We start from the raw sequence: 57,671 nt of genomic DNA, 5'->3' as shown, positions 1-57,671 counted from the left end.
GGTCAACGCATTCCTTGAAAAGAGGACCTACACCGAAGGAACCATTGTCAAAAAGGGAAGCACCCTCTTTCTCATGGACAAAAAACCCTTCCAGACCCAGGTAAACGCGGCGGCGGCGGCGCTTGCCAGGCAGAAGGCCTCCCACGAGGTCGCCCGCATGAATCTGGAGCGCGTCAAACCCCTTGCGGAACAGAACGCCCTCTCGCAGAAGGACCTCGATGACGCCAAGGGCAACTTCGAATCCACCGGAGCGGCGGTCGAGCAGGCAAAGGCGCAGCTGGAGATGGAGAAGCTCAATCTGTCCTATTGCACAATAACCGCCCCGGTGACAGGCATTACCGGCGCCGCCATGATACAGGACGGGGCCTATGTCAGTACGATGAATAACCAGCTGACAACGGTATCCGTCCTCTCTCCGATGTGGGTGAACTTCAGCATATCCGAGAATGACATGAAGAGATTCTCCGATCGCGTTGCCAGCGGGCAGATCATCCCTCCGGAAAATCACAATTATGACGTCGAGATCGTCCTTGTCGACGGCAGCGTTTTTCCCGAAACAGGCCGCATCACCTTTGCGGCTCCTTCCTTCAATGCAAAGACGGGTACCTTTCTCATCCGTTCGAGTGTGAAGAATACGAAAGGCGACCTCCGTCCCAACCAGTATGTACGGGCACGCATGAAAGGGGCCGTCCGTCGCAATGCCGTCCTCGTGCCGCAAAGGGCGATACAGCAGGGTGCAAAGGGACATTTTGTATGGGTCATCAACAAGGAGGGGAAAGCCGAGTTCCGTCCCGTCACCGTCGGTGACTGGTACGGGAATGACGTATTCATCGACGGCGGCCTGCGGGCCGGCGAACAAGTGGTCGTTGACGGCGTCCTATCCGTTCGCCAGGGTGAGCCTGTAGAGATCAAGCCAGCAGCCCCGGTGCCCGGCGCGAAGCCGGGGGAGCCAGCTCCCGCGGTGAAGGTCGACACGACCCCTGCAAAGCCCGGCGCAACACCATCACAGCCTGCTTCGACTCCTTCCAAGCCCGGCGCGAAGCCGGCTGATTCCGCGACACCAAAGCCCGGCGCGAAGCCGGCTGATTCCGGAACAGCCGGGGGCACGAAGCAAGGGAGGTAGGGCATGTTCTCCCGGTTCTTCATCGAACGGCCCATATTTGCGACAGTTGTGGCCATCATCATCGTCATCGCCGGCCTTGTGGCAATGAGGGTCCTTCCCGTATCCATGTATCCGACCATCACGCCGGTCCAGGTCTCGGTATCGACCACCTATCCCGGGGCGGACTCCAAGACGGTGAGCGATTCCGTTGCCGCGCCCATCGAATCCCAGATCAACGGCGTCGACAACATGCTCTACATGACGTCGACATGCTCCAATACGGGCCAGATGAACCTGACCGTCTACTTCACCCTGGACACGGACCCCGATATAGCACAGGTCCAGGTACAGAATCGCGTCAATCTCGCCATGCCGCAACTGCCCTCAGCCGTATCACAGTACGGCGTCTCCGTCCAGAAAAAGGCCTCCAACATATTGATGATCCTTTCCGTCTTCAACAAGGACGGCCGCTACACTGCGGATTACGTCACCAACTATGCGAACGTCTACGTTCTCGACGCCCTCAAGAGGGTTGAAGGCGCCGGTGAGGCAACGATCTTCGGTGTGCCCGACCAGGCAATGCGCATATGGATGAACCCCGACAGGATGGCCTCCCTCGGGGTCACCACCAGCGATATCCAGCAGGCTGTCTCAAAGCAGAATGCGCTCTGGGGCGCGGGGCAGATCGGCCAGCAGCCAAGCGACGACAAGGTCCAGATGACCCTGCCTGTCGTGACACAGGCCCCCTTCACCAATCCCAGGCAATATGAAAACATCATACTCAAAACGAGTCAGGACGGCAGCGCCATAGTGAAGGTCGGAGACGTTGCCCGTGCCGAGGTTGGACGCAAGCAGTACATCGACGATAACAAGGTGAACGGGATCCCCGCAACCCCCATTGCAGTTTACCAGCAGCCCGGCGTCAACGGCCTTGATGTCTCCAAGGCCGTGCGGAAAACCATGGAGGAACTGCAGAAGACCATGCCCGACGGGATCGAATACACGATCTCGCTGGATACCACAGACTTCGTGCGCATCTCCATCGAGGAGGTCGTTCACACCCTCTTTGAAGCCATCCTCCTCGTCATTTTTGTTGTCTACCTCTTCCTGCAAAGCTTCCGGTCCACCATCATCTGTACAGTCGCCATCTTTGTTTCGTTGATAGGCACCTTTTGCGGCATGCTCGCCCTCGGGTTCTCCATCAACATGCTCACCCTCTTCGGCGTCGTTCTGGCCATCGGCATGGTTGTCGACGATGCCATTGTCGTCGTGGAGAATGTGGAACGCAACATGGTCAAGAAACATATGCCCCCGAAGGAGGCAACGATCAAGGCCATGGAGGAGATCGGGACATCGCTCATCGCCGTTGTCCTCGTCATGGCGTCTGTTTTCATCCCGGCCGCATTTTTGCCGGGCACCACGGGACAGCTCTACAAGCAGTTCGCCATCACCATCGTCATATCCGTCGCACTCTCGGGCTTCATAGCCCTCACCCTGACGCCCGCCATGTGCGCCATCCTCCTGAAGCACTCACAGCCGTCGGACAAAGGCATCTTCAAGTATTTCAACCGCTTTTTTGCCTGGTTCAATCATGGCTTTGACCGTTTTACCGTCGGTTTTGGTGAAGTCGTCGTGCTCATGATAAAGCGGATGACCCTCGCTTTTGGAATTTTGGCCGTTCTCATCGGTGTTCTTTTATACCTCTTCCATGCGATCCCCACCAGCTTCGTGCCCAATGAAGACCAGGGTTATCTCATGGCGGCCCTTATCATGCCCGATGCCGCCAGTCTGAACCGCACCTCCCGGACGTCCGAGCAGATAGACAGGATATTCGCAAAACAGTCTGCCGTGGCCGACAGGACGGTCGTCAACGGATTCAGCCTCCTCGACGGCCAGTACAAGGCGAACGCGGCCACCTTTTTCATCACCCTCAAGGATTTCAAGGAACGATATTCATCGGCCAGCCGCGCAAAGAAGGAGAATGCAGGCGCAATAGCTCGGGCAGTGCGTGCCGAAGCGAGCGGCATCGATACAGGGATATTCATCCCCATCGCACCGCCGGCGATTCCCGGTATCGGCACGACGGGCGGTTTCGAGTTCTGGATACAGGACAAGGCTTCAGGAGACCCGGCGCGGCTCAACGAACTTGCCCGGCAATTCATGGAAAAGGCCAATACCCGTCCGGAACTGTCGGGTCTCAATTCCACCTTCAGGGCCTCCTCCCAGCAACTCAGGGCAGACGTAGACCGTTCCAAGGCCATGCTCCTCAATGTTCCCGTGTCCGACGTCTACAGCGCCCTGCAGGCCCAGTTCGGCTCCATCGTGGTGAGCCAGTTCAACCAGTACAGCCGCGTCTGGAACGTCACCCTCCAGTCCGATGCACCATACAGAAAAAACCCCGAGGATATCACGAAACTCTACACGAGGTCCAATAGCGACGATATGGTGCCCCTTTCGACTGTCGTGACGACAAAGTACGTCACGGGACCCGACCTGATGTCCCGCTTCAACGGCTTTCCCGCCGCACAGATCACCGGCAGCGCGGCTGCCGGCCACTCCTCCGGCGAAGCGATCAAGGCCATGGAGGAGGTTGCCGCCGAGGTCCTGCCGCAAGGGTTCAGCTTTGCCTGGTCCGGCCTCGCCTTCCAGGAAAAACAGTCGGGCGGAACATCATCGTCCGCTTTCATCTTCGGCCTCATCATCGTCTTTCTCATCCTCGCCGCACAGTTCGAATCGTGGGTCATGCCCGGTTCCGTTATGACGGCCGTGCCGTTCGGCATCCTCGGAGCCCTCCTTTTCAACTGGATACGCGGGCTTGAGAACGACGTTTATTTCCAGATAGGCCTCCTGGTGCTTATCGGTCTCGGAGCGAAGAATGCCGTCCTGCGCGTTGCCTTCGCCTCGGATCTCCGCAAGCAGGGTCTGTCCATCATGGACGCAACCATCCAGGCGGGCGAGCAGCGCTTGCGGCCCATCATAATGACATCTCTCGCCTTCATCTTCGGCGTCCTGCCCCTGGCCATCGCTACCGGAGCGGGTGCCAATGCCCGTCATTCCATCGGCACGGGCATCATAGGCGGTATGATCGGAGAAACAACGCTGGCCATGATCTACGTCCCTCTCTTCTTCTATATCTTTGACAGGTGGGCCGAAAAGTCGGCAAAGAAGAAAGAGGGGCCTGCCTCGGTGAAACCTGCTCCGGAAACAGTTCAGGGAACAGCACCAGCCGATGACGGAACGCCGGGAAAGGAGGGAGGCTGACATGTACAGGAAACTGTTATTCCTTTCCTTGATCGCGTTGCTTGCAGCTGGATGCGCCATCGGCCCTGATTACAAGCGTCCCGTGATCGATGTCCCTCATGCCTACCGGTACGGGGACGAGAAGGGGAAACCCGATGCCGCTGACAGCGAATGGTGGAAACAGTTCAACGACCCCGTTCTTGATCAATTCATTGCCGAAGCGCTCCTGAACAACAAGAACGTAAAGATCGCCGCCGCCAACGTTGCGCGCGCCGCAGGTTCTCTTATGACAACCCGCTCCGCCTTCTTCCCGCAGATAACGTACAATGGAACGGCGGAACGGACGCAGGTATCCAAAAACAGCCTGACAGTGCCCACCCAGAATCCCTACAACAACTATCAGGCGCTCGGCGGAGCGAGTTGGGAGATCGACCTCTGGGGACGTATCAGGCGCCTTACGGAATCAGCCCGGGCCAGCCTGTATGCAACCATGGAGGCACGGCGGGGCATCGTCCTGTCTCTCACGGCCGAGGTGGCATCCTCGTATATCCAGCTGCGCGCCCTCGACGAGCAGCTTGTGATTGCCCGCGATACGCTGAGAACGTACCAGGAGTCGGTGAGGATCTTTGAATTGCAAAACAAGTACGGCCAGGTGTCGGGCATGACCGTTCAGCAGGCACGTTCGCAGTACGAGACCGCCGCATCGCAGATCCCGCAGATCGAGGTCCAGATCGCCCAAACGGAGAACGCCCTGTGCATACTCCTTGGCCGCAACCCGGGACCCGTCCAGCGGGGCCTGGGACTTTCCGAGCTCAAGATGCCTCCCGTTCCCGCGGGCCTGCCTTCAGAGCTTCTCGAGCGTCGTCCCGATGTCCTGCAGGCGGAGCAGAACCTCATAGCGGCAAACGCCCAGATCGGCGCTGCAAAGGCCCTGTTTTTTCCCAGGATATCCCTTACCGGTAACGCCGGATGGACGAGCCAGGACCTTTCAAGCCTCTTCATCGGCCCCAGCGCAGCCTGGAATTACGTTGGTACCGTCACGGGCCCCATCTTCACGGGAGGCGGCATATTGGGACAGTTCAGACAGGCCGAGGCGCAGCAGCAGGCAGCCCTCTACGCCTACCAGCAGGCCATACAGAACGCCTTTGCCGACACGGAGAACGCCCTTATTTCCCGCCGGAAAGTTCACGAGCAACTCGTCGCCGAACAGAAAAAGGTTGCCGCCTACAAGGAATATGCCCGGCTGGCAGGCCTCCAGTACAACGGCGGCTACACACCGTATCTCACGGTGCTCAATGCACAGCAACAACTCTTCCCTGCCCAACTGAGCGCCATACAGACAAACGCCTCCGCCTTCATATCCATTGTCAACCTCTACAAGGCGATGGGCGGCGGCTGGGTGGCAAAAGCGGAAGAGCTTACGAAGGGCCCGGGCTCTCCGGAGGAGAAGTAAAGATGCTTGGAACCGTTGGGGCGTTTTTCGTTTTCGTCATCCCGGCGGAGTCAGGGATCCGGGAAAAACGGGGGGTCAGAAGGACCTCTGGATTCCAGATCAAGTTCCGAATGACGGAAAGGAGGACTTTCTCAGCATTCTAGTTAGGCTAAAGCGTTGCGTTGAATCAATCTGTGAAGGGGACGGCATGGAAGAGGGTTACCGGGAAACTGAGATGTGTGTACGTTGCGGGGGAAGTTGTTGCCGGATGCAGGCCGGCCACTGTCTGCCGTCGGAGTTCGAATCGGCGGAGGCGGTGAGGGCTGCGGTGGTCAGCGGGAAGTACACCATTGTCCTTCTCCTCGACGAGCACATAATGGCGCGCGTCGTCCGACCCCATTACAAAGACCCCGACGCGAAGAGAGGCTGCATCTTCCACCGCAAGGACGGCTGCGAACTGCCTTTTTCCGAGAGGCCCTACGGTTGCCGTGTGCTGAAGCCCCGGGAGAGAGACGGCGAGCATTGCGACCCCCAGGGAATCACCATCGAAGAAGCAGGACAAATGTGGGAGGAAAGCGGCTACCTCCCCCCCATCTGGAAGTCCGTCTACCCCATTCGATAAACCGTTCAAGGGGTCATAGGGTCCCGCATCAAGTCCGGGATGACCGTAAAGAAAGACCTTCTCCAACGTTCTAACGGTTCCTGCGGTCTCCTACTTTGCCAGCTTCAGTATCCTGTATGCTCCCTGCAACACGAGAATGAAGACGATGGACCCCACAACGAGGTCGGGAATATTCGATCTCGTGAAATAGACCAGGACGCCGGCCACGATAACGCCGAGATTGGCTATGACGTCCATTGATGTGAATATAAGGCTCGCCTGCATGTGGACTTCCCTCTTTGATCTCTGAAGGAGGAACACACAGGCGGCATTCGCCGCGAGGGAGAAGAGGGAGACAACTATCATCGTAAGAAAATCAGGGGTTTCGCCCCGTCCCAGAAAGCGATGGATAACCTCGATGAACCCCAGTATTCCCAGAACTCCCTGAAAATACCCGGCGATCCCGGCGACCTTCCTCTTGCGTGCAGTGACTCCTCCAACAGCGAATAGGGCAAGGGCATAGACTATGCCGTCCGCCAGCATGTCCAGGCTGTCGGCGGCGAGCCCCATCGAACCCGCAATAACGCCGGCGATCATCTCGACGACAAAAAAGAGGACGTTGATAATGAGGACTTGCCAGAGGATACGGGTCTGGAGACGGTCCTCCCCTGTGTCAACCGGCGGGGGTGCCTCTTCGGAAGAGATGACAGACGTTCCCAGATGAAGGCTTTCAAGGGAAAGAAGGAGGTCCTCGTAACGGCCTGTATGGTGTATCTCCAGTTTCCGGCTCGGTATGTCAAAAACGAGAGCGTGTATCGAGGACGTCCCTGCCAGCTTCGTCCGAATCATCTGCTCTTCCGAAGGGCAGTCCATTTTCGTTATGCCGAAGGTGGTCCTGAACATGGGTTATCCGCAACCGGTCTTTCCCGCTCGGGAGTACCGGTCATTTCTCGGCTTTTTCCAGGTCCTTGCCTATGTCCCGCGTGAGGTCCACGGTGAGGTAGTCGAGGGTCACGGGCAGGCCCACCTCCAGCCGGGGTACATGCTGGATGCCTATGCGCGATCCTTTCGCGGTGCATTCCATCACGTGCCCACCCCGACGGCGGTCTTCGGTAATGAAGTGGAGGTGAAACCCGGGAGCATTAAGGGATTCCATGAATCCCGGGGTATAAAAACCGGCAAGGGACCCCCGTACATCATGGAACTCAAAAACGGGCTGGTCCTTTGTGGCCTCCACGAGGGGTTTGTAGTTTTCGGACCTCGGGACCGCCCTGCATCGCACATAGCTGAATGCTCCATCGATACGTATGGCATAGAGCATGTTCTTCGAGGGAATAAGGCTGTCGAGAAGGGTGTTGAGGTCGGGCAAACTGGAAGCTCCGTCAATATCGTCAAAGGTGTCGGGGCTGAAAAAGGTCACACAGGCGAAAGGTGATCTCTCATCGTCGGCGACATCGTAGACGTTCCCGTCTGACCGTATCTGGTACACCTTGCCGTCGAGAAGCAGCATCTCTCCGTCGAGGTAGTTGAAGGTTCCGAGGCCGAAATCCCCGTGCTGCTTCACGTGGGAGATCGTCGTATTTTCGACGTAAAGCCCTTCCACGAGCGCATTTATTGGTGCCGATAGATAGACCGCGTTCCCTTCCTCCCGGGCACAGAGGAACTGCCTGAGGGCCTTCTCAATAAGATCCGCCGCAGAACATCCGGTACGCTCCATCGCGCCCGTAAGCTGCGTCAGGATATCATAGGACAACAAAAACTCGAGCTCTGTGACCCTCTCATCGGGCATGTCTGTCCTCTCTGAATTGTCCCCGTGGGTCGAGAAACACCGGTTGGTCAGGCTGTCTCTTCCCTGTTTCGGCGCGACTTCCCCCGCCTTCGTCTGCGCTTTTTCCGGGGGGTTTCCTCCGCGGATGCCTCCGTGGATGCTGCCGCAGGATTCTCAAGGAGAAAGGCCTTCCACCACTCCACGGCCGCATGGTGTTCCCCTTCCGTTTCTGTCCCAAGCTGGAGATACGTGAGAGACTCGGCGAACTCGGGCCTGCCGGCAATCATGGACGGCCGTCGCGGCGGTATTTTGCAGAGTGACGTCTTGAAGGCAAGAATGGCACATAATCTGATGCCGACCCGGCCAGGGATGTGTGCACTCCGGGAGATCTCTTCCAGGAAACCGGCACAGGTTTCGTCAAGCGCCTGGCGCCTGGGGATGCCGTCCCGATGACGCGCTAAAGCGGCCTCCTCCATGCGAGGACCAAAGAGCGCCCCCAGAAGGAGCGCGGGAGATGCGCCTCCCCCGTTCTGCACCAACTCGTCGATTCGGCCCAGGTTCGCCTCGAGGAGTTCAAGGCGGTGGTCACTCTCGTGGGCCCAACTGTCAAGACCGGGAAAGAGGGAGGCAAAAAGTCCGCTTTTCTCAAGGAGCGCAAAGGTCGGGCGGGCAAACCCGAGGAGGAAAAGCTTTTGTATCTCCTCGTAGAGCCTTGACGGAGAAACACGGGATATGGTTGATGAAAGCTCACGAATGCACTCCCAGGCGGCGGCCTCTATGTCAAAACCATGGGACGCGGCAAACCTTACAGCCCGAACCATTCGCACCGGGTCTTCCGTAAATCGGACCCGAGGGTCGCCAATGGACCGAATGAGCCGTTCCTTCAGGTCGGTAAGTCCCGTGCTGTAATCCACAACGGAAGCATCCGCTATATTGTAACCCAGGGCGTTGATGGTAAAGTCACGGCGAAGCGCGTCCTCTTCGGGTGTCCCGAAGATATTGTCCGCGAGGACCATTCCGTTCTCATCCTTCATGTGACGGACATGCCGCCTGCCCTGGTCCGCCTCCTGGATATCCGGTGCATCGGAGGGGTCGGCGGAACGGCGGAAGGTGGATACCTCCACGATCTCATTCTGAAAACGCAGGTGCGCCAACCTGAACCGGCGGCCCACGAGACGGCAGTTGCGAAAGAGCCTCTTGATCTGACCGGGTGTCGCATCCGTTCCGATATCGAAGTCCTTGGGAGTTCGCCCGAGAAGAAGGTCGCGGACGCACCCACCCACCAGATATGCCATGAAACCGCGGTTATGCAGTCTGTAGAGCGTGCGAAGGGCATTCGGGCTCATCTGCTTTCGCGAGATGCGGTGCTGTTTCCGGGGTACAATTTTTGGTTCCATGGGCATCAACATACCATATGACAGCTAAAAAGCAAAGCTGGGCAGGAGCACCGGCAATCCGCCGCGTAGACCGCACTTTCCCTCACTAACGCACCTTCACGAAACGATCCCACACGCTGCCTGCCTGCCGCCTCGTGAGGTGAAGCTTATCGGCATCCATTCTGAGATCGTCCCACACAATCACCCTCGCACCGTCCTCCCACCGAAAACGATAGTGGATCCCATCGGGATTACAGCTCCATGTATACCGGGGGTTGCCGTCCAGAAACCCATCCGCTGTCACCACGATCACCCGCTTATTCTCTTGCGATTGCCATGTGCCGATGATCCCTGTGCACTTTGCCGGGATCTTCAACGTCGTCGCAGCCCGGGAAGGTGTGCTCTGCGACACCGGGGGTTGTGCCGGTGTCTGGTGACGCACACCCCAGACACGGCTGCCATACTGGTTCCTTCCCTCCACGCGCTTGCCGTCGGCGGAGATCGTGACGGTGTCCACCCATTTGCCGCTGTTCCAGTTGATGCGGATAATCCGGCGCTGGGGATCCATGCACTGCCAGAATACCTGGGCCGTCGACGATGTTCCGTTGGGACCGAAGGTGTGGTTCTTGCCGGTAAACCACTTCCATGTCCCGATCAGGGCGTCGCAACCCGATGCCGTTGTGGCCCGGGGGGTACTCGCCGCCCCCGCCGTCGTGGTTGCGGAAGATCCGGGAGGGGAAAAGCGGATGCTGCCGATACTCGCCCAGACGGCACTACGGTATTGGGCGCCGTTGTTCTGGGCATAGAATCCGAAAGCAGCCACGGCGCCGCCATTGCCGAAGGTGTAGACGGCTATGGCCCGCAGCGGCATGCCATTGTGAACTCCCGAATACTCCCTGAAGATTGCGTCATGACCGTCCTCGGTCTTTCGCCGGTCCTCCGACAACCTCGTCTGCAGGTACGCCGCTCCACGGGACAGCATTTCCTGCTCCATTCTATCTGCGATCACCCGCAGACCGGGGTTGTTACCCCTGGATCCGTAAACCTCGATCACAGCGACGCCGCCGGGGGCCAGCACCTGCTTTATCAAATCCCGACCAAGCCCGCTCTTTCTATCCTCCCAACCGTCAGGTGTCTGCATCCAGATGTCGACCTGATCAGCGATGGCGGGCATGCCCGCAAAGATGGACACAATGAAGAGCAACATCGCCGGCAGGACACCAGAGCGCCTCGCCTCACGCCGTCGTGCATCCGGACCATCACAGTCAGAAGCAGTGCACCACATGGACAAATATTCCTTGTCAGTCATTCTTACCCGTTGAGCCAATATCGATGTGATCAAACTCCTCATGCAATACCTCCCTGGTCCGGTCCGATAAATTCATTACCTTCCGGGTCTCCAGATGGTTTTCCCGGACCTAAAAAACGTACGCTCCGTCAGGTACGCACAGAACATTCCCACTCCAACAAAAAAGGTATCCATCCGCTTTACCTGCCGGATGGATACCTTAAAATTCTATATCATATCGCTGTCGTGTTAGCCTGCCGCTTCTTCCTTGCCCTTTCTGACGACGGCCCTTTTGTCTTCGGGCGGCGGCGCAGGCACGGGTACTCCGGTCAGCTTCGTTATTGCACGGAACTTGGGAGGACAGACCTCGAAGCACGTCCCGCATTTAATGCACTTTTCCTGATCGACGATGTGGATCTGGCCCTTCACACTTATGATCGCATCTACGGGGCAACGCCTGGCACAGGTCATACATGCCTGGCACTTCTCGGGGTCGATATAGTAGGAAAAAACTTCGGCGAACTGCTTCTCTATCTCTTCCTTCGTAAAGAGCTTCTCGGCCTCAGCGTGGTCGTGGCCCTCGAGACGGGAAACAAGCTTCTCGCGGTTCACCATCTTAAAGTAGGGGACAAGCTTTTTGACCTCTGCCAGGCGTGTCTTGAGCTCTTTCGCATCTAACCCTTCTCCCTTGCCTATGGGGCCAAGGCCCTTTATGGTCTTGACGAAGGCATTAACGGATTCGGTAAAGACGTTCGCCTCGGCACCGGACATGAAATTGATCCGAAGCCTCTCGGGATTGAGGCCGACATGCTCCATGATCCTCCTAAAGAGCAAAACCATGTTCTGAGCCTGATAATTCCCGTGTGTTATGTAATTGCATTCGCCCAGATGACAGGCACCCAGGAAAACACCATCTATTCCGTTCTGGAAGGCCCTGAGTACAAACCCCATGTCCACCCTTCCGGAACACATGACGCGGATGATCCTCATTTCAGTTGTATATTGCAGTCTGGAAACTCCAGCCAGGTCAGCGGCGCCGTACGCTCACCAGTTGCATGCGAAGCCAAGGACTCTCGGTTTGAATTTTGCCGTACTCATTCGTTCCCACCTCCTTCTATAGGATTACGCATCTGCGGCGGCGGCCGCGTCTATCTGTTTCATCATCTCGTCCTCGGGGACCACAACATCGATCTCGCTGACGAGTTCGCTGTCGGTGAAATGGCGAAGCTGGATCGCCCCGGTGGGACACTTGGTATTGCAAAGGCCATCCCCCTTGCACAGAACGGGGTTGACCACGACCTTCTTGCCCTGTTTCGTCTCCTTAAGCTCCAGGGCGCCGTAGGTACAGACTTCGACGCACGCCCCGCAACCCATGCACTGTTTCTCGTTGACGGTGCAGACAGAGCCGGAGGCCACGACGATGTCGTGCGAGAGAAGGGTAAGGACCCTTCCGGCGGCCCCATAGGACTGGTTGATCGTTTCCTGGATGAACTTCGGATAGTGGGCAAGGCCACAAAGATAGACGCCGTCCGTTGCAAACTCGACGGGTCTCAATTTCACGTGGGCCTCCTTAAAGAACCCGTCGGGGCTCAAGGTGACCTTGAACTGGTTAGCAACCTCTTTTGTCGCCGCGGAAGGAACAACGGCGGCTGCCAGCGCGATGATGTCTGCGTCGAGTTCGAGTTTCTTGCCCAGGATGTAATCCGTCACAGTGACCTTGAGGACATCTCTCTTGTCCTCGGCCTTGCCCGGTTCCACCTCGGGCTTGTCTTCCGGTTCATAGCGAATGAACTTTACGCCCTTGTTTGCCGCTTCACGGTAGTAGTCTTCATTGAACCCGTAGGTCCTCACATCCCTGAAGAGGATGTAGATATCCATGTCGGGGTTCTTCTCCTTGAGCAGGAGGGAGTTCTTGATGGATTCGCTGCAGCATATTCTGCTGCAATAGTTGCGATCCTCGTTCCTGCAACCCACGCACTGGATCATGACGAGGCTCTGTGCGCCCGTCACCTTTTCGTCGTCGGAGGTGATCTTCTCCTCCAGTTCCAGGTGTGTCAGGACCCTTTCGTCCTGCCCGTAGAGATATTCCGTGGGAGTATACATGTCTACGCCTATGGCGATGACTGCCGCGCCGTGCTTTATCGCTGTCGTTCCCTTATTGGACTGGACGGTGGTCACAAAGTTGCCCACGTATCCCGAGGCCTCCGTGATGGCAGCGTTGTTATATACATGAATGAGGCGATTCTCGTAGACCTTCGCGATGAGGTCTTTCAGGTACGCCTGCACATCAAGACCCTGGAGGGTGGTGTGAATCCTTCTTCCGATACCTCCCAGCTCCTTTTCCCTTTCAATGAGGTGAACCTCGTGCCCCTGGTTGGCTATGGACAGGGCACAGTTCATCCCGGCGATACCGCCGCCTACGATGAGAGCCCTCTTGTCCACGGGCAGGTCGAATTCCTGAAGGGGTTCCAGCTGGCAGGCCCGCGCCACTGACATCCTGATAATATCATGGGCTTTATCGGTGGCCTCTTCCTTCTCCTTCTGATGGACCCAGGAGTTATGCTCCCTGATGTTGGCCATCTCATAGTAGTACTGGTTGATCCCCGCCTCACGCAATGTGTCTCTGAAGAGAGGTTCCAGGGTCCTTGGCGAACAGGCCGCGACAACAACGCGGTTCAAACCCTCTTCCTTTATCTTGTCTGTTATCTCCCTGGCAGAGTTCGTTGCGCAGGAGAAGAGCTGTTCCTGGGCATACACCACGTTGGGGAGGGTCTTGCAATATTCCACCGTTCCGGGAACATTGACGATCCTGCCGATGTTGGCGCCGCAATGGCAAACGAAAACACCGACCCGGGGCTCCTCCTGGGATACATCCTTCTCATCGGGATATATTCTTTCCCTGGCAAGATTGCCCCTTCTGTAGTCGAGCATCTCGCCGATCTGGGAACCGGCGCCGGATGCACTGAAAACAGACTCCGGGATATCTATGGGGCCCTGAAGGGCGCCGCTGACGAAAATGCCCGGTCTGTTGGTTATCATGGGGTTCGTGGGATCAAGCTTGCAGAAGTCATGTTCCTCAAGCTCGATACCGTACTGTTTTGCCATATCCTCAACACCCTTGGGCGGGTTCATGCCGATGGAGAGAACGACCATGTCGAACTCTTCCTCGATGACCCCATCCTCGGGGGTGGAGTACCGGATGGTGACATTGTGCGTCACCGGGTCCTCTTTGACTATCGACGGATAGCTCCTGAAAAACCTGATGCCCGGAAGATTCTCCGTCCTCTCGTAGTAGCGCTCGAAATCCTTGCCGTACGAGCGTACGTCATTGTGGAAGATGGTGCACTTTGCATCGGCATCGTGGTCCTTTGTAAGAATGACCTGCTTCTGCGTGTAGGTGCAGCATACAGCGGAGCAATAGCTGTTGCCGCCTTCGATCACCTGCCGCGAACCGATACACTGGATCCATGCAACGTTGTGGGGATGCTTCATGTCCGATGCCCGCAGTATCTCGCCGGCGTAGGGGCCCGTGGAACAAAGGAGCCTCTCGAAATCCATGCTGGTCACGACGTTCTTAAACTCGCCGTACCGATATTCCTCTCTCACCTTCGGATCGTAAGGCTCAAACCCAGGGGCGAGGATGATGGCGCCAACATTGATATCTTCCTTGCGGGGCTGCTGATTGAGATCTATGGCGTCGTTCTTACACACCGCCTCACAGATGCGGCATTTCTTTTCCTTCAGATAAAGGCAGCTCTCATCGATGTAGGTGATGAGTGGAATTGCCTGTGCAAAATAGACATGGACCGCCTTGTTCATCGATATATCCTGGTTGTACTGGTCCGGGTACTTTGCCGGGCAGTATTCCACGCAGACGGTGCAACCCGTGCACTTGTCCTCTTTGATATACCGGGGCTTTCTTAAAAGCGTGACGTTGAAATCTCCTGCTTCTCCCTCTACGCGATCAACTTCCGTATAGGTGAGTACTTCGATGTTCGGATGCCGGCCGACCTCGACCAGCTTGGGTGCGAGAATTCACATCGAGCAGTCGTTGGTCGGGAAGGTCTTGTCGAGCTGGGCCATGTGCCCGCCGATGCTCGGCGACTTCTCGACCAGGTAAACCTTGAAGCCCGCCGTAGCGAGATCAAGGGATGCCTGGATGCCGCTTATGCCGCCCCCGACAACCATGACGTCGCCGAAGTTGGCAGCCGCGCGGCTCTTGCACAACTCCTTGATATTTTCGTTGAGCGATATTACGTTTTCCACTTTCTATCACCTCATCGGTTTTTTCTTGTATGCTACATCACTTCCAGGATGATCTCCGTGATGTCCTTGACCTCAATGTCATCGGCATGGTTCATCACCAGTCTTGAGTCCTCGAGAGCCGTGATGCAGTAGGGACAGGCCGTGACCAGCTCTTTTGCACCAAGCTCGATCGCCTGATCCACTCTTATGTTCGAGAAGCGCTCATGCTTCTCCGTTTCCGCCCAGACCCTGCCTCCGCCCATTCCGCAGCACGTGCTGTCAAGGCGCGCCTCAGGGAGTTCGGCAAACTCGATGCCAGGGATCTCCTTCAAGGCATCCCGGGGCTCGTCAAAAACGCCGTTATGGCGGCCGAGGTAGCAGGGGTCGTGGTAGGTGACCTTTTTGGCGTACTCTCCGGCAAACTTGATCTTCCCTTCCTTGATAAGCTGCGGCAGCAACTGCGAAATGTGGACCACCTCAAAGTTGACCTTGAACTCGGGGTACTCGTTCTTGAAGGTGTGGTAGCAGTGCGGGGAGGAGACAAGGATCTTCTTCACGCCGCTGTCGACAAAGGTCTTGATATTCTCCTTTGCGAGTTTCTTGAAGAGGTCCTCATTGCCTGTCTTACGAATGCTCTCGCCGCAACAGTTCTCCTTCTCGCCGAGGATGCCGAAGTCGACGCCGGCCTTTTTCAAGACCTTTGCCGTGGCCTGCGCGACCTTCTTGAGCCTCGGGTCGTAGCTGCAATAGCAGCAGGGGAAATAAAGGTATTCCATACCTTCCTTGAAAGGCTTGACGCCAAGACCCTCAGCCCAGGCGCCCCGCGTCTTTCTGTCTTCGTTGAAGGGGTTGCCCTGGCCGGCAAGGCCGGAGGCAACCGTACGGTACGGCTTGACCGGCCCGGCAAAAACACCGTACCCGGTCGCCATCCTGCGGATAGCCATCATGTCGTCGATCTGCTTGACGTCCCGGGGGCAGCGCTGGGGACACTTGCCGCAGGTGGTGCAACGCCAGATCTCTTCTTTCTCTATCTCGCTGATGCCAAAGGTGGCCTCGCGGATGAGCTTTCTCATGCTGAACTTGCGCACCTTGTTCCAGGGACAGACGGTATCGCACTTACCACACTGGTAGCAGTACTTTATCGCGTCTCCGCCTTTCTCCTTGATCTCGTCTATTACCTCTTGAAAGGGGGCTATGATTTCCACGGTTTATTAATCCTCTTGTCTTGTATTGACGTCTAGTCCTTCTGGGATATCCGGGCTATGGCGTCGGCGACCTTGTCCAGTCCATATTTGTCGATCATGGATGTAAGGCCTATCTCAACGTTCTCCATATCAACGCTCTCTTCGACTTCCTCTTCCCTCTCTTCGTACACGAGGACGTCATTGATGCACCACTCAACGCATTTCGGTTTTTCGAGGGGAGGATCATCTTCGCACATGTCGCACTTGAGAGGAAGTCCGGAGTCGGGCTCCTTGAATATGTCCCTCGACGGGCAGGTGGCCCTGCAGAAGGTACACTCGTCGTATTCCTTGCCGTCGATCACATATTTCTCCCTGCCCATGCATTCCGCCGGAGTATATTCGCCCGCGAATATGGGCATCCATACGTCCTTCAGCGGGTGGCGGATTATCTGAATGCGGGACCGTGCCGGATTAATGCCGCTGTACCTCGGCGTGGAATGAAAGGCCGAACAGACTATCTCGCATCCCCGGCAGCCGTTGCACTTGTCGGCATCAACCTTGATCGTCTTGACTTTCTTCTTAATCTTGGCCATCTTTCAATATCCCTCTCTTTTCTAAGTCTTCTGCAACGTAGTCCAGGTCCAGTTCGTGCAGCCTTTCCTTCGTGGGAATGCCTTCCTGGTTCCAGCCCTTGAACGTGTAGTACGTGGACAGGAGGTTTTCTTCGATCTCGGGGTACCTTCTCTTCCAGTGGTCTTCTGGCGGCTTCTCATCACCCCTTCTCAGACCCAGCCTGTTATTGAGAGCCCTGTGGAGGTTACGACTCCTGTTGACTATCTTCTTCAGTGCGGCCTCGTCGAGGTCGAGCCCCGTTGCCGCCGAAATTATCTTCGGGTAATTGTGTATGTGGTAGGGAGGCTTCAGGCAGAACGATGACATGCCGGCACACACACAGCAGGCATCATCGATATTGTGGAGCATCTCCATCCAGTCTACGATCTGAGAGCTCATATCGGCCGTCGGATAATAGGGTATGCCCTTTTCTCCGCGGGGTTCCCAATCGAGAAGCCACTGTTTCCAGCTATCGTCGGGAAGCTGCGGCCAATCCTTCACAAAGTCCTCTCTCTGCTCCATGGTCGGGAAGGCGCCCTGGGGCCAGTTTCCTTCGATCTGGGTGATGCTTATCTTCTCGTTCGTTGAATACATGAGATAGTACAGAGGATCCATTGTGCCGAGTTTGAGAGGAAGCTGTTCGTGTCTCTTGATCGTGTTGTGATCGAATGCCTCCGCGCCGTTGCCGATCGCCCTGGCTGCGTAGTAGACACCGTCGGCCAGAACGTCGCCGATACCTTCGCGGCGGACGACCCTGTCGAGGAGCCATACAAATCTTCCTTCTTTATCGGAGGGACATGCCGGGTACGTGTCACCTGCCGCAAAATCCTTGTCCGTCAGGATGCCGGCCTCGTAGAGTTCCACGGCAAAGGCCAGGATCTGAGGTGTGGAGAATGAATCCACGCCGTATTCGGTGGCACGCTGCAGCGTTCTCCAGGCAAAATCCATGCTGTCCACGTAGGACGCCATCAGGTATGTCAGCTTGCCGAAGCACTTGGCCATATACCGCGGGGTCTCTTTGTACGAGACCAATGCACCGCAGTGCTGGGGACAGTTGAAACAGCTGATAAGCCGCTTGATACCCTCTCTCTGTGTCCTCGGGAACTCTTCATTTATCTTCTCATCCCAAAAACCTCTCCTGCGGGTACGTGCGTTGCCCCACATGAAGTTCTCCGTATGCCACTTCTCATCGGTGTGCACCATCTCCTGCGGCGAACCGATACCGGACAGAATGGTCATGACGTCCTTGATGGGGTTTTCATTCCGGAAGTTGATGTATGCCATCATATCCTTCATTTCCTTCATGAAGGCCTCGCCATTGGCAAGGTTGATGTCCTTCGTCCCCCGGACCGCCACGGCCTTTATTTTCTTGTCGCCCATGACGGCGCCGCCGCCGAGACGGCTGGCACTGGAGCGACCCTGCTCGATGGAGGCGGTGAAGCACCTGTTCTCACCGGCTATGCCGATGGCGGCCACCTGCGCGTTGGGCTGGTTCAGTTCCTGGCGGATAAGGTCCTGTGTTTCAAGGGCCCCTTTACCCAGGAGATGGGATGCGTCGCGAATTTCGACCTTGTCGTTGTTGATCCAAATGTAGACCCATTTCGGGGATTTGTTATTAAATATGATCTTGTCGTAGCCGGCATATTTCAATTCCGCAGACCAGAACCCCCCCATCATCGGATATGCCAGAAGGTGCGATTGGGGTGAAATGAAGGTAATGACACTGCGGTTTGCGCTGAACGCCGGTGTGCCATTGAGAACGCCGGAACTGAATATGAGCATGTTGGCGTCGTCAAAGGGCTTCGTTTCGGGGGGAACTCTGTCCCAGTGCAGCTTCACGCTCGTGCCGAGGCCTCCCAGGTGGGTTTCCAGCAACTTCGGATCCGTCTCCACCCGTTCGATGTTTCCTGTCGCCAAATCAATTTCTAAGTTGTACCCTGTCTCTCCATATCTCATTTTTGGCTCCTACTCCTCTAATATCTCCGAAGCTCGCCTTATAACCGCTTCGTGAACTTGTGTATTATATCACAAGGTCCTCTCGTGTCAAGGAAAATAAGACCTTCGCCCATGATTGCGCGGCAGGGGGAACCGCACGAAGATACATATGGAAGATCATTCTATATTCCGTTGAAGGAGCCCTCGTTTAGTCACGTCCAATTCGCTAATCTGCGGAGGGGCGGCAAGATGCTTCCAGCACCGAGAATATAGTCAGCGGAGGCGCTGCAGAAAGTTCATCGGGAACTGTGGACAACATCCGTCAAATCCAATATGATATAACCAAACTGCGAAAAGGTCTCCAGAGTGACTGGTATGAAAACTACAGATTTGACAGTATCCGTTAAGCAAGCCCTCAGAATTATTTTCGATTCCATTCGGCCTCTGAACAGCGACAGCGTCGCCATCATGGAAGCGTCCAATCGTGTTCTCTATGACGACATCATAGCGGACACAATGGTGCCCCCCCTCGATGATTCCGGCATGGACGGTTATGCGATAATCGCCGAAGATACGCAGGGGGCGTCAAAGGAACATCCCGCACGGCTTCAGGTCCTCGGGGAGATCCAGGCGGGCGCCTCGAGCACCGGCAAAGAGGTTTCAAAAGGAACGGCTATACGGATCATGACGGGCGCTCCCATACCGCAGGGAGCCGATTGCGTGGTCCCCGTTGAAGATACGGAAGAAGAGTCGGGATGGGTGAGGGTATTTCGCGAAACCGCACGATCCGAGAATTACAGGTTCGCCGGGGAGAGCATCACGATAGGTGATAAGGTGCTCTGCAAAGGCGATCGCCTCACCTCGTCCAACGTGGGCATGCTCGCGTCTCTCAATCGCGGGACTGTCCGCGTATACAGGCAGCCGACGGTCTCCATTATCTCCACGGGCAATGAGCTGGCCGATGTGGGAGAAGAGATCCAATTCGGCCATATACGGAATGTGAATGCCTATACCTTGTACGCCGAGGTAAAGAAGTATAGCGGTCTTCCCCATTACCTCGGCATCGTGAAAGACACGGTGTCGGATACAAGGGAGACATTCCGGAAGGCCCTGGAATCAGATGTCGTCATATCCACGGGCGGAGTATCGATGGGAAGATACGATTTTGTGAAGGACATCCTTTCCGACCTCGGTATCGATATTCACTTTGAATGGGTCAAGGTCAAGCCGGGCAGGCCCTGCACCTTCGGGACAAAGGGCGATAAACTGATCTTCGGGTTGCCGGGAAACCCGGTCTCCAGCCTTACATCCTTCATTCAGTTCGTGCGGCCTGCGCTCCTTGGGCTCATGGGCGCCAAAAGGGTCCGCAAACCCGTCGTCAATGCGATCCTGGATGAGGATGTAAAGAAGCAGCCCGGCAAGATGTTTTTCTTAAGGGGCCGGTTTACGATCGAGAACAACGATTTTCATGTCTCAACGACAGGCAATCAGAGGTCGTCGGTCCTGCGTTCGATGAGCGACGCCAATTGTCTCATAGTGCTTCCCGAAGACACCACCCAGGTGAAGGCGGGCGGGCAGGTTGCCATCCAGCTGATCGACCACGACGAGATATAAACTACTTTCTTGCCGCGGAAGGATCGCCTTTCAGGGTCTCCAGGTACCTCAACCTTGGAATGATCTCCCTGTGCACATCGCATAAGACGGATTTCCCCAGAGTGCAGTCGGCAAACATCCTCTTGTCGTTGGGGCATCCGGCATGACAGGCGGTCCTCGATTCACATGCCTTGCATTCGTCCGGCAGGTCGGGTCGCCTGATATCGTAATGGAAATCGTAAACCTGCAACTTTGCCAGAGGATTCGGGTCGTAGATGGTTCCGGATGTGAACGAATGGTTCCTGATGCAGGGTCCGATGCTTCCATCGGGGAATACAGTCGCTATTCTCTTCCCGCAGGGATAGGGGGAGGACTCGAGTTTCCAGGCGGGGATCAGGAAATCAAGAAGGAACGTGGTGTGGACGTCATAACCCCTCACAACGTACTCTTCAAGCATATCGCACAGCTCATGATACCTTTGAAGCAGTCTTTTCCTGTACCGGGGGTCCATCCCCCTGTACAGGTTCCTGTAGTATCTGAGGCGGTATCCATTTTCGATCCCAAACCGCGTTATGTCCAGCACCCTCTCGAGGTTGTACTCATCGAGAGTGGCAAGGATCGTCTGGTTGATCACATTCGACCTTTCGCCGATTATCTTCATCCGTCTCGACAACTCTTCAATGGGGATATCGGTGATGTTTGTCGAGATCCACTGGATGTCCGCCAGGTCATCCCAATTAACGGCATCCACGAGATCGGCATTGGTGCAGACATTCCCCTGCATCCCGTCGGTGTTCGCGTAGACGGCATCCATGACCTTCTTGATCCTCCCTGTTTTGAGCAGTGGTTCTCCGCCGAGGAAGACAACGACGTTCACCTTGATGTTGTTGACCTTCCAGACCTCCGGGATCCACTCGAGGAGCCGCGAGAACGTCCTGTCGTCCATTTCGAAGGTATTATCATAGCCCACCTGGTTGAAGGCATAACAATATTCGCATGTTCTCGTACATCTGTACGACAGGAACAGGAGGAACCAGAAGAAGGGAAATTTCTCCCAGCCGTCGCCTCCCTGTATCCTCCCGTTTTCAAGAGAATACATTTTCTTCAGTTGCCCGGTGTGTTCCGTCAGGGTTCTCACGATCGTCGTCGCCTTTCCTTATCCGGACCCAATGATCCGCTCAAATATTTATAGGAAAAAGAATGGGAGAAGTCAACGGCCTTATTCCGGGGCGTCAGACGTTACATGGGTGGGGAAGAGGATGTACCCTATGTCAGCAACTGGACGGAAATTACCGATCCCTCAGAAAGATGGTCCTTATCTTCAGGTACGGATGCCAGAGCGGTGGCCTCGGCTATGGAACCCAGGCGGCTGCGTTTCTTCATGGGATGAAAGATGGGCAGGCCTTCACCCTGCTCAATGGTCCCAAAGAACAGATCGGTCCAGCCGACTTTGCCGTCCCCGATACCGGAGGCAAGCGTGGCATTGATCCGGGGCAGACCGGGACTCGCATGGCCGCACAGGCGCATAAGGCCCGGCAGAGCGATCTGCAGGAAGGCTATAAGGTTGGAAGGCGGACCGCCGGGCAGGATGAACACGGGTTTCCCGTCCAATATGCCGAAGCCCACGGCCTTGCCCGGTCCCATGCGGATCCGGTGAAATATCTTCTTCCAACCCATTCTGTCAAGAACGTCCGCAACCATATCGCGATCACCCTTCCATGCCCCGCCGCTCGTGATCATGGCATCCGTCGCGGCGGACATCTTCTTGAAAACAGAGAGAATGGAATCGAAATCATCCTTCACTATACCCTTGAGCGATCTCATCCCCGACCTTCCGCACCACCCTGCCAGGGTGACGATATTGCTTGCGTAGATCCTGTCCTCTGCAAGAGGCGCGCCCGGTTCGACGATCTCGTCGCCGGTTCCGACGATCCCCACCACGGGGCTTGAAAAGAGGGGGACTTTGCTGATACCCGCTGCGGCGAGATAACCCGCGGTGGCCGGAGATACGCGGCGGCCCGCCTCGAGAAGACGCCGTCCTGTATGCACATCGCTGCCGCGGGCCAGTATGTTTTTGTCGGGTTCCACGGGGGCCGCTTCCACGAGGACCTCGCCCTGTTCGCTTCTGGTACATTCTTCAGCTACCACGGCATCGGCGCCCGACGGGATCCTTGCGCCCGTCAACACCCTCACCGTGGTCCCCGGTTCGAGGATCATGGTCTTTGCGCTTCCAGCGGCTGCTGAGCCTATGGGGCGCAGGCGCACGGGGTTTGCGGCGGTCGCATCCTTGACCTCGCTGAAGAAAACAGCATAGCCGTCTTTGCGGGAAACGTCCGATGACGGAGAATCAACGAGAGCATAAAGATCCGACGCGGCTACGCGGTCTACACTTTCGAGAAGGCTGACGTTTTCCGCGGGCAAAGGCTCTATGGCCTCCAGCATCAAACGCAGGGCCTCTTCAAGTCCGAGGGACATACCCTTCACCGGGTGAATGGCCGTCATCGCATCACGCGAAACAACCGAGCTGACATTCCCTTATTTTGATGCCCAGCCTGTTGCAGGCATCACCGATCTCTTTCAGGGACATATCGTGTTCCCGCGACAATCTGACCGCCACTGAACAGGTAATGACCTTCTTATCTTCACGCAACACCACCGCGTCCATTATCGCCCTTTCCTTATCACTCATCATTTCTCTCCTGAGGGTTTTCATCAAAACCCTTTTTATTTTGCGCAATTCTATATAAAACCGAAGTTGGTTGTCAAGGTCGTTGATCCGTGGATATCATTCGTCCCGTTGCGGTGACGGGATGTATGGACGATACGGGAATGAATTCATCCGCATGGCGCGGAACGTTCCTGACGATACCCGGTCATGGCCGGTGCCAGGGGTTCATCCTTTTGGCGGGAACGCAGGATGTCTCGATCTGCCTTTTCCGAGATATCCCGGTATCTCCGAAGAAGTTCGTCCTTATGAAAGATTCGGTGAATTTCCTTTTTATCATCGACGGAGATTATGGTAGTATCTTACCACGTTCCGCAAAACACATTCTATCTGGCAAAGGGGTATTACATGAAACGTTATCTCATGCTCGCGGTCGCGGCCATGTGCCTGTTGTTATCAGGCATTGCCCAGGCGGAAACGCTCATTGCCTCAGGACACCCGCAGTATCCACCCATCATGTGGAAAGAGAACAACACCATCGTAGGCGCCGGGCCGGAACTCGTCAGGCTGCTCTTCAAAGATCTTAACGTGACGGTAAATTCGCCCTTTTGCGGGGACTGGGACAAGGTCCAGCAGGAAGCAAAGGAAGGCAAGGTCGACCTGCTCGTCGGATTGTACATGACGGAGGACAGAAAGGCCTTCTTTGAATATTCCAATCCCTACGCCAAGGACCCCGTGGTAGCATTCGTGGCCCGGGGAAAGAGATTTCCCTACTCCAAATGGGACGACCTCATCGGAAAGAAAGGCACCACCACCGTCGGCGATAGCTTCGGTCAGGTCTTTGACAGGTTTCTTTCCGAAAAGCTTACCGTCACCCGTTCAGCAAAGGTGGAACAGAACTTTTCAAAACTGATCAAGGGCCGCGCCGATTATTTTGTCTACGCGATGTACTCCGGCCTTTTCGAGGCGGACAAGCTTGGCATAACGAACAAAGTGGAGATCCTTCCCAAAGAGATCTGCGTGGAGAATTGGTACATCGGGATCTCGAAGAAATCTCCCTATGTAAAGTATCTTCCCCAGATCAACAAGAAGCTCGATGAACTTATCGATAATGGAACGGTGGACAGGCTGATCGAAAAATATGGCAGCCAGTATAGAAGGACGATTGCAAACAAGAAGAAGGGGAGCCCTACAAAGGTGAAGCGGTAGGGTAGTGGGGGTAGGCTCTCAACATCCAGGCATGCGCCGCGCGGCCAGTCCATCGTTTTGATCCTTTTGGCAACGCGGCGCATCACCTGGGCAAATCCGCTGTATCCGCAAATCGATATATCGCACAGCCCTGACGTCTCTTCCTTCAGAACCGGTATTCCAGGGACAGGGATATGTTTGCCTGGTCAGACCATACCTTGACCCCGTTGGACAAACTCATGTCGATGTCAAAAGAACGGTTGAGGAAACGATGGCTGCCTGTCGTCGATATCATGAGGTAATCACCCTCAAGCCCCATGGAAAAACCTTTTCCCAGGTCTTTCTTCAATCCCATCGAGCAATGCCAGGCATGACCGTAGGTGTCCTCGTATGTGAATCGCCTTCCCGCCCTGAGAAGGTGATTGTCCTCGTTGTGGCCTTCCACGTAAGCCCAATCGGCCTGCAGGTCGAGGGTCAAAGAAGATATCCCTGTCACCTGCGCGAGGTCGACGGTGGACCGTAATCCGATGAAATAGTGCCAGTATGTTTGTTTGAAACGGATACCCTCTCCGGGCAGGATGAGATTCCCCGTTACGCCGGTGAGATCGTATTGTATGCCATCATGGGAAACGAGGTTGAACCTTTGCCAGCGCATTCCTCCGACGGGCCTTATCCTCAACCATCCCGGCAAACCGAGCCAATCGGAAACTTCGAGGTCCGCGTCAAGACGCACCATGTAGCTGGGGGCAACACGCATCTGTGATGTGCTGTACGTGGTCTTGTCGTCGAAAGTGCCGTCATTCTCCCAATCGGAATCCTCAAACTCCCCGTGAGCATTTGCCTTCACACTGGTGAGCGCCTCCATTCCAACGGAAAACCGGGGGAATGCCAATCTCATGTCCAAACCGGCCCACCAGGTATCCAGGGGAAATTCAAGCCGGCTTAAGGGCTCCTGGAGGGGATAATAAGGATTGCCGAACTCATAGGAGGTGTGACTTTTAAAGAAATATTTGACCTTCCCGCCGACGGAAAAATATTCGCTCACAGGCATTGGCTCGTCTTTCTCGACAGGCAAAGCCTCTGCGCCATCAATAAAACACAAAGTGGAAATCGCCAAAACAATTATCCCGATGAGTCCGTTGCGGCCCCAACCCGATATGTGCCTTTTCGTTTTGTTCATAAGCAGTATTTGCACATCTTAGAATCTCCGTTCCGATATTGTCAACGGGATCATGAAGATACCAGCCTTGCTTCACACGATGAATATGTACAACTTTTCCACAGGACCATATCGTCTGAAACGGCATTTTCTTGTGCGCCGGGATTTTCTTTACTGCTCAACGGCAGAAGGGGCGCCAGCGGAATCTGGTCATACTCGGAGCGATACGATGGCTCCTCAATCGCTAAAACCGTTTGAGCCGCTTAAACGTTTGAATGGTTTGAACGGTTCTAGAGCGTCAGAAATCCGTCGGGGACGAGGCTCGTTGCCAGCATGACCGTGTTGATGTCGCGGTGCTCCTTCCATACCTGGGTCTTCTGGTTGTCGGGGTCAAGCCAGAAGGCTTCGATCTTCTCTCCCAGAGGCAGATACCTCCAGAGAGTCTTCATGAGGATGGCGATGTCCCGATCCTCTGCGAAGGCATCCCTGTTTTGCTCGATGATCGATTCCAGTCTTTCCAGCGCGTGGAAACCTATTGACAGTCCCAGTTCGCGAAAGGCAAGCCGGAACCGTGCAGGAGCGTAAAGGAAGTTCTCCCTGTCGGGGTATCTCAGGCCGGGCAAGGACGCATCGAGAATCACCCGCAACGAATCGGACCCTTCAATGTCGCCTTTCACGAAAAGTTGTGCCACCCTGAAAGCATCGGTCAGAAGGCCGCCAAGGCCGAGAAGGTCATCGGTCTGCCAGTCATTTCCTTCGCAGATAACGGCAAGGTCATCAATCTCGGTGCCAAGATCAAGTGATTCAGGCCTGTCAGGATCACGTAATCCCGTCGAGGGGGTCGTGATGCCCCATGGAGGCAACAAGGGGATAGGAAAGATCGACGCTCATCTTCCAGTACATCCGCTTCACGTCCGTTCCGGGAACGGTATAGACAAAAGCGCGGTGTGCCGCCTTCGCGAGCTCCATCGCCCATCGGTTGTATGTGAGATCACCCGTCGCTCCGGCAACCACGTTAAGCGTATGCATCCATTTGGTGAGGTAATGATAATACTGACCGTCTCTATCCCACTCTTTCTGCTCATCGATGGCATCGCACGGTCCCCGTTCATCCATCTTCTTCCCTATTCTGAGGCCTCCGATCGCAGGATGTTCCCCGCCATCATCCTCGGAGAGCCCGCTGATCCATCCCGTTCGGCTACCCCCTTTACGGTGCCTGCCGAGGACGCGGTGCACCTGTTCCACGAGTTCCAGCGCCAGGTCTTTGTACCTTGCATCCCCCGTTTCCCTATAGAGCCCGAGAAAATTGCAGACACCATAGGCATCCGTCCACAAATAGCGCTTCGGAGGCCCCCCTCCGGGAACAAGTCCGGTAAGCTCTCCAAATTGCTCCATTATCCGTGCCGTCTCGGCAATCGCCCGTTCCCTGTCCATGATCCTGTCCTTTATACCGATGGCTTCCCGGTCTTACCGATAAATGTCTTTCCTGTGCCCCACCCTCACAACCCATACGGTGAGTTCTTTGTCCTGAATGGAATAGACGATCCTGTACCGGCCCTGTCGTACACGATACCTCTCCTGTCCCGTCAGTTTTTCATGGCCCGATGGCCTCGGATCCCCGGAGAGAGCCTCTATTCGTTGAAGTATCCTGCTCACATCCTTCTTCGGCAAGGCGGCAAGGTCCTTCTCGACAGATTCCTTGAAGTATATCCTATATTCTGCCATCCCGCCTCAGCCTCTTGATCATCTCATCGTAGCTGACCAAAGGTTCCGACGCCCTTTCCTCAAAAGCAATGATATCCTCCGCGTCCTCCGCGAGAGCTTCTCTGACGGCATCGTTAACCAGTTCCGACACTGAACGGGATGTCTCGACAGCCTTTAATCTCAAGGCCCTGTGCAGGTCGGGGTCCAGGTACACGGTAGCTCGTCTGGATACTGTTGCCATGGTGTCACCTCCGAAGTAGCTATGTAACTATAGCACTATAGCTACAAAACATCAATTCGCGATCTCTCCTCTTACACGCCATGTCGCCCCTCATGTCGCTTCTTCCTTTTCCATCAGCGGGCTGCCGGCCGCACCGGAGGGGACAGCCGCTGCATTTTTTGGAGCAGGTCACGAACCAGATGCTGAGAGCCGAACCCAGAGGCTGGTTCTCCTGGAAATTCACAATATTTGACGAGAACTATGTGCTCATCTTACTAACTGAGACGAGGAAGAAGATGGACCGAAGAGGCTAAGGCGTTGGAGAACCGATAAATATAAGCGGCCCTCCAACGCCTTTAGCCCGCTATCCAACTATCTCGATTGCATCCTGCCGGTTTCATGCCTCGCGATGCCCTGATAGCCCCTGATCGTCCCGTCAATGCCGCGCAGCGGTGTTCCGTTGAGAAGGCACTCCATCACCGTTCCATCTTTTTTCTTCAGCTTTACCGTAAAATCTTCGACAAAACCCTTATCCTCAATTTCTTTTATATACCTCAGACATTCATCCTTGTTCACGTATGTATCGATGGCGCGCAATCCATCTATCTCTTCTTTCTTGTAACCAAACAGTTTCAGAAAAGACCGGTTCACATCGGTAAGTCTTCCCTCACTATCGGTGATGAATATGGCATCCCTCGATTCCTCGAAAAGCCTCCTGTATTTCTCTTCGCTTTCGATGAGCGCCTGTTCCGATTGGACACGTTTCGTAATATCCAGCATTACACCGAGGACTCCTGTGATCTGCCCGGCCTCCCGGATGGGTGTTGTACTGATATGGGCCCATGCGGTCTCGTCGGCGGCTTTGAGGAAGGAGAACTCGTAGGGCCCTACCTGTTCTCCGCGCGCCGTCGCCTGGAAATGCTTCTGAACCGTATTTCTCTCCTGCGGGCGGACCACATCAAAGAGGCTTTTCCCTACATACCACTCCCGCGGATATCCCGATCTGTTCACTATCACATCGTTAACAAAGGTAAACCGCCCCTCCAGGTCAAACGTGAATACCCCGTAATGCATATTCCTCAGGAGAGCCCTGAACGCCGGATCGCTCTTCTCCAGGGATTCCTCTTCCTTCTTGAAATCTGTAATGTCCTCGGATGCCACCACCGCATGGGTAACGTAACCTGCCGGATTGAAGTACGGTGAATAGGTAACGCGGTAGAATTTCGGTTCCTCGCCGGGAAATTCCAGCCAGTTTTCATATCGTACAACATTACCGGAAAAACAGTGATCCAGATGCTTCTTGATAAACTTGAAGCTTGCCTCACCCCAGATCTGAGCAACTGAATTCCCGACTACGTCCTTTCTGGTCCTTCCATGATCACGGCAATAAGTCTCACTCGCAAATTCATACACATAGGACTTGTTGATGAGTGTCATGGAATCGATAAATGGATTTGTTTCATATTCGCCCTTCCCTTTCCCCCCTTTCTTGCCCGGTTCCGTTTGTTGCTGTTTCGTCTTTTTCGTGTCTTCCATTCGTCCCCCTTTTTGCTTTGATATAGACATACTCGTAAAGGTACACGAAAGCATCACAATGCAACCTGCGACGGAATAAATAAAAGCCCAGGGAATGAACTGCGCAGACTCCTCAACCCATGATGTCGTTACCCCCCCTTTTTTTTGAATAGTGAATGATGCAATACCCTTATGACTTATCCGGTATTGCATTTTTTGAGGATACCACCCCGTCCGAAAAAAACACAACCAAAAAAGGGATCCCATGAAAACATCGCTATGGCAGACTGATGCACTGAATTCGACCGGCCTTGACAGTCGCTTCCTGCGCCATGTTTCGGCACAATAAATGGGGCCTCAATCAATCCACTTTCTTTTTCAGGAAACTCTTGATGGTTTCCAGGAGGGGTCTGGTGATCTCCACCTTCAAATAAAGATCTCCGGGTGGTGCGAACGGTCCGACCTGAGACCCCAATCCGCGCAGGCGTATCATCTGTCCATGGGTGACACCGGAAGGGACTGTAATGAGAATACTTCGCAAGCTTTCCTTGTCCGTATAGGGTACCTTTCCCCCGCTCTTCGCCTGCCCGGGGGTGAGCGGCAGTGAATCGTATCTGTCCCCGCTTTGATCCGCCCCGATTCCGGTCATCTTTTTCAGGGCATATCCTGCCAGCTTTCCCAGAAGGCGGGAAGCCATACCCCGTTTCACTCCGGCACGCAGGCCACCGGGGTTCATGCCGCCGGTAAATATGAAGCCCCGCCCGAAAAGGCCGCCATTTCTGAATTCAAAGGTCCGGTAGCCGGAACCGTAAACTTCCTTGAAAACATCTTCAAAACCCCGGAAACCGAAGGACCGCGAGATCTCCTCAAAGATCTGGTTAATGTCGGACCCTCTGAAAATATCATTGTCGGAATAACCTTCCCGGAACCTGTCATACGCAGAATTCCCGTAGCTCTGCCTGAGACTGTCATACCGCTGCCTTTTTGCCGGGTCCGACAGAACGGCGTACGCCTCGTTTATGCTCTTCATGCGTTCAACCGCACCGGGGTCTCCGGAATTCCTGTCCGGGTGGTACTGAAACGCAAGCCTCCGGTAGGCCTCCTTGACCTGCTTGTCCGTAGCCTGGCCATCTATCTCAAGTACTTCATAATAGTCTTTTTGATCCATATTCTTCACACCTCAAGAGTGTCCCCAGTATACCCCAATCACAACCTTGCGGGCAAACACACCTGCTGGTGGATCAAGGTACGCCGTCTAATTGGCTTTAAGGGCTTTATCCTGAAAACAACGATCTGCCGGGGCAACCCGCGGGACGCTCTACCTTTCTTCTGTTGTTATCGTAATTTCACCCGGCTCGTTGCACTGGTCCACCATAAGCACCGCACGAAGGGCCAGCGGCGAGAGCCCTTCCATCACTTCGTCGTCAGTTTTCAATCCGCACGCCCCGCCTGGTGCCGCCACCTGGTGGTGAACCCTGTTGTCATCACTGTCCACATAGAGAATACCTGCCTGACCTGCGATGCCGATGCTGCTGGCAAGCGTATGCGAGGTGCGGACGAGGAGGAACTCCCTTCCGTCTTCCGTGACCGCGTATGTACTCACCATTCCCGACACATTACCCGTCAACGTGCTCGAACCTGTCTTCCTGATCTTTATCTCCATTCCAAATATCCTCAAACACCAACACAGACCCGGATCAGACGTGCATTCAAAGAACATTCATGCTCCGGATGTATGATCGCTTTTCATATCGAATGGCAACGCCACTCCTCGTTCTACTTTCAGCTGGAGCCCGTCCCATTGTTCAGTTGCTGTATCCACGGCGGCAGAGGCCGGGGCTCCCTGGGGACCACATTCCCGCCTTCACAACTCGGGCATTTCGCCCCCCCCATCTCTTCTTCGTCCACCAGGAAGGCGCGGCCGCAGTCCTTGCATTCGTATTCGTTACCAGGCATCTTCTCTGACCTCCATGGCACTATTTTTAATTCAGTATAGTATTTCCGTAAACTCTTTTCCACATCGTCAGTGAAATGCAGATCTAAGCTCACGAAAGCCCTATTGACAGCATCCCCGCCGGCGCGTAGAGTGTTCTCTATGCGTCCTGATCACGGACGGACACAAGAACGCGCGTACAATTAGCGCAAGGGGGCAACGTGTAATGCGCAAGAAAAAGAGGGTCTCCACGAATGAGCATTCGTATTCTTAGCACTTCCGCCCTGGTAGGGCCGCACATCGAGGACCTGGGTCTGCGCTTCCCGGAGCTGCGCATCGCTCCCTATCGGTCCATTGCCTGGACAGCGGGGCTCCCCGGCGCGGAAGCGCTCGTCGTTCTGCTGTCCGAACCCCTGACTGAGGCGGACCTGGAGCTTTGCCCGAATTTAAGGGTCATCGGCACTTACTCCGTGGGCATAAACCACCTTCCTCAGGCCTGCTGCAAGGCACGGGGTATTCAGATCATAAACACGCCGGGAGTATTGACGGCTGCCACGGCCGATCTGGCCCTCACGCTCCTTTTGGCCCTCACCCGGCGGGTAAGCGAAGGCGAAGCACTGGTGCGGTCCGGGGATTGGAGAGGCTGGGCTCCCGATCTTCTCCTGGGATCCAGTCTCGCGGGGAAGACCTGCGGGATCCTTGGCTCCGGCCCCATTGGCCAGGCTTTTGCCAGGCGCGCCTGGGCCGTAGGTTTGAAGGTCATCTTTTGGGACCGGCAAGGCAACCGCAGCCCGGTAGATCTTGGAGTGGACATCGCCGAACGTCTCCCCCTTGATGACTTGCTGAGGCAAAGCAACGTACTGTCCCTTCACTGTCCACTGACGGATCAAACACGCGGACTTCTGAACCGCGAGAAGCTCGCATTGTTGCCCCGGGGTGCTTTCGTCATCAACACCGCACGGGGCGGAATCATCGACGAACAGGCAGCCATCGAACTGCTCCGCCAGAAGAAGATAGGCGGTGTGGGTTTGGACGTTTTTGAGAATGAGCCGGACTTCGACCCGCAGTGGTGCACAACACCCGGAACGGTGCTGCTTCCTCACCTGGGATCCGCGACCATAGAGACACGGGAAGAGATGTCGAAACTGCTCTGTGACGGGATCAGGCAAGCTCTGCTTTCCGCTGACCTCAGTCCAAGCTGAACGTCCGCGCTCTCCTGGCCGATCGACATCCGTAACACTTGATGGCTTCCCTATTAATATATGTACAATGTACTTGACATACAGTACAGTCCGTTGTACTTTTAGTAATATTAACTATACATCAGGTGGGACAAATGGGTAAATCGTGCGGGGCGTTGAGGATTGTTAACCGGTTGAATGTATTGCGTGCAGAGCATCGCATAACTCAGGAAAAGCTGGCGAAAGAGGTAGGGGTGACGCGGGCTACCATTGTCGCGATCGAGAAGGGGGATTACAACCCTTCCCTGGGGCTTGCTTTTCGCATTGCCCGGTATTTCAAAGCAGACATCAACGACATTTTTTCAGTTGAGGAGGAAAGGAAATGAAGAGGCTGGATCCGTTTATATTGAATGTGTTTCTCTGTGGGCTTCCTGTTCTGGCCGGAATCGCCCTGTTCAACTATGTGTTCCATGCGGGGCTTGCTGCCGGCCCTCTCAAAACGGTGTATAACGCCAGCGGGTTTCTCTATGCCGCCTGGATGCTCCTTTCGGTCTACCTGAGCGTCCGGCTTGTACTGTCGGGGCCATTCCGCGACAGGGTGCTGGCCAGGTTGACCTTCATGAGGGAGCGTGACGAGCGCGAAACCCTCCTGACGGGGAGGGCAACAAAGACCACGTTGATGACCTCGCTGGCCATCCTGATCTTTCTGTTCTGCCTTTCCTGCTTTCAGGTGTCTTTCTTCAAGCTGCCGCCCGACAAAGCGCTGGATGGAAAGACCCGCGGGTTTACCCTTGGCGTTGGTTTCTCCCTCCTCAACGAATCCGGGGCGATGGGGAGCAATGCGGCCCTTAGGCAATACGATGTCTTTTCATACAACGGACTGCCGATCTCCAGTTCCGCTATCATCCTGCTTCTCATCGCCTGGCAGATCGTTTCCTACAACTGCACGATACGCCGCCTGACCAAAACGGAATAGAGTGCATGCGATGCCACTGCGGAACTTAGAAGACGGACGAGATATTGACAATCGCCCATCTTCATTTTACCATCACAATAAATGAACGAATCCATTCGAGGTGAACAAGGTGATCGGACCAAAGAGTGCAGCGAGATTTTTTGCCTTTCTTATGAGCTTGTGTGCCCTTGTTTTTTGCAGTACCGATATAGTGGCGGCACCAACCTGCACCTTCTCCGTATCGCCTGCGAGCGTCACCGCCACCGTGCATGGTCTGCCGGACCCGACCGATCCCCGGGGGGGCGGCGGGCGCCCGCCCAGGGTTACCGTCACAGCAAGCAAGGCCGAGTGCGCCTGGACCGCTTCGACAGGCGCATCCTGGATACAGCTTCTGGCCTCGGGTGGATCGGGCAGCGGATACATTGAATACAGGGTTGCGGGAAACAAGACGGGCACACCGCGCACCGGGACCATCCAGGTGGCGGGCAAGACCATCACGCTCGGGCAGGATTCCGACACTGTTTGCACCGTCGTTTCCATCTCGCCTGCGAGCGTCACCGCACCCGAGCAAGGACTGCCGGAAGCATCACCTGATCCCAGAGCAGGGGCATCGTCACCAGTACCCAGGCTGACCGTCACGACAAGCAAGGGAAACTGCCCGTGGCTGGCATCGACAAGCAGTCACTGGATTCGGCTCATAGACAGCAGGGGCCGGGGAAGCGGATATATCCGGTACAAGGTGATGGAGAACACGTCAGGTTCGCCGCGCACCGGGCGCGTAGAGATAGACCGTAAATTCATCACGATCAGTCAGGGCTATTCCGGCACCTGCACCTTTTCGGTCTCACCTGCAAGCGTTTTAGTGCCATGGCAGGGGACAGACGCCGATCCCAGAGGGGCATCGTCACCACCATCCACGCTGAGTCTCAGCTGCACCAAGGCAAGTTGTCCATGGACCGTTAAGACGAGTGCGAACTGGATCAAGCTTTTGAACGCGATCGGCGCGGGAAGCGGGACTGTCCAGTTCAGGGTGATAGCGAACAGGTCCGGTTCACCGCGCACCGGGACCATACAGGTGGCGGGAAAGACCATCACGGTAAAACAACAGGCCGAGGCGGCGAAAGGTGCGGCAACGGCAACCGGGACCACGAGAAACGCGTGCAAGGCCACTATTTCACCTTCAAGCGTGACCGTCGAATCGAGAGGGTCCTCAGGGCAATTTAAGGTCGAGACCCGTGATGATTGTCCGTGGACGGCAAAGACAAGAACCCCGTGGATAGGCATAACATCAGGCGCATCGTCAAAGGGAGGCGGTACGGTCCAGTACACCGTGGGAGAAAACAAGGGCACCAAACGGACAGGCACCATCACCGCTGCCGGCAAGACCTTCCGTATCAGCCAGAAAGAGGCCCCGGCACGCAAGAGCGCCAAAACATTGGAGGGGAACAGGAAGAAACCCGTTGCGAAGCATCCGCGGTAATGATCACTGTTTCCTGAACAGACCTTTTAATTCGACGGCTGTCCAGTCCTGAAAACCGGGGACTTTTAACCATAGCTGCAAAGAGGCAGGCACAGCAATGATCTGATACGTTGTTCGGTACGGCTTGGGCATACTTCCATCGACAGGCCAGGTGGCACCGCCTTTATTCATGGGGGTATCCAGGATCTCCTTCATCACACCGAGATCGATCTTACCCTTCTTCTCATGTCCCAGGGAAAGCAGATTCTTCCATCTCCGGACAGTTTCAAAACCTGCATGGTCCTGCAGAACAATACCCCATGAGGGGTCTGTAAAATGGTTGGTCGCAACCAGCAGCCCTTCTTCATCGCCGTTCCTCCGGCGGTGTTCAAAAGGCGCCCATTCGTAGGAGACTCCCCGCACTGTATCGGCTGCATTTATGATGAAGGCAAAGTCTGTCCTCGTCGTGTTGAAAAAGGCATCCAGCTGGTCCAGCGAACTGCCGTCGTTGAGGAAAGCCAGGAGACTTACAATGGCTGGCACACGGTCGCTATATTTGAGAGAGCCGCCGGAAGGCAGACCATTGTTGAGTTCCAGAAATATGCCTTCCCCGTTCAGGCCGGTCGTGGCGTAGATCACACCGGCAAAGGTGACGATAGCGTTGGGAATTCCCGAGTCAGGATTGAAAACGGTCACGGTAAGGCTTTGCGCAAATTCAACATATTTCTCGAACCAGTCGTAGTTCCTTCCCGCAATGAGTGGTTGCTTGCCCGTATATTCCCCCCAGGCGATGATCCCCGAGCATCCGGACATGGAGCCATAATGCTCGATCGCGTTCAGCATGATCTGCTCTTTCAGAGAAAGCCCGGATGTTTCCGCCATGCCCTCTATGATGTCCTTAAAACGCTGCGGGTAAAGACGGTACAAAGACACTGCCGCCTTGTTCATCTTGTCATCGGAAAGACCCCTGCCCTGCTGAAAATAATCAAGAATGGCATTCTTATACAAGCTTTTCAGATCACCGCTCAACAGACGTCCATACTGACGGCCCATCTGGCGATAGCTTCCGTGAAGGACCAGCACATTGATCTTTCCGCTTCGATAAAGCTTGCCTCCTTCAAAGGAGGATATTAATTTTAATCCCGCTGGCTCGGGTACCGGTTGCGAAGCCAGACAGTGGGCTGCAAAAACGAGCATGATGACCGCTATTGTTAAACGACTCCAAATCTTCATATCAAATCCTCGACTAGATCTTATACCATATCGTTTCATGAATCCATCGACTTCCTTATACCCCCTGCCTCTTAGCCCCGGGTAACTTTTGTATTTACGGGCGGCTGGCGGCAGCGCTATTTCACATAGCAGTATTTATAAATGTAGCATAGAAAGAAAGACTTGTGAAACTTCGGGGATGCCCTTCGACCCGAATTCCATGCTTACGGAAACAGTCAGGGGTTGACACCGGCGCCATTTACGTTGAAGATTAAAGGAAATAAAGCCCCTGAGAACCGGGGCGACCAAATGCATCAAGGGGGTTCCACATTATGAACGAGTCAGGGAAGCCACACGGTGCGGGCCGCAGTACATTCGACCTTATCGACACAGACCGGTTCTTCGAGGTGCTCAAGGTGCGGAAGTCAATGGTTTTGCTTGACCTCGGAGCGGGCAGCGGTGATTACACGATTCCTCTCGCGGAGGCTACCGGGCCCGAAGGCCGTGTCTTTGCTGTGGACGCGTGGGAGGAAGGACTCGCCCGGGTGAGACAGCGTGCGTCAGGCAGACACCTCCGCAACATCAGCACGCTCGTGGCCGACGTGAACAAACACATCCCGGTGGATGACAGGACAGTTGATATATGTCTCATGGCAACCGTCCTGCACGACTTGCTGCGTGAAGGAACGGGAGAAACCGTCTTGCGTGAAACGTTGAGGGTGTTAAGACCGGGCGGAAGGCTCGCGGTGCTGGAGTTCAAGAAGATCGAAGGCAGTCCCGGCCCGCCCCTTCAGATAAAGCTTTCGGAAAAGGATGTCGAAAACCTTCTTACGCCCTTTGGCTTTCGCACCGACAGCGTATCCGACATGGGGGAGTATCATTACCTCTTCATCGCTTCACCACCCGGCTGAAACGCCAGCCTGCTCCGGAGCGGCGAACCACTTAAAACCCGCCGGGGTTGCTTGAAAGATCTTGACCATCTCCAGGGGAACCTTTCTCAGTGGTCGAAGTGGAGATCCACCCTGGACCGGTCGCCTTCCCGGGACACCTTGATCCTGTCCGAATAATGACGGACGAGGAATCCGGACATTCGGGCGAGCGCCCCCGGGTCGTCAACGATTGCAGCCATATCGGGACGCTCTTCGGGAAATTCCACCGCCGGGCCCTCGTAGGTTATCCCGATGTTCAGGCTCAATTCGTCGAAAACTGCGGTCATGACGATCTCTTTGCCTCCCATTCCGCAATGGACGATGGCCTCCGCGAATTCGTTCATGGCGGCCATGGCCCTGTGAATAATATCCTTGCGGGCCCCCCAGGAGGCGCCCAGGTCCTCCATAAACCGGAATACGGTATCCGACGAATGCTCGCCCGACGTGAGCTTCAAGGTTGCGCTGCGTGAGATCCCGATGCGCATGATCAGGTTAAGGCCGATTGCAAGCACCGTGGTGACTGTCAGAGAAGAACTGAAGAAGGGTTTCAGCCAGGGGTGCACGTGGTGATAGAGATTGGGGAATATGTCCACGCTCATGCCGAACATGAGAGAGACTGCAATGACAAATGTCTTGCGGTTATCGATCATCCGGGAGGTCATCATCTGGATGCCGGAGATCACCATGAAGCAGACCATGTAGACCAGCGCCCCGCCCATGACCGGCTTGGGCATAATGCTGAACACTGCGGCCAGTTTCGGCAGAAAGGCCAGGGCGATGAAGAGGCCCCCTATGTAATAGGCTATGACCCTGCTCGTCGCGCCCGTGGCCACGGTGAGACCGACGCTGGCGGCGTAGAGGGACTTTCCCAATGCCCCCAGGGAACCGCCGATGATCGACGCAAGCCCGTCGGCCAGGGTACCCCTGCCGATATTGACAAGGTCCGGACGGACCCAGGCTGTGTCGTTGACCTTCTGGCACATTGTGAGAGAGGCAACGGATTTCAGGGTGGAGGCCAGGGTGACAATGACGATCGGGATCAAAAGAGCCGGGTCAAAGGAATAGCTGATGTGAGAAATGTCCGGCAAAGACAGCATCGGGGCCTGAACTATCTCCTGCATCTGGGCCGTCGTCAGTACCCCCAGGAGAATTGAGGCGCAGTAACCGCCCGCAATTCCGATGATGACCGAGTAGAGGCGCAGTTTTCCCCTGCTCCACACACTGGTTCCCACCATGATGGCAAGCGTTATTACCGCTACCGACACGTTCGCTGTCTCGATCGGGCTGTTTTTGTCCTTAACACCCATGAAGTCAAGGATCATTATGGGAACGATGTTGAGGCCCACCATGGTTAATACCACGCCTGTGACATCGGGAGGAAAAATGACGCGAAGGCGGTGCATGACCCGGGACAGCAGGCATTCGATGACGCCGGAAACGATGGTCATCCCGAAGATAAGGGGCAAGCCGCCCACACTGCCGGCCAGAACGGAAATGGAGAGAAAGCTCGGATCGGTCCCCTCGGTACAGAGATAACCGCTGCCCACGGGACCGCGGTTCAGGGCCTGGAGAATCGTCGCTATGCCGCCCGCGATCATCGTCATGGATACGACATTGCGGATAAGGTCGGGGCTGCAGCCCATCTGGCCCATGACAATGGCGACCACAATGAAACCGCTTGTCAGGAAAAAAATATGCTGGATGGCCAGCACCATACAGATACCGATCGGGGGCCGGTCGTCAACACCATAGAGAAGATTTGCCGGTTTCTTTGCCATATGCGGATCACCTCGTTTTCTTATCATCTGGTACATGTTTCGTAATCAGCCGGAAATAGTCTGCCAGACCGGGGTACCGGGCACTATCACTATGGGACCACGGGGGGCAACGGAGGGACCAGGGTTACCCATTCTCCAATCCCAACAGCCGCGCCGCATTGGAAAAACAGATTTTCTCCTTATCGCTTTCTGTCAGAAACGGCAATTGCAGCAGAAACCGAAGTTCTTCACCCTGATCCATCCATGGACTGTCCGATGCAAACAGCAAACGGTCCGCCGGATGTTCCTTGAGGATGCGTTCCCGGAATGTCCCGGGCATCTGGCGCAGCACAAAGGCCGTGTCCAGGTAGATGTCCTGACCCAGCAGATGTTCCGCCGTTTCCTCGTAAGCGTCTTCCCCTCCCAGATGGGCAGCGATCATGCAGAGTTCCGGAACGGCCTCGTGAACCGCGGCGAGACCCTTCGGCGTCCCATGGACCGGATAGGGAAGCCCCCGATCGACCCCGGCATGGAAGAGAATGAACATGCCTTCCGCCGCCGCCCTCTCATACAGAGGATACATCCGGGGATCATCAACAAAGAAATCCTGATAATCAGGGTGAAGTTTAAAACCCCGAAATCCTTTTCGCTTCAGCATTCTCATCTGCTCGGGGCTCAAGGGGTCGGCGGGGTGCATGGCGGCAAGCGCTTCAATGCCCGGTTGCCGAATGGCTGTCAGCCATCTTTGAATAGATTCAACCTGTTCCGGCTTCGTCGCCACGGCCGCCACGACGGAAAGATCGATCCCGGCAGCCGCCATGGACCTTTTCAGTCCCTCCAGGGTGCCGTCCGCACAGGCGCCGATCCCCGACCGCCGGCAAACCGCCGAGACCGTACTATGAGCCACACGGTCGGGATAAACGTGGGTATGGAAATCGATCTTCACAGTCCCCTGCCTGCCCTTAAGTCCTGCTTATCTCTTCCATAATGACGACTTCCGGTTTTCCCACGACAAAGGAAACACTTTTTGCAAAAAAGCTTTTAAGATAAGGTGTGGAAGAATGAAACTTTAAAGAATCTTCGTCCTTGTACTGTTCGACTACGACCAGAGTGTTCGGGTCGGCCTTTTCTCTGTTCAGAGAATACAACACAGTTCCTTCCTCTTTGGCCACCCTGGACATTAACTCTTTAAACTCTCCTAACGCTTCATCCATTTTTCCTTCCACAATCGGCAGCCTGGCGATAAGCGTGATCATTTTTCTACCTCCTTTTCTATGATGACCAGGTGATGTCTATAACACGACGCCCGGACCACTATCAAATGCCACAACAACCAGAGAACACAGTTCAGAAGTTGTTTAATTCCCCGGGGAACATCCCCTGCCTGCCACCATACTCAGGCTCGCAATGACTGGTATCTTTCTATTTCTTGTTGCCTGCCGCTGCAGGCCTGGCTTTGATTGTAAAGACATCATCTGCGAAACCGGCGCATTCAATATAACTGCCCCGGGCGGCATATGCATCGCCTGTATCGAGCGCGCTGTCATAGGTCGCGGTTTCATCGGAAGAGAATATGATAATTCTCCCCCGTTCAGGTTTTGTAAAGCTCAGAACCATGCCTTCATCAGCCGCGAGCCATTCGTTATATCCATCGCTCCCTATCCTCAGGGAATTCTCTCCGGTCTTCAATGCAGCGGCACTCTCTTTCGGACTGTATGCCATGTCGGAAACCCATGCCCATGTGGCCCCGTTTTTCTCAAAAAGGGTGAGTTCCGTCTGGTCGCGGATAGAGTCGAAGGGCATGCCGGCGAATTCAGGGGAATCGATCCTCTTGAGACCATTAAAGAACACATATCCCGGCAGGTCTTTGTACAACAAGGATTTTGTATAATGGGATTGCGTCACCGGAATCGACTCAAAAGGAGAAACATTGCGCCGCAGCCAAACCTTTCCATCCATATCGATCTTGAGACGTTGCGGGTTTTCAATTGGCTTCACTTTTTGCATAATGATGCTATCGATCCCGAATGACGCGATGGAGGTTATCAGATAGCTCTCCCCGCCTGTGCTGCCGAGATAGAAACGGTTGCCCTTAGTATCGTGATAATAGCCATTATTATAGACGAGGACCGTTGCCGCTGTTTTCTTATGTTCCTTGAAGAAGAACAGAGTGGCGCTGTTCTTGTCCTTATCAAAGACAATCCGGCCCAATTTAGTTTCGTTGGCATAATGACCGCCAAGGGAAGCATAATCCTGCGGCAATTTCTGCGCCTCCGGCGGTATCGAAACGGTTTTTTCTTCTTTTGCAATGAGCTTTTTTTCAACCAGTACCGCATCCAATATGTCGAGCGCTATTTTCATTGCGCCGCTTTCAGCTCCCGAGGCAATAACGGCAACAGATATTTTCTTGTCAGGGACCGTGTAAACCATAGAAGAGTAATTTACAGTGCCCCCGCTCTTGCCTAATATCTGAATTCCCGCCGCATCATACCGCGGAACGCCTATAAGGTCCCAGCCAAGTCCATATGAAAATGAGGGTTTTTTGAGGACGGTCGCAAACGCCGAAGGTTGCGCCTTTTTCATCTCCACGAGAGATGATCCCTTCAAGAGCTTACCCCTCGTTAAAACACTATCCGTAAAACGGCAGAGTTCCTCGGCAGTTGATGACAGTCCGCCAGCACCCAGGAGAGAGATTGATTCGGGCGGATGAACTTTCGCGGTTTCAGGGTCATAGTACAGGGCTATGGGCCTGCCCATCATCTCCCCCAGGCCCATGCCGGTGTTTTCCAGACCCAGCGGCTTGAAGATCCTCTCATTAAGAAAGTCCATGTATCTCCAGCCGCTTACCCGCTCCACTATCATTTCCGCCAACGTGAACCCATCATTGCAATACACTGCCATTGCACCCGGGGCATGTTTGAGGTGCGCGCGGGCCAAAGTGTTTATCGTTTCCTGCTTGATATTGTCATCGTACCTGAACGTGAAGGAATTCGCGCTCTCGGTCCCCGGCATGCCGGATGTGTGGTTCAATAGCATTCTTACGGTGATCGTCTTGTATCTGTGGTCAGCCATCTTGAACTCCGGAAGATAGTCCGTGACAGGCCGATCAAGGGAGACCTTGCCGTCGTCAACGAGCAGCATGATCGCGGTTGCCACATACATCTTACTGATAGAACCTATATTGAACAGCGTATTTCTGTCGACAGGGATACTCTCCTCTCTGTTTGCCATGCCAAAGCCTTCGGCGTAAACAACCTTGCCATTGACCTTTATGGCAACGGTAGCACTCCCGCACTGGCCGCTGTTTATGGCCCGCCAGACCTCACTTCGGGCCGTGGTAACAGCATCTTTATGAAGATCGGGTTGTATCTCCGTCGTCTTGCCTGATGCAAGTACTGTTATCAGCATGAAGCACAGCCAAACCGCACCGATACGTCTGACTCTTGACATTACACCCTCCCTTTCTTGTCCTGGCAAAAAATAGCTTTTTACTGGAAAGGAGTATAAAAAGACCGGCCTTGCATGTCAATCAAATGCGAACGGAACATGCGAGGTTCGAAAAATGACCCACCCCGGAGGCGGTCTATGGTAAGTTGGCCCCTCAAAGAAAACCGATGGGACCTGGGGCGGGAAAGAGATACATAACATTCGTTCAAAAGGTAAATAACTTTTCCGGGCAAGCTTCCATCCCTTCCTCCCGGCAATGTCCCTGCCCTGTTCTTTTGGAAACTAAGAATATGGAAGGCGTGCTTATTATTGACATTTTCGGGGGAGAGGAATACCATTTGCGTAATACCACCTGCGATTATCATCGCTCGTTCAAATCTGGCAGAAAAAAGACTGTGAAGATGTGAATGGCTTTCCCAGGGTTGGTCTGGCAGAAGAAAGTGCACAGAGATGCAGAGGGCATTCCCGAAGATGACGATCCAGACTCCAGGCAACCATATGATGGGATCTTTATACAAGACGACATACCAGTCGGCGGCACTGGCTTTCACACTTTACGTCTTGCTCTTTCTCTTTGTCGACCGCCCCGTCAGTATGTGGCTGCATGCCTGCTGCGCGGACAACCAGGTTCATCAGGCTGGAGTGTTCTTCTCCACGCTGGCCTACGGCGCGTACGTTAGTCTGGCATTGGCATTGGCGGTCGTTGCCGTTCTCGCAGCCGATCCAGGTCGAGAGAGGCCATGGACCGGACCCGTGTTGTACGTCTGTCTCAGTTTGGCCATTGCCTGGTGCGTTGGGGACGGCCTGAAATATCTGCTCGGACGTTACCGGCCCGTTATGCTCTTTGAGGACAACCTCTACGGATTTCACTTTTTCTCGACACAGTGGCGGATGAACTCAACGCCTTCGGGCCACACCCTCAGGGCCTTCGCCGTATGCACTTCGCTGTCCGTTCTATTCCGGCGGTATGCGGGTTATTTTATCGCACTCGCCACACTCATCGGCCTCAGCCGTATTGTTGTGACGGATCACTACGCAAGCGACATCGTTTTCGGCGCCTTTATCGGAACCTTCTCCGCCCTGTGGACAGCCGCCCTCTTCTTCCGGGATGAGGGGCAGGAGCATTCGGGTACACGAGGGAAGGACCGGTAACATATAACTATGATGCAACTGGTCAGGACAGGCAGAAGATAATGACATGGCCATGCTAAACGTGATAGAAACAGACAGAAGATAACCCGTTTTTCGGGCAGACTGGCTTTTACGCCCCGGAGGGCACATGAATGAAAACCGTATTGTGCGCGGAATGCTGTCCGCAGTTTTCCTCCTTATCGCCTTCGGCGAGATAACACATGACTGTCTCGATGTGTTGTAACCAATAAGACATACTGACAAACATGCAGGGCGGTCCCGAATTCCTTACTTTTTAACGAATGTCTTTCTCGGCCCCCGTGGGTTAGATTCCCCCACGAGGGGCTTAAGTTATTACCCATTGAAGGTTTCAGTATGCTGGGGTTCGTCAAGTCCCCCACCTGCCCCTTTGCAGATTATTATTAATGTTCTGCTTAATCTGCCGATAATTAGTTCGAAGCGGAGTTCGTTTCCAACATTCCGGGTGAATAGTGCCGGAACTGGAACACCAAATTATTTAAGGAGGGGTTGAAATGAGAAAGGTGTTGTGGGTGGTAATGGTGTGCTGTTTTTTCCTGGGCCTTGCAATGTCGGATACCTATGCGGCAGGTCAGGCTGATGCTAAGACACTCATCCAGAAAGGTGCGGCGTTCTACAAAGCCAACGGTAAGGACAAAGCATTCGCGGAATTCACAAATCCAAAGGGGCAGTTCACGAAAGGCGATCTCTACATATTTGTCGTCGATTCAAAAGGTAAGGTCTTTGCTCACGGCGGCAATGCCAGGCTCGTAGGGAAAGACATGTCCGAGTTGAAGGATGCCGATGGCAAGTTCTTCATGAAAGAGATCATAAAGACCGCAAATGAAAAAGGGAGCGGGTGGGTCGACTACAAGTGGACGAACCCGGTAACCAAGAAGGTCGATAGCAAGACCACATATGTGGAGAAGGTCGATGGCTATGCTTTCGGATGCGGCATCTACAAGAAATAAAATATCTCGGAAACACCGTACAAACGATAATGGCAGAATGTCAATGGGGCATTCTGCCATTTTTACCTCTGGAAGGAGGGAGATGTGAAACACTATTTCGTGAACCTTAAGTTATCAAGAAAGATCTTGTTCTCGCCCATGGTTGTCCTCGCCATGTTGATCGTATTTGGGGTTGTTGCATATCTCGGGATGATGAATCAGAAAAGTGCCATGGATGACATGTATCACGATACGTTTGCCAACTATCAAAAAGCCTCCAAACTAAAGGACGAACTCACGAATGTGCACGCCAATATCTATAAAGTGTTGAGTTGGGCAAATTCGAATTATAACAAAGATAAAGTGGAGGCACTGGGAAAAACACAACTGGCGACGCTTCAAAAGGCCATCACGGATGTCGAGAATCACCTGAAACGGAGTAATATAGGAGCGGAGGAAAAAAAGATCTATGGCTTACTCCTCAACAACCTTAGAGAATACAACAAACCGGTAGAAGGTGTTATTGACGTCGCGTCCGTCGATATCGCGTCCGCAACAATGTTCATGGGAACAACAGACGATAAATTCCAGGTGCTGAACAAGAATCTCACTCAAATGATGAACCAGGAAGACAAGCGGAGTGAATCGAATTACAAATCTTCCGTTGCCAGCTACCGCCGTGTGTTCGCGTTGTCTATCATTGTCCTTGTCATAGCCATAATAGTCTCTATCCTGGCCACCGTGCTTACCACACGAGTTATCCTTGAACCCATTAACAAGACCGTGCAAATGATCGGGGATATCTCCCAGGGGAACCTTACAAAACGAATAGAGACAATCTCACAGGATGAAATAGGGTCAATGGCGCGAATTTTTAATGATTTCGTTGGAACCCTGCATCATACAATATCCCGGGTAGCGGATAGCAGCAACCGTGTTTCAGATGCTGCGGCAATGCTCGACAACGGCGCAGAGCAAATGGCTGCGGGCATCGAACAGGCCACGAGCCAGGTCAATTCGGTCGCGACCGCGAGCGAAGAGATGTCTACGACTTCCTCCGAAATAGCACAAAACTGCGTACGGGTTGCAGGAAGTTCTGAAAATGCCAATAATTCCGCTCGAACCGGGGAAGAGATCATTACAGGAACGATATCCGTTATGAACTCCATCAACGAACGGGTGAGGGACTCCGCTCAAATCATTGAGAGCCTCGGCATGCGTTCAGAACAGATAGGTGCCGTGGTGGGCCTTATCAATGAAATAGCCGACCAGACGAACCTGCTTGCCTTGAATGCGGCCATCGAGGCAGCGCGGGCCGGCGAGCATGGCAGAGGTTTCGCCGTCGTTGCCGATGAGGTCAGAAAGCTCGCGGAAAGGACTTCCCATGCAACCAAGGAAATAAGCGAGACGATCATAGCAATGCAAACCGAAACAAAAAATGCCGTCAATTCTATGCAGGAGGGAGTGTCCGAGGCCCGGCGCGGAGCGACTGAGGCCACCAAGTCGGGGGATGCGCTTCACGACATATTGAATCAGGTTAATGTGGTGACAACAGAGATAAATCAGATTGCGGTCGCATCGGAACAGCAAACAGCGACGACAAACGAAATAGCCAACAACATACAGCAGATATCCGAGGTCATGGCCGAAACCGCGCGGCAGATCCAGGACAATGCGAATGCCGCTTCCCAATTAGCCGGGCTATCCCGGGATCTGCACGACGTGGTCGGACAATTCACCTTGTAAAAGGAGGACAAGACCACGCCAGGATACGAGTTGGGAACGGGGATGCCCTTTACATTTTCACTTTCTCAAGGCGGGACCTCTAGCCTGCCAGTTGATGTTGTCATGATCAACCCCAGGATGAAGCAAGATGCCGCCCCGAGAAGGCCTTCTGCGATCATCGGGGGGGTTCGGAAAACGACAGAACGTGAAGATGTATAGGGCATCCCCAAGGTTATCCGCAGTCTATCATGTGTGGCAGGGAGGGTAGGTAATCCGTTTTAATCGAACACCGAATCCGGCACAAGGGCAAAAGGTGTTCGAGGTTGAGCGGATTTTACAACCTGGGCAAGTTCTCTTTTGACTCTGGCTAATTCTATTTCCGTTTCTGATAGAGCTTTCTTTGCAGTGCCTACCAAAGAAAGTCTTCCTTTTCTTGCTTCTCTGACCCAGTAGGTTATTGTTGGCTTTTTTACCCCCACTGAACAGTTTTGAGTCTTTTTTCCCTTCCCGGAAGTAATACTCTCATACCTGGGTCCGGTAAGGGGTAGGAAGAGTTCGTTCAGGAGGAGTTCTTGGAAAAAGATCGCGCCTTTCGTTCCATGCTTTTTGCGCTTTGGTCGGTTCTCTTATGCTTCGTCGGGTTGAACCCTGTCGGGATGTTCCTGTTCCTGTGGGTGTTGGCCATCCCGGCATGGGTGCTGGCCTGTCTCGGACTCTATCACGGGATGAAAGCTATCCTGTTGCGTGAACCCCGTCGGGCTCTCGCGATCCTTGGCACCGTGATCTGCACGGCAGTCGTATTGTTGCCCCTGTACCCCGTAGTCTGGCAGTGGTATGTCCATCATCACCCATGACTTACCCCCCCCCGGACTGCACAGAAAAAAGGAGGGATGATCATGGGTGGCTATAAGGCACGAGTCTATTACGATCTGGAAGGAATACCCCATACATGGGTTCAACTCTCGGGATCCGATGGCGCTACGGAAACCAAGGGCTTCGCTCCAGCGGTATACTCACCTGTGTGGAAAGGGCGTGTCAACGACGATACCGATCATCAATGGACCCTGTACCGCGAATATGACATAACCATGACCCAATACCGGGAAATGCAGCGTGTCATAGACAATTGGGAAGGCCGCGACCTGCCGTACGTCTTCGGACAGCGTGATTGCCGCGACCTTGTAAGCGATGTGATGGCACAACGTGGAGGGCGTGGTGGCGCGAGCAGCTACACATTCAACAGCCAGGCTGAGATCACCTACACCGTCGAGGGAAGCATCACGATATTCAAGGAACTTGGAAATGATCCGAACCTGCTCAATGATCTTTCAACGAAGATACGTTCCCAGGGCCCGGGCTGTGATCTCCTCAATGGATATGAAGTACAGGAAGCAATGGAAAGCGGCTACTGGCCTGGGCCGTACAGCCATTCTCCGGGCATGTGAAACCGATTACCCTCTTTGCCGGGGTCAGTCGAGTTTATGTGATGCCAGACGGATGATAGTTTTCCGCTATTTTTATTATGTATGGAGGCGACGGAATCTGCTGCACATCGAAGGCGGCATTTCCGGCATGAGAATGTGAGAATGCGAGGGACATCCCCAAGAGTCCCCTGCCCCCTTGGCCCCCTGGTAGCCTCCTCATCTCTTCAGCTCCCGATAGAAGTTCTCATGGACGCCCAGACCAAGGAGGAAGAGCGCCTGTTCATCATACCCATAGGCCAGAAGGAACTGCTGGTCAAGGACAGGGAATTTGTATACCCGTACACCAGCCAGATCACCCTTCCTCTCTTCGCCGCATGTTGGATCCGACATGATATGCCTGATCGCGTCGTTGACCGGCTTGGCCTGATTACGGTGAAGCTTCCTGTAGACACGCCTGAAATATGGCGACTGGACAATGTTCATTCTTCAGAGCGGAATTCGAAGGGCTCGAACTCGCCCTGCTTCTTCGCTGCCAGGATGTCCCGGATCAACTCACCCGGAAGGTCCGGGTTGTCCAGGGCAGCTTTTCCGATCCGGGCCCAGTAAGCCACCTGCAGGGGAACGGTCCTGCTTTCGGCTTCCGCGCTCTTCCTGGCCGCATTGTACAATTCATCGTCTATACGGATCGCTATGCTCATGTTATTCACCTCTGTTACAATTGTAGCACATTGAAACGGGAAAGCAAATACAGTCATACTGTAGTTCCTCAAACCAGCGTCGGCACTCAGGCTTCCTTCACTCTCTCCGTCACGATCCGCTGTGCCGATGCGCCTTCAATTGCCTTCACGGCTATGGTCTGGACCTGCTGTACCGATTCGTCCGCCTTTTGCGTCAGCTGCCGTATCAGTTCCTCTTGCTCCCTAATCTTTGACTGCAATGCCTCCACCGCCTACTCGTGGAGCTTCTGCTCTCCCTCCGTCTCTTTCTGGATCAATTGCATCTCATGTTTCAATTTGAACTCGATCCTTTCCGTTTCCGTCTTCTCCGTGTCCTTGACCGCCTTTTCCAGTTCCTTCGGGAATAGTTCTGACGATCCTGGAATGCTCTGTACAAAATGAGAACGCGTATACCCCGGGAACTCAGACAGCGCGGAAATGAGAGAAAAGGGCTCAGGGCGGATCCTAACCCCTGAGCCCTTTTCTCTCCATACGAAACAACACAAGATTGACAGCCCTGAAACGCGGCGAGCCAAGAACTCTGACAAGGCCCTGGCTTGCGGTCCAGGCGATGACGGCGATCAAAAGGATCGCAAGCACAGGTGGCAAGGGAATAGGGAGGTATGCCTGCAAATATCCCATGGCCATGACGAACGCATAATGGCAAAGGTATATGCCGTACGTATCGGCGCCGGACCCGACCATCGCATCCGTCAGCCGGTTAGTTCTCTTGAGGGCGATCAGCCGGTAGGCTGAGGCGAGAACGAGATTGGCGCAGAGGAACTGGAAGGCAAGGCCGCCCGCCAGGAAATAGCCCCGAGGAGTGTATCCATAAACCTGTAATTGGACATGGGTCTCGACGGCGTAGGGTATGAAGGATATGGCAGTTGCCGCGACGAGAGGAATGACAGACCGCGACATTCTTTCGATCACAGTGGTCCGGTCGCCAAGCCACACGCCCCAGAAGTAGAACAAAGACCAGGCAGCGAACAACTTGCCCCAATGCCATTCGAAGAAATAACCGTCGGCCCCTCTCGTCCACAGCAGGGTGTCCGATATTACGTAGAAGACAATCGACAGGATCGCCGCAAAAGCGATGATCGCATTGCCGGCTCGTCCCTTGAGAAACCGGCTGACCAACCCGTGAAGGAGGAGAAGCTGCAGGAGGACAAAAATGAAATAGAGATGGACATACCCGGTGGCAATGTTCCACAGGGAGCTGAAAGACCACAAGGGTGCGCCGAAAAAGATCTTCACCAGGAACATGTAAATGATGTTCCATGCGAGGAAGTTGACAATGATCGGGGCGCTCCTGTGCCTGAGAGTGCCGGCGAAGGCAGTCTTGCCTTTCCCGGACGGAAGACCCCCACCGGCCAGGTATCCGGAGATGATGAAGAAAAGGGGGACCGCAAAACGGACCGCCGATGAAACCGCAGCCGCCCGCCACGGGTCCTCCCGAAAAGAAACCATGTCACTGGAATGACACAGCACGACAAAGAACATCGCGAAGGTCCTTGTGAGTTCTATCCATTTGAGGCTGCGTTTTTCCACTTTTCATCCCGGGACGTCTCGAAGACCGGTCTATACCCTAACAGGACCAGGGGCAAGCCGAAAAGAAAATGTGACGAATCCCCCCCCGTTGGATTCGTTTCTTCCGCGGAGAGCCCTGGGGGGCCTACGGGACATCCTGTGTCCCGCGGGTGCCCTAAGGAATAGCATCTGCCTGATACCACCGACAGCCATCATTACTCGTTCAGGCTTGGTAGAAGAGAGAATGTGAAGATGAGAAGGGCGTTCCTAAAGTTCCACCGATGCCTCCTTAACCAGCAGCCAGAGAGACACTCGCCAATAGGTTAATAGCTCTTTCGCGCGAGCCTCAATCTTTTACTCCCGGTAATGCCTCTGCCTTATTCTCCCAGGAAACTGAAGACCTTCGCCAGTTGACACGTGTATATTATAGAGATATACTTTAACCATGATATCTGACCTTCTCCTGAAGTGCACCGGGTTCGAATGGGACAGGCACAATTCAGAGAATATCAAAACACGGCACAACGTGACACCGGTTGAATGCGAACAAGTATTCTTCAATATTCCCGTTGTGTCCGGTGACGACGAAAAGCACTCGGAGAAGGAAAACCGCTTCTACGTGTTAGGCCAGACGGACTCCGGCAGGCTATTGTTTCTGGTCTTCACGGTTCACAGGGACAAGGTACGGATCATATCTGCGAGAGACATGAACAGGAAAGAAAGGAGGTCCTATCAAACCCATGAAGAAGATCCCCCGGTTCAAGACTGAAGAAGAGGAAAGAGATTTCTGGAGGAGTCACGATTCCACGGAATACGTTGACTGGAAGAAGGCACGAAGACTCACGCTTGCCAACCTGAAACCCTCCGTGAAAACGATCTCTCTCCGTCTTCCTGAATCCATGCTTGAAGAACTGAAGCTTCTGGCAAACAAGCGCGACGTACCCTACCAGTCTCTGGTCAAGGTCTTCCTGTCTGACAGGATAGAACAGGAACTCGCGGCCAAGGGGCATGAGAAGTCATTGCATCGGATCGCAGACAAGTCCGGCTCCCGTTGAACTTCGGCGTTATCGGATAGCAAGTAGACTTATGGCATGGCAACGAGGAGAAAGGACCTTTGGGGACACCCCATTCTCAGGTTTTTCCTGTCCTGCCGGCGGTCACGGGAAGCTGTATCCTCTTTCCTCAATCAGTTTCCGCCCTCGTTTCACGGCCATGCTCACCGCGGATGCGGAGCACCCCGTCCACGTCCTGCCATGAGTTCACGCGCCTGCCGAGAATACGAGTTGGGAACGGGGATGCCCCTGCCCGGCGCAGGGCCCTGGTGAATAACGCGAAGGGGGCATCAGAGCGGTAGTTATTTTATTATTAAACCCGAACGTCCCCCGCCTGTTCCGTGGGTCAAGCCCTCAGGTAATCCAGCACCTCATAGACCTTCACTTTTTCCAGTGCCGCGTCGATCTCATATTCTCCGACTTCCTTCAAATCAAGTTTGTACTGGGCGGCCTTGCGCGTTCTGTCGCTGATCAGAATGCCGTTCGGGAATGGCTTCGCGAGGGACTGCAATCTAAAAACAGTGTTGACGGCATCACCGATCACCGTATAGTCCATTTTCTTATCGAAGCCTATGTTCCCTATGACGGCATCACCGGTGTGTATTGATATGCCCATTGACAGCGGCACCCCTATCTCCTTGAGGAAATAATCGCTCACATCTTTCATGGACGACTTCATCTCAAGTGAAGCGAAGATGGCATTGTCGGCATCGGCAATATTAGAAATCGGCGCTCCGAATAACGCCAGAAAACCGTCTCCGAGGTATTTGTCAACGATCCCCTGGTGCCTGAAAACTATTTCTCCCATGACGGAGAAGAAATAGTTTATCATGGGAACCGTCCTGTGCGGACCTATGTTCTTGGCCAGCTTCGAAAACCCTCTTATATCGATATTGAGGAATGTCAGGGACCTGAATTCATTGACCGGCGAAGCGCCGGCTGCCTCGGCGTGGATGATCTTGTCGACCACCTCCGACGGCACAAACTTCTGAAATATTTGGCGAATACCGCGCTCGTGCTCTGCCATGGAAACTGTTTCCGCATAGAGCCGCGAGTTCTCAACAGCAACCACCAGTGACGAAATAATCGACCGCAGGAGATCCTCATCGCTTTTGACGAAATCTCCGCTCTGTTTGTTCAGCAGCTCTATGATGCCCATCACTTTCCCTTGAGATATCATGGGAACACACAGGACGGATCTTGTCTTGAACCCTGTGGTCATGTCTATCGAAGGAAAAAAATGGGGCGAATTCTGAGCATCGTTCACCATGATGGATTTCCCCTGCGCGGCTGCATATCCCGCTATGCCCTGTCCCAGCTTGATCGTCGATCCCTCGAGTACGGCGACATCGACGCCGAAGGTGATCTTGAATTCCAGCTCACCGTTGCGGACAAGGAACAGGGAGCCGGCTTCCACCTCCATTGTTCCCCGTATCATATCCATAGCGTACTTCAGAACCTCATCGATATTGAATGTCGATGCCGCGAGGGAACTTCCGATCTGTTTAAGCGTATCGAGCTGCTGGTTCCTCCTCGATACAGAAGCCGACAGCCGTATGCGCTCGACGACAAATGCCACGCTGTCCCTCGCCACATCGATAAACTGCGCTCCCTTATCCAGGTCGGCAAGACTCGGTGCGCACAGGACCATCACGCCCTTGACCTCGCCGCTCACCCGAAGGGCGGTCACGATGGCGGATTGGGCGAACTTATCACAGAAGATCTTCTTTTCAACAGGCTCCGTCAGGCACTCCACATCCTCCAGGAGGAGCGTGGTCCCCTGCTGCATGACCTTGTCGAAGATCGTACCCCGATAGTTGAAGTTCATCTCCCTCGACAAATCGGTGGACTCTTTTGATGAAAAGTCGAAAACCGTGAGTTCGTCGGGTCTGTTGTCGTCGCAGGTGAGAATAACAGCAAGGTTGTAGGTCATAATCGACTGGATCTCGTGCAGGATAGCGTAGATGAGCTCGCTGTCTTTCAGGCTCGAGTTGATAGTTTTGAACATGTTGATCGTCATTCTCACGATTTCGTTCCCGAGTTCGTTCTCCTTGAAAAGCCGGATGTTTTCGTAGGTGAACGCGGCATTGCTTAAGAGGGGTGTCAGGACCTCGACATCGTGCTGGGTAAAGACCGTATCGTTGTTCCTGCGCGATATATTGATGACACCGATAATGTCACCGATTGTCTTGAGTGGCATACAGATAAATGACTTCGTGGAATACGGTGAACGATTGCTCCTCCCGAATCTGCTGTCCTTTTCGATGTCTTCCACGAGAAGGGCCGATTTGTTGATAACGGCATATTTGGCTATGCTTGTATCAAAAGCGACTGCGCTTTCAACCTTCACCCCATCTCCAAGCCCGATTTGGGCCTTGATCCTAAACGTCTTGCGCTTCGGACGGTCAAGGATCATCACTGAACCCACGTCGGCCTTCACAAGCTTCAGAGCACGTTCCAGAGTAATGTAGAAGAGCTCATCGGTATCGAACGTCACGTAGCAGAGATCTGAAAGCTCTTTGAGCGTCGATATCTCCGACGTCTTCTGCTGAAGCTCCGCAAGGGTGTTCCTGAGATGGTCCCCCACCGCATTGAAGGTGTCGACTATGCTGCCCAGCTCGTCCGGGTTGTCCTGCGACTGGGAGCAGGACAACTCCGATGCCGCCCTCTCCGAAAGCCCCGCCGATACCTTTGTGAGCCTCGTGAATACCGTCCTTAAGATAAAAAAACCGACAACCGAAAAAACGAGGAAGCCGGAAAGGAATACCGGCAGGGAACTGTCCTGGATGATGTCGTACTTCACGGCAAAGAAAAGGAAGCCGAAGGTCGGAAAAATGAAAAACAGGCCCGTGCTCAACATGAGCCTGTAATAGAGGTCTTTCTTTTTCATGAAGATCCTGCCAAATCCGGTCTCGAGATTCCTTTTAGTCATGTCCCCTCACCTCCTGTCATCCTGGCTTTGGTTTCAGTTATGAACCCGGGAAAAACGATCTTCCAGCGAAAATAATATCATACATCCGCAGTTTCCGGTAAAACTTACTAAAGATATGGCCTGTTCTCTATGCCTGCACGATAATGGAGTAGCCAAACCCAAATCCTGCAAAAAGGAACAGACCATATACAAAGTATACACCGTATTCCCGGAACCGTTGAAGCCTGCGGGATCACGGGGGATCACGGGGGCATCCTGTAGTCCTCCTGGATGCCCCTGGAAACTTTTGGCTGGATAACCCGGGAAATGGCCTGAGACGGCTGCTTTCGTTCACTGGCGAAGGGTTCCTATTTCAACTCCCTGATCTTCAGGAACCAGCCCCCCACCGTGGAGGAGGCGGCATGCTCCGTCCGGAGGCCGACATATGTCTCCTGCGAATGGGCCATGAACTACCACGGGCTGCTGCTCCAGGTCCCCCTGACATGCACGGCCGTCACGCTGCACTCCACGTGCGGGGCACGCAACAGGATCGGCTACGGCGACCGCGTCATCGAGTACCCCTCGATTGCCGACAGACTCTTCTTCGGGTTCGATACGGCAGATGGGATCAGTATCGCCGCCGCCGAGAAGGCCCTCCTCGACGCCGTGTCCCTCAGGAAATATGTCCCCTTCAGCGACGAACTCGAGACGGATGTTCTCGACCCCGCAAAGCTCAGAGAAATGGCGGCACCCTTCCCGTCCACAACCCGGGACATGGCGCTTGCATTGACCCTTTGAAATGAACCGCGGGGAGGGAAGGATACAGCTTCTCGTGATCGCTCGCAGGACGTCTTGTGGTCTGACGGTCCCGTGAGACATGTGCGTGGAATACACGCTACGGGAATCTGTCAAGAATCAACCCGTCATCTCCAGCAGCCGGTCCGTTTCAAGACCGCCCTCTACAGATGAAAGGTTACAAGTTCGTTCAGGAGGCCGGTTGTTCTCAGTCTAAAACTCCGGTTGAGAATGCCCCTCTTCTCCCATTCGATATCCAGAAGGCCCGTAAAAACGGCGAAGCCCTGGAGACAGCGCCCGGTGTAGCAGGAGCGAACAATTTCTTCCGGGGTTGTATAGTGCCGTTCCGATTCCACCTCCGAGAGAATCGCGGGAAAGGCTTTGAGGAAGTGGTCTTCATAGAAGGAAGGAGATCGCCATTCGTTCCCGAAACGGTAAAACAGCCAGAGGCTGAAGAGAAACGACTGCTGAATGATCGTGAAATCCGGGTAGAGACCGCGGAACGCCCAATTGTATTTCTCTGTGAAAGCACGGAACAGAGGAGGATAAACAGCAGCCATCCCGCCCTGGCTCAGAAGTTTGCGGCATCGTCCCGTCAGGACAAACCGGCCACGGTGCTTTCGAACCAACCCGGCAAAACCGCTCACGACCCGTGTCACATGGAGGTCGAAGAAGTCGGTTTCGCTCCGAATACCCGGTCGAAATTCTCTCTCATCGTCAGATAGATGGGTAAGGGCCGATTGCCGGACGAAACCGAGGGGAAGATTGCCGGTTGCTGTCGCCTTGAGACCGTCCTCTCCTATGGCCGCGAGAAGCAAGTCGAAAAGCTTCGCCATGGGAGAATCCGGAGGCGCGATGAGATGCAATGGGAACAAGACCAGGTCCGGCGAGGAAAAGGGAAGGTGCAGAAAACGATACATTTGTTCGGGAGAAAGCCCGGCGAAATCATCCAGAGGAGCCTGGTTCTTTCGGGCGGTATGCCCTTCGATGAAGACCTGCGCCTCTTCGAGCGAGCCGAACTCTCTGTCCTGAACGGCGTGCCTCAATTCGTCCAGAGCACCAACCGGACGCACTTCCTCCGATGCAGGAGCTGTCTGTTTCCCGTAACAGCACCGCTTGTACTTCTTTCCGCTCCCACAAGGACAGGGGTCGTTACGCCCTATCTTCACCCTCTTCGGAGTGACCGCGGCCCCTTCTGTCGAAGCCTCCTGGCGGTCGGCAAACTCTTTGGCCAGTTTTTTGTCCGCGCAGCGCTCACACCAGTAATCACCTCCTGACTGGGTGAAGTTATCGGTGCCAAGCCTGATGACCCTTCCGCAGATTGCGCATTTCGTCGGTCTATACGCAGGAGGGTTATCGAGTTTTTCAAAATTGTACTCATTGGTACCATACCAGACGTACATCTCCGTCTCGAACTCTTTCCGGCACTCCGGACAGTCCTTCCAGTGGCCACGATGTCCCTCCGCATAGTGGAAGCCGCAGAGTGTGTAGCGTTGATGGTTCCGCGAACAGCTGTTGCGTTCATAGGAAAAAGGGATGTATTCCGCCTCGTCGTCGCAGATCCAGTTTCCGCAACATTCTGTCTTTCTCAGTTTCCCCTGTTTGCCGCAGATACCGCACTTCGGTGTTCCGGTCTTTGGTTTCTGTCCGGCCATATTGTTCATTTCCCTCCCCGGTTTCTGCTTGTTTAACACTCCGGCAAAATCACTCTCCCGGAGACATCAATCATCTTATCGCACCCGGTTTTATCATGCAAGGGCACGATGAAAAGTGAGGTCCGTTACTACCCTGAAAGCCCCGTGTCGAGGACGAAACCAGGCGCGCATGACACATGAAATGACGGGAAGGGTATTGGGGAAATCTGGTTTCTTGGTTTCTCGTCCCCCTGGCTCCCCCATTGCTCGTTCAGACGTGGCAGAGGCTGAATAGCTCCTCGCTAAAGGGATTGGTAGATTGAGTTATTTACTTGTTAACGAACGTGCTTGCCCTCGTGCTCCCGGCCTCTGGTGCCCTATTCATGTCTTGATCAACCCGGGTTCCCCGCTGGACTCAACCCTGTAGGCCTGAGCTTGTCGACGGGACTTCACGATCTCCGAGAGCTTCCCGTTCTGGTAGGAAAGAGCGACTCCGTCTTCAATACCGATGCCCGGTTTCATTCTATTGGCTCGGATATGGCCTTGAAACGTCAGGGCCCCTTCGCTGTCCAATACATAATGTGGACAGAAGCTGCCCTCTATAAGGCCGAGACACTTCAGTGGGACGTACCGATCCGCAAAGGAGTCTGAAAGACCTTCTTCGAAGAAGCACATTGCACCGGCACTAATACCGCAAATGGCAATACCGGCTTGGTAGGCCTTCCGGATAGCACGGTCGATTCCCCATTCTCTCCATAAGGCCAACATGCTCTTTGTGTTTCCCCCGGTGATGTATATGCCGTCTTGTTGGAGCAGATGCAGCTCAACATCTTTTGTTTCCGCTACAAACACGGAAACATGGCTCGTAACGGCGCCCTGACTCTGATAAAAGGAATGAAATCTTTCAATAGTATCCTGCCTGTCGCCACAAGCTGTAGGCAGCAGACATATCTTCGGATTGCTCTTTCCGACCTTCTTCAAGAAAAACTCGTCTATCATTTGACTTTCAGGTTCCAGAGTGTAGCCCCCGGCACCTACTACGACTAGCTTTTTCATGGCCCTTCTTGATTCGTAACATTTGGCTCAGCCAGGACGATTTCTGTACAGGTCACAGATGCGTTATGCCTGGCATGGCGTGCGCACAGTAGATCATTACTTGTACCTGGAGATCAAGGCAATTTGCAGTCAAGAAAGAGGTACTTTTCGCCCCGTGAACCGTTTTCCCGTTCCTAGATTAACATGGAGGGCCTCTTCCTCGCTATGACCGAACAATGCGAGAACGATCACATGGTGGAGCACACCTGCCGCATTAAGGCGGGCGTGTCGTGGCATGAGCACCTCTGTTGTTGACGATTGGCCCAGGGGCTTTCGCCCCGTGCTGACATCTCCGGCCTGTTTCCTGTGTATATTACTTCTTCTGATGAAAATTGAGGTCCATTACTACCCCAAAAGCCCCGCGTCGAGGACGAAACCACCCGCGCATAGCCACTTGAAATGACGGGAAGGGTATTGGGGAAATCTGCTTTCTTGGTTTCTTGGCAACGTCCCCCTGGCTCCCCCATCTTCCGCATGAGGGTCCTGACGTGGATCCTTCCCGCCTTGTAACCCCTGCTTCCCAGTTCGTTCCTCATGCCCCGGGAGCCGAGGTGGGGCATATCGAGGTGGATCTCGTCTATTGCGCGCATGAGTTCCCTGTCCCTCACGGAGAGAGGGGCAGGCGTATAGTAGACGCCTGAACGGGAGAGATCGAGTATCCTGCACTGTGCCGTCACGGGCAGAGGGTCCTTTCTGTCGATCATTTCTTTGCGCCCGGCCCGGCTATGCGCCCGAGCGCGCCTGATAAAAAATCGTTCTCCATGGCAAGCCGGCCGATCTTGGCGTGGAGTTCCTTGATATCGGGACCCTGGTCCGTTCCCCTGTCCTTCGAGAAGACGTCGGCGGCGTGTTCCAGGAGCTGTTTCTTCCACTCCGTTATGAGGTTCGGGTGGACCTGGTACCGCTGGGACAGTTCAACGATCGTCTCTTCTCCCTTCAGGGCATCCAGGGCTACCTTTGCCTTGAATGCCGGCGAGTGGTTCCTTCGTG

General features: G+C 54.4%; 54 protein-coding genes (1 of these 54 running past the window's edge). 19 read left to right on the top strand and 35 right to left on the bottom strand.

The window, feature by feature from the left end; all coding sequences use genetic code 11:
* From PHC90_04510 to PHC90_04495, 4 genes are all read left to right on the top strand, one after another.
* Nucleotides 1–1,123, top strand: partial view of an efflux RND transporter periplasmic adaptor subunit gene (locus PHC90_04510; GenBank protein ID MDD3845604.1) — the 3' portion only. It extends 194 nt beyond the left edge of the window; only the last 1,123 of its 1,317 coding nucleotides appear in the window; the start codon falls outside the window, past its left edge; it ends in the stop codon at nt 1,121–1,123.
* A 3-nt stretch (nt 1,124–1,126) separates the two neighbouring features.
* On the top strand, nt 1,127–4,363 hold the full coding sequence (locus PHC90_04505; GenBank protein ID MDD3845603.1) for a multidrug efflux RND transporter permease subunit: 3,237 nt from the start codon (nt 1,127–1,129) through the stop codon (nt 4,361–4,363).
* Nucleotide 4,364: 1 nt separating this feature from the next.
* Nucleotides 4,365–5,795, top strand: coding sequence for an efflux transporter outer membrane subunit (locus tag PHC90_04500; GenBank protein ID MDD3845602.1), 1,431 nt, complete (start codon nt 4,365–4,367; stop codon nt 5,793–5,795).
* Between the two features lie 187 nt (nt 5,796–5,982).
* Entirely contained in the window at nt 5,983–6,396 is a 414-nt protein-coding gene (locus PHC90_04495) for a hypothetical protein (GenBank protein MDD3845601.1), read from the top strand.
* A gap of 90 nt (nt 6,397–6,486) precedes the next feature.
* Here the strand turns inward: PHC90_04495 and PHC90_04490 are convergent, their stop codons facing one another.
* From PHC90_04490 to PHC90_04450, 9 genes are all read right to left on the bottom strand, one after another.
* Nucleotides 6,487–7,278, bottom strand: a complete 792-nt coding sequence (locus PHC90_04490) for a cation transporter (GenBank protein MDD3845600.1) — start codon at nt 7,276–7,278, stop codon at nt 6,487–6,489.
* A gap of 40 nt (nt 7,279–7,318) precedes the next feature.
* Nucleotides 7,319–8,164: an acetolactate decarboxylase gene (gene budA / locus PHC90_04485; GenBank protein MDD3845599.1), complete on the bottom strand. Its 846-nt coding sequence runs from the start codon at nt 8,162–8,164 to the stop codon at nt 7,319–7,321.
* A gap of 47 nt (nt 8,165–8,211) precedes the next feature.
* Nucleotides 8,212–9,540 carry a polynucleotide adenylyltransferase PcnB gene (gene pcnB, locus PHC90_04480; protein ID MDD3845598.1) on the bottom strand — a complete coding sequence of 443 codons (1,329 nt, stop codon included), beginning with the start codon at nt 9,538–9,540 and terminating at the stop codon, nt 8,212–8,214.
* A gap of 85 nt (nt 9,541–9,625) precedes the next feature.
* Nucleotides 9,626–10,870 carry a hypothetical protein gene (locus PHC90_04475; protein MDD3845597.1) on the bottom strand — a complete coding sequence of 415 codons (1,245 nt, stop codon included), beginning with the start codon at nt 10,868–10,870 and terminating at the stop codon, nt 9,626–9,628.
* Between the two features lie 186 nt (nt 10,871–11,056).
* Nucleotides 11,057–11,905 carry a hydrogenase iron-sulfur subunit gene (locus PHC90_04470; GenBank protein MDD3845596.1) on the bottom strand — a complete coding sequence of 283 codons (849 nt, stop codon included), beginning with the start codon at nt 11,903–11,905 and terminating at the stop codon, nt 11,057–11,059.
* A 24-nt stretch (nt 11,906–11,929) separates the two neighbouring features.
* Nucleotides 11,930–15,073 (bottom strand): FAD-dependent oxidoreductase, encoded by a 3,144-nt coding sequence (locus PHC90_04465; GenBank protein MDD3845595.1) that lies wholly within the window; start codon nt 15,071–15,073, stop codon nt 11,930–11,932.
* A gap of 32 nt (nt 15,074–15,105) precedes the next feature.
* The gene (locus PHC90_04460) at nt 15,106–16,257 is read right to left on the bottom strand and encodes a (Fe-S)-binding protein (protein ID MDD3845594.1); all 1,152 of its coding nucleotides are present in this window, start codon (nt 16,255–16,257) and stop codon (nt 15,106–15,108) included.
* A gap of 32 nt (nt 16,258–16,289) precedes the next feature.
* Nucleotides 16,290–16,829, bottom strand: coding sequence for a hypothetical protein (locus PHC90_04455; GenBank protein MDD3845593.1), 540 nt, complete (start codon nt 16,827–16,829; stop codon nt 16,290–16,292).
* A complete protein-coding gene (locus PHC90_04450) occupies nt 16,816–18,804 on the bottom strand; it encodes an aldehyde ferredoxin oxidoreductase N-terminal domain-containing protein (GenBank protein ID MDD3845592.1) in 1,989 nt (662 codons plus the stop codon). The genes PHC90_04455 and PHC90_04450 overlap by 14 nt, the downstream gene beginning before the upstream one ends.
* A 354-nt stretch (nt 18,805–19,158) precedes the next feature.
* On the opposite strand from PHC90_04450, the gene PHC90_04445 reads away from it, so the two are divergent.
* Nucleotides 19,159–20,397: a molybdopterin molybdotransferase MoeA gene (locus tag PHC90_04445; protein MDD3845591.1), complete on the top strand. Its 1,239-nt coding sequence runs from the start codon at nt 19,159–19,161 to the stop codon at nt 20,395–20,397.
* Nucleotide 20,398: 1 nt separating this feature from the next.
* Here PHC90_04445 and PHC90_04440 read toward each other — a convergent pair whose 3' ends face one another.
* From PHC90_04440 to PHC90_04430, 3 genes are all read right to left on the bottom strand, one after another.
* Nucleotides 20,399–21,514, bottom strand: a complete 1,116-nt coding sequence (locus tag PHC90_04440; protein MDD3845590.1) for an SPASM domain-containing protein — start codon at nt 21,512–21,514, stop codon at nt 20,399–20,401.
* 128 nt (nt 21,515–21,642) lie between these two features.
* Nucleotides 21,643–22,851, bottom strand: a complete 1,209-nt coding sequence (locus PHC90_04435) for a molybdopterin molybdotransferase MoeA (protein MDD3845589.1) — start codon at nt 22,849–22,851, stop codon at nt 21,643–21,645.
* A gap of 31 nt (nt 22,852–22,882) precedes the next feature.
* On the bottom strand, nt 22,883–23,089 hold the full coding sequence (locus PHC90_04430) for a hypothetical protein (GenBank protein ID MDD3845588.1): 207 nt from the start codon (nt 23,087–23,089) through the stop codon (nt 22,883–22,885).
* Nucleotides 23,090–23,392: 303 nt separating this feature from the next.
* Between PHC90_04430 and PHC90_04425 the strand changes: the two genes are divergently transcribed.
* Entirely contained in the window at nt 23,393–24,250 is an 858-nt protein-coding gene (locus PHC90_04425) for a transporter substrate-binding domain-containing protein (protein MDD3845587.1), read from the top strand.
* A 145-nt stretch (nt 24,251–24,395) separates the two neighbouring features.
* Here the strand turns inward: PHC90_04425 and PHC90_04420 are convergent, their stop codons facing one another.
* From PHC90_04420 to PHC90_04380, 9 genes are all read right to left on the bottom strand, one after another.
* Nucleotides 24,396–25,409, bottom strand: a complete 1,014-nt coding sequence (locus PHC90_04420; protein MDD3845586.1) for an omptin family outer membrane protease — start codon at nt 25,407–25,409, stop codon at nt 24,396–24,398.
* Between the two features lie 269 nt (nt 25,410–25,678).
* Nucleotides 25,679–26,251 (bottom strand): hypothetical protein, encoded by a 573-nt coding sequence (locus PHC90_04415; protein MDD3845585.1) that lies wholly within the window; start codon nt 26,249–26,251, stop codon nt 25,679–25,681.
* Nucleotides 26,208–26,822: a hypothetical protein gene (locus PHC90_04410; GenBank protein MDD3845584.1), complete on the bottom strand. Its 615-nt coding sequence runs from the start codon at nt 26,820–26,822 to the stop codon at nt 26,208–26,210. Before PHC90_04410 ends, PHC90_04415 begins: the two co-directional genes overlap by 44 nt.
* 33 nt (nt 26,823–26,855) lie before the next feature.
* Nucleotides 26,856–27,113 (bottom strand): type II toxin-antitoxin system RelE/ParE family toxin, encoded by a 258-nt coding sequence (locus tag PHC90_04405; protein MDD3845583.1) that lies wholly within the window; start codon nt 27,111–27,113, stop codon nt 26,856–26,858.
* Nucleotides 27,100–27,333: a hypothetical protein gene (locus tag PHC90_04400; GenBank protein MDD3845582.1), complete on the bottom strand. Its 234-nt coding sequence runs from the start codon at nt 27,331–27,333 to the stop codon at nt 27,100–27,102. The genes PHC90_04405 and PHC90_04400 overlap by 14 nt, the downstream gene beginning before the upstream one ends.
* 351 nt (nt 27,334–27,684) lie before the next feature.
* Complete coding sequence (locus PHC90_04395) at nt 27,685–28,848, bottom strand: PAS domain S-box protein (GenBank protein ID MDD3845581.1); 1,164 nt, start codon at nt 28,846–28,848, stop codon at nt 27,685–27,687.
* A 340-nt stretch (nt 28,849–29,188) separates the two neighbouring features.
* The gene (locus PHC90_04390) at nt 29,189–29,995 is read right to left on the bottom strand and encodes a DnaJ domain-containing protein (protein ID MDD3845580.1); all 807 of its coding nucleotides are present in this window, start codon (nt 29,993–29,995) and stop codon (nt 29,189–29,191) included.
* 150 nt (nt 29,996–30,145) lie between these two features.
* The gene (locus PHC90_04385) at nt 30,146–30,490 is read right to left on the bottom strand and encodes a hypothetical protein (protein MDD3845579.1); all 345 of its coding nucleotides are present in this window, start codon (nt 30,488–30,490) and stop codon (nt 30,146–30,148) included.
* 119 nt (nt 30,491–30,609) lie between these two features.
* Complete coding sequence (locus PHC90_04380; GenBank protein MDD3845578.1) at nt 30,610–30,783, bottom strand: hypothetical protein; 174 nt, start codon at nt 30,781–30,783, stop codon at nt 30,610–30,612.
* Between the two features lie 231 nt (nt 30,784–31,014).
* Between PHC90_04380 and PHC90_04375 the strand changes: the two genes are divergently transcribed.
* From PHC90_04375 to PHC90_04360, 4 genes are all read left to right on the top strand, one after another.
* Complete coding sequence (locus PHC90_04375) at nt 31,015–31,962, top strand: D-glycerate dehydrogenase (protein ID MDD3845577.1); 948 nt, start codon at nt 31,015–31,017, stop codon at nt 31,960–31,962.
* Between the two features lie 134 nt (nt 31,963–32,096).
* Nucleotides 32,097–32,327: a helix-turn-helix transcriptional regulator gene (locus PHC90_04370; GenBank protein MDD3845576.1), complete on the top strand. Its 231-nt coding sequence runs from the start codon at nt 32,097–32,099 to the stop codon at nt 32,325–32,327.
* Nucleotides 32,324–32,917, top strand: coding sequence for a hypothetical protein (locus tag PHC90_04365; GenBank protein ID MDD3845575.1), 594 nt, complete (start codon nt 32,324–32,326; stop codon nt 32,915–32,917). Before PHC90_04370 ends, PHC90_04365 begins: the two co-directional genes overlap by 4 nt.
* Before the next feature lie 109 nt (nt 32,918–33,026).
* Nucleotides 33,027–34,376, top strand: coding sequence for a BACON domain-containing carbohydrate-binding protein (locus tag PHC90_04360; protein ID MDD3845574.1), 1,350 nt, complete (start codon nt 33,027–33,029; stop codon nt 34,374–34,376).
* A gap of 3 nt (nt 34,377–34,379) precedes the next feature.
* Here the strand turns inward: PHC90_04360 and PHC90_04355 are convergent, their stop codons facing one another.
* A complete protein-coding gene (locus PHC90_04355) occupies nt 34,380–35,588 on the bottom strand; it encodes a C45 family autoproteolytic acyltransferase/hydrolase (protein ID MDD3845573.1) in 1,209 nt (402 codons plus the stop codon).
* A gap of 311 nt (nt 35,589–35,899) precedes the next feature.
* Here PHC90_04355 and PHC90_04350 point away from each other — a divergent pair, with 311 nt between their 5' ends.
* On the top strand, nt 35,900–36,478 hold the full coding sequence (locus PHC90_04350) for a methyltransferase domain-containing protein (protein MDD3845572.1): 579 nt from the start codon (nt 35,900–35,902) through the stop codon (nt 36,476–36,478).
* A gap of 86 nt (nt 36,479–36,564) precedes the next feature.
* On the opposite strand, the gene PHC90_04345 is transcribed toward PHC90_04350, so the two are convergent.
* The 4 genes from PHC90_04345 to PHC90_04330 all read right to left on the bottom strand — a co-directional run bounded on the left by PHC90_04345 (nt 36,565) and on the right by PHC90_04330 (nt 41,703).
* The gene (locus PHC90_04345; protein MDD3845571.1) at nt 36,565–38,274 is read right to left on the bottom strand and encodes a solute carrier family 23 protein; all 1,710 of its coding nucleotides are present in this window, start codon (nt 38,272–38,274) and stop codon (nt 36,565–36,567) included.
* Nucleotides 38,275–38,398: 124 nt separating this feature from the next.
* Nucleotides 38,399–39,199, bottom strand: a complete 801-nt coding sequence (locus tag PHC90_04340) for an amidohydrolase family protein (GenBank protein ID MDD3845570.1) — start codon at nt 39,197–39,199, stop codon at nt 38,399–38,401.
* Between the two features lie 16 nt (nt 39,200–39,215).
* Nucleotides 39,216–39,509, bottom strand: coding sequence for a putative quinol monooxygenase (locus PHC90_04335; protein ID MDD3845569.1), 294 nt, complete (start codon nt 39,507–39,509; stop codon nt 39,216–39,218).
* Nucleotides 39,510–39,675: 166 nt separating this feature from the next.
* Nucleotides 39,676–41,703 (bottom strand): serine hydrolase, encoded by a 2,028-nt coding sequence (locus tag PHC90_04330; GenBank protein MDD3845568.1) that lies wholly within the window; start codon nt 41,701–41,703, stop codon nt 39,676–39,678.
* 495 nt (nt 41,704–42,198) lie between these two features.
* On the opposite strand from PHC90_04330, the gene PHC90_04325 reads away from it, so the two are divergent.
* The 5 genes from PHC90_04325 to PHC90_04305 all read left to right on the top strand — a co-directional run bounded on the left by PHC90_04325 (nt 42,199) and on the right by PHC90_04305 (nt 46,969).
* A complete protein-coding gene (locus PHC90_04325) occupies nt 42,199–42,852 on the top strand; it encodes a phosphatase PAP2 family protein (protein MDD3845567.1) in 654 nt (217 codons plus the stop codon).
* Between the two features lie 512 nt (nt 42,853–43,364).
* Entirely contained in the window at nt 43,365–43,820 is a 456-nt protein-coding gene (locus tag PHC90_04320) for a cache domain-containing protein (protein MDD3845566.1), read from the top strand.
* Nucleotides 43,821–43,904: 84 nt separating this feature from the next.
* Nucleotides 43,905–45,545 (top strand): HAMP domain-containing methyl-accepting chemotaxis protein, encoded by a 1,641-nt coding sequence (locus PHC90_04315; GenBank protein ID MDD3845565.1) that lies wholly within the window; start codon nt 43,905–43,907, stop codon nt 45,543–45,545.
* A gap of 551 nt (nt 45,546–46,096) precedes the next feature.
* The gene (locus PHC90_04310; protein MDD3845564.1) at nt 46,097–46,378 is read left to right on the top strand and encodes a hypothetical protein; all 282 of its coding nucleotides are present in this window, start codon (nt 46,097–46,099) and stop codon (nt 46,376–46,378) included.
* Nucleotides 46,379–46,420: 42 nt separating this feature from the next.
* On the top strand, nt 46,421–46,969 hold the full coding sequence (locus tag PHC90_04305) for a hypothetical protein (protein MDD3845563.1): 549 nt from the start codon (nt 46,421–46,423) through the stop codon (nt 46,967–46,969).
* 195 nt (nt 46,970–47,164) lie between these two features.
* Here PHC90_04305 and PHC90_04300 read toward each other — a convergent pair whose 3' ends face one another.
* From PHC90_04300 to PHC90_04285, 4 genes are all read right to left on the bottom strand, one after another.
* A complete protein-coding gene (locus PHC90_04300) occupies nt 47,165–47,431 on the bottom strand; it encodes a type II toxin-antitoxin system RelE/ParE family toxin (protein ID MDD3845562.1) in 267 nt (88 codons plus the stop codon).
* Nucleotides 47,428–47,646 carry a hypothetical protein gene (locus PHC90_04295; protein ID MDD3845561.1) on the bottom strand — a complete coding sequence of 73 codons (219 nt, stop codon included), beginning with the start codon at nt 47,644–47,646 and terminating at the stop codon, nt 47,428–47,430. Before PHC90_04295 ends, PHC90_04300 begins: the two co-directional genes overlap by 4 nt.
* Before the next feature lie 86 nt (nt 47,647–47,732).
* The gene (locus tag PHC90_04290; GenBank protein MDD3845560.1) at nt 47,733–47,885 is read right to left on the bottom strand and encodes a hypothetical protein; all 153 of its coding nucleotides are present in this window, start codon (nt 47,883–47,885) and stop codon (nt 47,733–47,735) included.
* Nucleotides 47,886–48,129: 244 nt separating this feature from the next.
* Nucleotides 48,130–49,215, bottom strand: coding sequence for an acyltransferase (locus PHC90_04285; GenBank protein ID MDD3845559.1), 1,086 nt, complete (start codon nt 49,213–49,215; stop codon nt 48,130–48,132).
* Nucleotides 49,216–49,639: 424 nt separating this feature from the next.
* On the opposite strand from PHC90_04285, the gene PHC90_04280 reads away from it, so the two are divergent.
* The gene (locus PHC90_04280) at nt 49,640–49,963 is read left to right on the top strand and encodes a BrnT family toxin (GenBank protein ID MDD3845558.1); all 324 of its coding nucleotides are present in this window, start codon (nt 49,640–49,642) and stop codon (nt 49,961–49,963) included.
* The gene (locus tag PHC90_04275; GenBank protein ID MDD3845557.1) at nt 49,935–50,249 is read left to right on the top strand and encodes a BrnA antitoxin family protein; all 315 of its coding nucleotides are present in this window, start codon (nt 49,935–49,937) and stop codon (nt 50,247–50,249) included. Before PHC90_04280 ends, PHC90_04275 begins: the two co-directional genes overlap by 29 nt.
* 343 nt (nt 50,250–50,592) lie before the next feature.
* Here the strand turns inward: PHC90_04275 and PHC90_04270 are convergent, their stop codons facing one another.
* Nucleotides 50,593–53,178: a GAF domain-containing protein gene (locus PHC90_04270; protein ID MDD3845556.1), complete on the bottom strand. Its 2,586-nt coding sequence runs from the start codon at nt 53,176–53,178 to the stop codon at nt 50,593–50,595.
* 444 nt (nt 53,179–53,622) lie between these two features.
* On the opposite strand from PHC90_04270, the gene PHC90_04265 reads away from it, so the two are divergent.
* The gene (locus tag PHC90_04265; GenBank protein MDD3845555.1) at nt 53,623–53,955 is read left to right on the top strand and encodes a hypothetical protein; all 333 of its coding nucleotides are present in this window, start codon (nt 53,623–53,625) and stop codon (nt 53,953–53,955) included.
* Between the two features lie 161 nt (nt 53,956–54,116).
* On the opposite strand, the gene PHC90_04260 is transcribed toward PHC90_04265, so the two are convergent.
* From PHC90_04260 to PHC90_04245, 4 genes are all read right to left on the bottom strand, one after another.
* Nucleotides 54,117–55,616: an SEC-C metal-binding domain-containing protein gene (locus PHC90_04260; protein ID MDD3845554.1), complete on the bottom strand. Its 1,500-nt coding sequence runs from the start codon at nt 55,614–55,616 to the stop codon at nt 54,117–54,119.
* Between the two features lie 351 nt (nt 55,617–55,967).
* Complete coding sequence (locus tag PHC90_04255; protein MDD3845553.1) at nt 55,968–56,642, bottom strand: Type 1 glutamine amidotransferase-like domain-containing protein; 675 nt, start codon at nt 56,640–56,642, stop codon at nt 55,968–55,970.
* Between the two features lie 227 nt (nt 56,643–56,869).
* Complete coding sequence (locus PHC90_04250; protein ID MDD3845552.1) at nt 56,870–57,385, bottom strand: hypothetical protein; 516 nt, start codon at nt 57,383–57,385, stop codon at nt 56,870–56,872.
* A partial coding sequence (locus tag PHC90_04245) for a transposase (GenBank protein MDD3845551.1) occupies nt 57,382–57,671 on the bottom strand: 290 nt, incomplete at its 5' end. The genes PHC90_04245 and PHC90_04250, both read right to left, overlap by 4 nt.

This window comes from Syntrophorhabdaceae bacterium (assembly GCA_028698615.1).
Taxonomy (GTDB): Bacteria; Desulfobacterota; Syntrophorhabdia; order Syntrophorhabdales; family Syntrophorhabdaceae; genus Delta-02.
This window is presented reverse-complemented; position numbering and strand designations above follow the sequence as displayed.

Coding starts and splice junctions, on each gene's coding strand:
- PHC90_04420 (MDD3845586.1), bottom strand. CDS start 25,409: ATGAACAAAACGAAAAGGCACATATCGGGTTGGGGCCGCAACGGACTC.
- PHC90_04260 (MDD3845554.1), bottom strand. CDS start 55,616: ATGAACAATATGGCCGGACAGAAACCAAAGACCGGAACACCGAAGTGC.
- pcnB (MDD3845598.1), bottom strand. CDS start 9,540: ATGGAACCAAAAATTGTACCCCGGAAACAGCACCGCATCTCGCGAAAG.
- PHC90_04320 (MDD3845566.1), top strand. CDS start 43,365: ATGAGAAAGGTGTTGTGGGTGGTAATGGTGTGCTGTTTTTTCCTGGGC.
- PHC90_04330 (MDD3845568.1), bottom strand. CDS start 41,703: ATGTCAAGAGTCAGACGTATCGGTGCGGTTTGGCTGTGCTTCATGCTG.
- PHC90_04400 (MDD3845582.1), bottom strand. CDS start 27,333: ATGGCAACAGTATCCAGACGAGCTACCGTGTACCTGGACCCCGACCTG.
- PHC90_04430 (MDD3845588.1), bottom strand. CDS start 23,089: ATGAAAACCCTCAGGAGAGAAATGATGAGTGATAAGGAAAGGGCGATA.
- PHC90_04500 (MDD3845602.1), top strand. CDS start 4,365: ATGTACAGGAAACTGTTATTCCTTTCCTTGATCGCGTTGCTTGCAGCT.
- PHC90_04450 (MDD3845592.1), bottom strand. CDS start 18,804: ATGAGATATGGAGAGACAGGGTACAACTTAGAAATTGATTTGGCGACA.
- PHC90_04350 (MDD3845572.1), top strand. CDS start 35,900: ATGAACGAGTCAGGGAAGCCACACGGTGCGGGCCGCAGTACATTCGAC.
- PHC90_04280 (MDD3845558.1), top strand. CDS start 49,640: ATGATATCTGACCTTCTCCTGAAGTGCACCGGGTTCGAATGGGACAGG.
- PHC90_04305 (MDD3845563.1), top strand. CDS start 46,421: ATGGGTGGCTATAAGGCACGAGTCTATTACGATCTGGAAGGAATACCC.
- PHC90_04270 (MDD3845556.1), bottom strand. CDS start 53,178: ATGACTAAAAGGAATCTCGAGACCGGATTTGGCAGGATCTTCATGAAA.
- PHC90_04300 (MDD3845562.1), bottom strand. CDS start 47,431: ATGAACATTGTCCAGTCGCCATATTTCAGGCGTGTCTACAGGAAGCTT.
- PHC90_04395 (MDD3845581.1), bottom strand. CDS start 28,848: ATGGAAGACACGAAAAAGACGAAACAGCAACAAACGGAACCGGGCAAG.
- PHC90_04495 (MDD3845601.1), top strand. CDS start 5,983: ATGGAAGAGGGTTACCGGGAAACTGAGATGTGTGTACGTTGCGGGGGA.
- PHC90_04265 (MDD3845555.1), top strand. CDS start 53,623: ATGAACTACCACGGGCTGCTGCTCCAGGTCCCCCTGACATGCACGGCC.
- PHC90_04365 (MDD3845575.1), top strand. CDS start 32,324: ATGAAGAGGCTGGATCCGTTTATATTGAATGTGTTTCTCTGTGGGCTT.
- PHC90_04490 (MDD3845600.1), bottom strand. CDS start 7,278: ATGTTCAGGACCACCTTCGGCATAACGAAAATGGACTGCCCTTCGGAA.
- PHC90_04405 (MDD3845583.1), bottom strand. CDS start 27,113: ATGGCAGAATATAGGATATACTTCAAGGAATCTGTCGAGAAGGACCTT.
- PHC90_04475 (MDD3845597.1), bottom strand. CDS start 10,870: ATGAGGAGTTTGATCACATCGATATTGGCTCAACGGGTAAGAATGACT.
- PHC90_04355 (MDD3845573.1), bottom strand. CDS start 35,588: ATGAAGATTTGGAGTCGTTTAACAATAGCGGTCATCATGCTCGTTTTT.
- PHC90_04255 (MDD3845553.1), bottom strand. CDS start 56,642: ATGAAAAAGCTAGTCGTAGTAGGTGCCGGGGGCTACACTCTGGAACCT.
- PHC90_04275 (MDD3845557.1), top strand. CDS start 49,935: ATGAAGAAGATCCCCCGGTTCAAGACTGAAGAAGAGGAAAGAGATTTC.
- PHC90_04445 (MDD3845591.1), top strand. CDS start 19,159: ATGAAAACTACAGATTTGACAGTATCCGTTAAGCAAGCCCTCAGAATT.
- PHC90_04390 (MDD3845580.1), bottom strand. CDS start 29,995: ATGGATCAAAAAGACTATTATGAAGTACTTGAGATAGATGGCCAGGCT.
- PHC90_04435 (MDD3845589.1), bottom strand. CDS start 22,851: ATGTCCCTCGGACTTGAAGAGGCCCTGCGTTTGATGCTGGAGGCCATA.
- PHC90_04505 (MDD3845603.1), top strand. CDS start 1,127: ATGTTCTCCCGGTTCTTCATCGAACGGCCCATATTTGCGACAGTTGTG.
- PHC90_04250 (MDD3845552.1), bottom strand. CDS start 57,385: ATGATCGACAGAAAGGACCCTCTGCCCGTGACGGCACAGTGCAGGATA.
- PHC90_04325 (MDD3845567.1), top strand. CDS start 42,199: ATGATGGGATCTTTATACAAGACGACATACCAGTCGGCGGCACTGGCT.
- PHC90_04370 (MDD3845576.1), top strand. CDS start 32,097: ATGGGTAAATCGTGCGGGGCGTTGAGGATTGTTAACCGGTTGAATGTA.
- PHC90_04385 (MDD3845579.1), bottom strand. CDS start 30,490: ATGGAGATAAAGATCAGGAAGACAGGTTCGAGCACGTTGACGGGTAAT.
- PHC90_04295 (MDD3845561.1), bottom strand. CDS start 47,646: ATGAGCATAGCGATCCGTATAGACGATGAATTGTACAATGCGGCCAGG.
- PHC90_04380 (MDD3845578.1), bottom strand. CDS start 30,783: ATGCCTGGTAACGAATACGAATGCAAGGACTGCGGCCGCGCCTTCCTG.
- PHC90_04335 (MDD3845569.1), bottom strand. CDS start 39,509: ATGATCACGCTTATCGCCAGGCTGCCGATTGTGGAAGGAAAAATGGAT.
- PHC90_04425 (MDD3845587.1), top strand. CDS start 23,393: ATGGTAGTATCTTACCACGTTCCGCAAAACACATTCTATCTGGCAAAG.
- PHC90_04410 (MDD3845584.1), bottom strand. CDS start 26,822: ATGGACAGGGAACGGGCGATTGCCGAGACGGCACGGATAATGGAGCAA.
- budA (MDD3845599.1), bottom strand. CDS start 8,164: ATGCCCGATGAGAGGGTCACAGAGCTCGAGTTTTTGTTGTCCTATGAT.
- PHC90_04375 (MDD3845577.1), top strand. CDS start 31,015: ATGAGCATTCGTATTCTTAGCACTTCCGCCCTGGTAGGGCCGCACATC.
- PHC90_04345 (MDD3845571.1), bottom strand. CDS start 38,274: ATGGCAAAGAAACCGGCAAATCTTCTCTATGGTGTTGACGACCGGCCC.
- PHC90_04455 (MDD3845593.1), bottom strand. CDS start 16,829: ATGGCCAAGATTAAGAAGAAAGTCAAGACGATCAAGGTTGATGCCGAC.